Source organism: Rhizobium sp. R693 (assembly GCF_002211315.1).
GTDB lineage: Bacteria > Pseudomonadota > Alphaproteobacteria > Rhizobiales > Rhizobiaceae > Rhizobium.
Genome location: NZ_LOKY01000048.1, coordinates 229,295 through 286,965, shown reverse-complemented (window position 1 = coordinate 286,965; position 57,671 = coordinate 229,295). Strand labels below are relative to the sequence as shown.

Genomic DNA, 57,671 nt, shown 5'->3' with positions numbered 1-57,671 from the left:
CAACTCAGCGCGGTCGTCGAAATCGTCTCCTGGCAACAATTGGTGCACGGTAGAGTAGCTTGCGAACTCGGAGCTAAGACGCCCTTCCCCCAAAATGACGGTGTCGACCGCGAACTTCATGTCGTTCGCCAAGGCCCGAACCATCCCGAGCGCAAGAAATTGAGCGCCGTGAGGATGGGCGTCGTGGGACACAACGGCGATCTTACGCATCGACCCTGTCTCGCCGGTCAACGCCCTGCGCGTCGCATCTAACCACGCATAGCCATACTTCTGATCAGGCTCAAGATGCGCCCCTTCAGCCCATTCGTTCCAAGCGTTGACAAACACAATGCGCTCATCGACTGAATCGATAGTTCGGCAAGTTTCAGAGACAGCATCTTCTAGCCACCCTTGATACGCATCAGGTGTACTGTTGACGAATATAGCCCCTTTGCTCTTGCGCCGAGCAGTATTGTCCCACGAGGGGCACACGCTCCTGAAGAGGCGATAGCCAACGTCGCGATACTTCTTGGCTCGCTCTGGTAAGACCGACCAGTCGTAGACGATGCCATCGAAATCCCGATGTTTTTTCTTTACGCGGTCCGTGATGATCGGCGGTCCCGAGTTGTTAGGCGGAAATTCAATCGCTGCATCAAAGCCATATTTTTCAGGATCTACTGTTTCAAAGGATTGTGTGTAGGCGAGGTAAATTTCGCCGATGCCGTGCTCGCGGAACCAGTTGCGCCAGCGATCGCTGGTTTCCTTTGCAGAAGGCAGCAAACTCGGACGGTAAACTACGATAAGTGGCTTGCCGTTGATACGGATATAACGCTCGTCCCGCACATAACGTGCAAGATCTGCGGCAACCGCAAGATCGTCCTCGGGAGAGTGATTCTGCGCGATTAAAATTTGACTGTCCTTGCCGTCCCAGCGCCGGCTCCAGTTCTCGTTTGCCCAGCAAAGGCAAAACGGGAAATTCAGACTCTCATCCGCAAGATAATTCTCGATGGGCTGTTCCAGCAGGCGCTTTCCGCCGAACCAATAATAGTAAAAGCAGAATCCACCGACACCGTATAGCTTGGCCAACTCAATCTGCCGGCGCTGAACCGAAGCGTCGAGCAGACTGTAATATCCGAGTTCGTCAGGGAGATGCGGTTGATAGTGTCCTGCAAACTGGGGCAATGCCGGCTTTACGTTTGTCCATTCGGTGAAGCCTTCGCCCCACCACTCATCATTTTCCTTGATTGAATGGAACTGGGGCAAATAGAACGCGATAAGCCGCACCGGAACTGCTGCGGGCGGATCAGAACGCAACAGAGGGACATACGCCCGATCGCCATTGGACGGCGCTGAGTTCAAAGATCGACCAACATGAAGGGTGCGTGTGGGGCCATTCATCATTTCCCACGCGCGATACGCGTCAGTCCAACGAAAGAGCACAGGATAGCGCTCAAAAAGCCATCCCTTCAAGCGTGACTTAAGGTGAGGTCGCATCGGAAACCGATGCCAGATGGCTTGCGAAATGCCGGCAACGAAACGACGATCCGACGAGCGATCAACCATGACACGCCGTACAAATCGCAGGGGCTTCGTCAATCTCCAGGAGGTACTTTCCAGAATTTGGTTTAGTTCTCGTCTGGTTTTTTCTTGGCTCACTTCGTGATGTGAGATGATTTGGCGCAGTTGTCCTTCAGTGCGTTTATGCTGAGCCCACAGCTCGACACGGTCGCGTTCCAAGCTGCTTGCGTAGTTCAGTATCGACGACGCGCGCTGCAGGTCCTCGGCATAAGAGCGCAATTCTTCCGCTACAGCCGGATCCTCGAGACCTCGCTTCTCGTCAGCTACCTGACGTAATAGCCTATAGACCCGTGAAACTGCAGGATATGCGCGGCGATCCAGGCTCAACTCCGCGTCAGAGTAGCTAGTGTGCCGCAGACTCTGATCGAGAAATTCCGCCTCAAATTCTACCATCTCTGCGGAATCTTGCGCTGGCATGGGCATATCGAGAGCCGCAGCTATGCGCGAGAGTTGTGCATACGGCGCTCCCAAAAAGACGTCATAGTCGACAAGAACCCTTTGTGCTCCCTCCGTCTGCAGCAGCGCAGGCAGTGTGTGTTGCAGCCATAAGATATAGGACTTTTCAGCCGGGAGATTGTTTCGCGTCTCCAGCGACTTCATAACACTCAACGGATTTCTAGCGGCGATGACGTAACTTACCTCACATTCGCACGCCCGAAAAACTTCCTGCCAAAACGACAAAAGGCGACATGTGCGGGGATCCTTAAAACCCCAAATGCCGGCACTCTGTTGGAGTTTTTGCCTGATTATTTGAATTGCCCTGAACTTCAGATCCTCAATGTCGTTTGAGTTTCCCAAATCATCCCAAGCGAAGCCGAGACGATCATAGGCGGAGTTAACTCGTTCCAGTAGCGCATCGTTGATTTCAAGACAGTCGCGATCTTCCCAAAAGCCTTTCGGGTTATCAGGACCGGCGGCATGCAGATTTTCGCCTAGGCCAACACCTAATAATCGCAGTCCGCTCGTGATAACGCTTGTACCACTCCGATGCATACCTAAAACAACAATAATCTTATTTTTCACGATACGCACTCGACTTTGGGAAGGCAGCCAAAATCGACTACCGACGTAGATAGATTAGAAGAATCTGGCAGGACGCGGAACATGTCGATATCCAGCAGTCTGTGCAATTGGACATCAACTTGATCGACGACTCCAGTTACCCCTGAATTGAGAAAGTAAATCCCGGGATTGAGCCGGCAGTCGAACTGAAACTCGACATCATACACCTCTCCTGCTCTCACGAACGGTATACCAGCCGATGTCTTATTAGCCGAGTGGGCGCCGCCTATCTCAAAACCCGTTATCGTCTTGATCAACATACCAAACCGAACGTTTGTCGCTGCTCGATCGAACGTAACCCTGTAGCTATACTTGTACCTTCTGCCTCGCTTCAGATTATTTAACCTTTGCCCAGCAAGCGAACAAATCTGCGTCGAATTTATCGACGCCCCGTTGGGGGCATATTCTATTGTACTTGTAGGCTTGAGATCAGGGTCGAACGCTTCAGGAAGGTCGTCTTGATTTTCGTGCAATTGGAGAACTGTATTCGGACTGTCGGCTTCGTCGAGACTTACGCCCGCCTTCTGCATGTGTTCCCGTATTTCGCCTCGCAAAGTCTCGGGCGCATAAAGAAGCCGTTGATATTTGCCCACGATTTCCTTTGGAGCGCCGATGCTGAGCAGTTCTCCACTGTCGAGCAGAAAAGCGCGGTCACAGAGGTCGACGACAGCGGCCGCTGAATGAGACACAAACAAGATGGTTGCCCCGGTCTTCTTAATCGCTTCGATTCGGGAGAAGCATTTCCGTTGAAACAGTTCGTCGCCAACCGACAGCGCCTCATCGACGATCAGAATCTGTGGATCTACGTTTATCGCGACCGAAAAGGCTAACCGCACAAGCATTCCGCTGGAATATGTCTTAACGGGCTGCTCGATGAAGTCCCCAATCTCTGAAAACGAGAGAATACTGTCAAAGCGCCTGTCCGTTTCTTGACGCGTGAGGCCAAGGACTGCAGCATTGAGGTATACATTTTCTCGTCCCGAAAATTCTGGATTGAAACCGGAACCCAATTCAAGAAGTGCAGCAATACGACCACTTGCCAAAACGGTGCCGCCTGTCGGGTTGAGCGTCCCGCAGATCATTTGAAGCAGCGTCGATTTTCCCGAACCGTTGCGGCCAACAATACCGATAGTCTCCCCTTTCCCAATCTCAAAGGAAACATCCTTCAGCGCCCAGAAATCCTTGAAGTACTGCTTTCGTCCTCCCGCAACCATCTGCAGTAGGCGATCGCGGGGCTTGTCGTAGATCTGGTAGGCCTTCGAAAGGTTTTCGACTTTGAGAGCGACTTCAGAGGACATCGGCGAAGCCTTTCCTTGTCTTCTGGAACCACGCAAAGCAGATCCACGCGAAGGCAGCGCATCCGATTAGGTAGGCCAGGTAAGGCACGGGCTCCATGAGCTTTCCCCAATAGAGAACGTCTCGCATATGCCCGATCGCCGGGGCCAAGGGGTTGAGCGCCAGAAATGGACGATATGCATCAGGCAACGCCGAAGCCGGGAAAAATATTGGAGAAAGAAACATAACGACGGTAGTCAGAATGCCAACAATCTGTCCAACGTCGCGGAGATAGACACCCAGCGAGCCCAGTAGCCATCCCAGGCCGCTAGCGAAGAAAATAACAGGGAGAAGCGCAAGGGGGAACGCCAAGGCCGTCAGCTGTGGAACACCGACCTCGACAAGGTAAAAAATGAGCCAAACGACGACGTTGACGAACGTATGGAAGAGCGCAGATCCAACGGCAACAACAGCCAGTATTTCCAACGGGAAGACGACCTTTTTCACGTAATTGACGTTTCCCAATATCAGTCCGGGAGCCTTGTTTGCACATTCGGCAAAGAGGTTGAATACAATCATGCCGGCGAAGAGAACCAACGCGAACTGTCCCTTAGACTCGCCCGCGTCGCTCCATCTTGCCTTGAACACAACGCCAAAGACGAATGTGTAGACTCCCAACATGAAGATAGGATTGAAGAGCGACCATAATATACCCAGCATAGATCCTCGATAGCGTCCAACGACTTCCCTTCTGGTCAGGGCAGCTATCAGGGCACGGTTGCGCCACACACAGGCAACCATTTCACGTGGAGAGATGCTGAAGTCACGCATTAGGCAAAGGTCTCGGCATCTCGCAAAAGGGGTTGCCGCTGGTCTTTCTCAGACATGATTGGAGCTGCAAGACCTGGCCAATCGATAGCAATAGCCGGATCACTCCAGAGAATCCCGCGGTCGCTTTGGGGTGCGTAATAGTTCGTCGTCTTGTAAAGGAACTCTGCGTGTTCGCTTATGGAGATAAAGCCATGCGCAAATCCCTCAGGTATCCAAAGCTGCCGCTTGTTCGCCGCCGACAAATTCGCGCCAACCCAGTGGCCGAAGGTGGGAGACGATTTCCTGATGTCTACTGCGACGTCATAGACCTCGCCGGATATGACTCGCACCAGTTTCCCTTGGGCAAACGGCGGCAACTGATAGTGCAATCCCCGCAACACCCCACGCACGGAACGGCTGTGATTGTCCTGCACGAATAGGACATTGCGACCAACAGCCGCCCCGAATTTCTCTGAGTTGAAGCTTTCGAAGAAGAAACCCCGATCATCTTCAAATACTTTGGGCTCGATGATTTTCACATCGGGAATAGACGTATCAATTGCTCTCATGGGATCAATTGGTCCTTATGTTCGTGCAGATACCTCAGCCCAAACTTCAATTAAAAAATGCGCTCGCGCAAAAGGCTCAAGAGATACTGCCCATAGCCGTTCTTTTTCAGAGGTTCAGCCAATTGTTCAAGCTGCCTTGCGTCGATCCAGTTCTGCCGGAATGCGATCTCCTCAGGGCAGGCAACTTTCAGGCCCTGACGGCTTTCTATTGTTGCGATGTAGTGGCTCGCCTCCAACATTGATTCATGCGTTCCGGTGTCCAACCAAGCATACCCGCGGCCCATCGTCTGGACGTCAAGCTTACCCGATTCCATGTAAAGCTTGTTCACGTCGGTAATTTCGAGCTCCCCGCGGGCTGACGGTCTGATTGCCTTTGCATAATCGATGACGTCAGCGTCGTAGAAATAAAGACCGGTAACGGCATAGTGGCTCTTTGGCGCACGCGGTTTTTCTTCTAGGCTGACGGCGCGACCCTGGTCGTCAAATTCGACGACACCGTAACGCTCCGGGTCATTGACATGATATGCAAACACTGTTGCTCCAGTGGTTCGGGCGTCAGCCTCGCGAAGCAGCTTGGCGAAATCATGGCCGTAGAAGATGTTGTCTCCGAGCACTAAGGCCGATGGCGCACCGTCGAGGAAACCCTCTCCGATAAGGAACGCCTGAGCCAGTCCGTCCGGGCTCGCTTGCACCGCATACTCAAGTTTTATACCCCATTGACCACCATCGCCTAGCAACTGTCGAAAGCGCGGCGTGTCCTGCGGCGTTGATATAATCAGAACCTCGCGGATACCCGCCAGCATTAAGATCGCCAATGGGTAGTAAATCATCGGCTTGTCATAAATGGGCAAGAGCTGCTTGCTGACCGCCAATGTCGCAGGATAGAGGCGAGTCCCCGATCCACCGGCAAGGATTATTCCTTTTCTAGACTTTGCCATTGCTTTCTATTCCTTTGAGGTGCCACCAGAGAGGTCTATATTTCAGAACTGCGCCAGTAGGCGACATCCAAACCGGGGACGACGGGTTACTCTTCTAATCGCACCTACGTCAAAATTCGACTGATCACTTGATCCACCCCCTCCTGCCATTCGGGGAGGGTCAAGTCAAAGCAATCCATAAGCCGGCTGCAATTTAACCGTGAATTGAGCGGGCGCTTTGCAGGCGTAGGATAGTCGTTCGTCGAGATAGGCTCGATTCTATCCGTCGGCAGCAATCCCCCAAAGCCGCGCGCGGTCGCTCTATCAACGATATGGCAGGCATAATCATACCAGGAAGCACTACCTTGGGAGGTGAGATGATAAACTCCCGAACCAGCGCTTTTATCCGTCAGAATTTTGTCCACTATACGCGCCGTCGTATTGGCGATCAGGGCCGCAGATGTCGGCGCGCCCACTTGGTCAGCAACAATTCGTAGCGTTTCGCGCTCCGAAGCCAATCGCAGAATCGTCTTTAGAAAATTGTGGCCGTGCTGACCGTAAACCCAGCTGGTGCGAAGAATTAGATGACGCCCCCCTGCCGCGCGAACCGCCTCCTCGCCCTGCAGTTTGCTTTTGCCGTAAACAGATTGCGGGTTGGTAGCGTCGGTCTCGACGTAAGGAGAATTTTTCTCGCCATCAAAAACGTAGTCAGTCGAATAGTGGATCATCAGGCAGTCATTATGCGCTGCCCAGCGCGCCATCACGCCCGGAGCAACACCGTTGACTGCGACCGCACGCGCGGCTTCGGTTTCGGCCCGGTCAACTGCAGTATATGCCGCCGCATTGAATATGACGGCAGGTCTTGTGGCTTCCAACGAAGAGAGAATATGCGCTTCGTTCTCCAGGTCGAATTCAGCCCGTCCGCAAGCAACGATATCGCCAAGCGATGCAAGAACATGCCGCAGCTCGAAGCCGACCTGCCCATCGGCACCTGTGATCAAAAAGGGACGCATTGTCAATTCTCGTACTGCTGGGTGAGCCACTCCCGATAGGCGCCGGTTGTCACATTGGTAACCCAATCCTGATTGCTGAGATACCAGGAAATAGTCTTCTCGATGCCGCTTTCGAAGGTCTCGACAGGTTTCCAGCCCAGATCCCGCTCGATCTTTCGCGCGTCGATCGCATATCGCCGATCATGTCCCGGGCGATCCTTCACGAAGGTAATTTGATCGCGATATGATCCAGCCCTTTGCCGCGGCTTCAGCGTGTCGAGCGTATCGCAGATCGTGTGCACCACCTCTAAATTAGGCTTCTCGTTCCAGCCGCCGACATTGTAGACCTCGCCGACACGGCCATTGGCCAACACTGTTCGGATCGCGCTGCAATGATCCTTCACATAGAGCCAGTCTCGTATCTGCTGCCCATCGCCGTAGATTGGTAGAGGCTTACCGGCAAGCGCGTTCAATATCACCAGCGGAATGAGCTTCTCTGGGAAGTGATACGGCCCATAGTTGTTGCTGCAATTGGTGGTGAGCACCGGGAGACCATACGTATGATGCCATGCTCTCACCAAATGGTCCGATGCCGCCTTGCTTGCGGAATACGGGCTATTGGGCTCATAACGGTTGCTTTCGCTGAAGGGAGCGTCGGTAGCGCCGAGGCTGCCATAGACTTCGTCCGTGGAGACATGAAGAAAGCGGAATGCTGATTTTTCGTCCCCGTTCAACTCCTGCCAGAACGCGCGAGCCGCTTCGAGGAAGTTGAACGTGCCAACAACATTGGTCTCGATGAACGCGGCGGGGCCGTGGATCGACCTGTCAACATGGCTCTCGGCGGCGAAATTTATGATCGCGCGCGGCCGGTGGGTCCGCAGCAAGCTTGCAACAAACTCTCTATCGCCGATGTCACTATGCGCAAAGACATGCCTATCGTCCCCCCGGAGCGATTTCAACGTGTCGAGGTTGCCAGCATAGGTCAGTTTGTCAATGTTTACGATCCGTTCGTCGGACTGAGCGACCCAATCGAGAACAAAATTACCGCCAATGAACCCCGCCCCACCCGACACAAATACCGTCATTGCCTACACCTATTGTCTAAATCTGTTTCAGGATTACAGCTACAAACAAACCAAAGTTGCCTGCAAACGTTTGCCGATGCAGCCCCGACCTGTAAAGTACCCGGAGGCGCATAGGAAGTGCTTCCGTTCTCATCCTGCGAAAGTCTGCTAGGAGAGCTTGGTTTTCAGGCGTCAGGAGACGCTCGACCTTTCCGAGCGCTTCCACGTGCTTGGCATTCCATTTCAAAAACTGGCTTTGCGTCAGCATATGCAAGCGTTTAAGCCGAGCTCGCCAACCGGAATTGGACCCCACGAGATTGCTCGCATGCTGTCGATAGTCGATGCGTGGCTTAGCATCATAGCGAACGCGTCCTCCGGCGCCCGATACAAGAATATAGGCCCACCAGTCGTGGCTCGGAATATCTGCTTCAGCGCCGGCTTCAATCAGAAGCGTGCGCGCAGCGCGGTTCATGACCATCGTATTGCCGCCGCCGATGCTTTGCACCAGCGCGTTCGAGAAGGACGGGGTGCGCGTGAAAAGCGGAGAATTCCCGGTCGACACACCCGTTTCATCCACCGTATGCGTTCGCGAACAGTAAAGAGCCGGAAGACTGGGCGGCTGCTCCTTCAACCAAGCGACCGCGCGTTCCAGCTTGTCGGCATGCCAAATGTCATCCTGGTCAGAAAAAGCGTAATAGGCTGCCTCTATGGCCGGATTGCAGGCTAACGTCAAGAAATTGCGGATGAAGCCCCGACGAGGCCCGTTCACAACGCAAACGGGCGACGTGACACTTTTTTCAAACGACCGCAAGAGATCGAGCGTTGTATCGGTGGAACCGTCATCCGAAACCCACAGCGACCAGTTGCTGTAGGTTTGGCCGCGAATAGAATCCAACTGTTCGGGAAGAAATCGCGCTCCCTGAAAAGTGCCCATCAAGATGGCAACGTCGTCTCTCATGCCCATGCAAAGCCGATTTTGTTAAACAACTCGTCGCCTTTACTGGATGGCGTTTTGAAACACAACATCATCAGCGTCTCGAGAGCGCATTCGCTCTGCTTCAATTGCGGTCGGGGGAGTCGAGGATTGCGAGGAGATACTTGACGGTATCGTCGATATCACGCGTGGAACCATCCACCTTCACATCCGCCTGCTCGGGCGGCTCATACGGACTGTTGATGCCCGTCATGTTCGGAATCTGTCCGCTCCGGGCCTTGCGGTACAAGCCCTTGGGATCGCGATCTTCGCAGACCTGCAGCGGAGTATCAACATAAACCTCGATGAAATTCTCTCCGCCTATCAATTCCTTCGCCATTTGCCGTTCACGTTTGAAAGGCGAGATAAACGCCGTCAGGACCAGGATTCCGGCGTCCATCATTAGCTTCGCTACTTCCGCGATCCGGCGTATGTTCTCAACGCGGTCGGCATCGGTGAACCCGAGATCTTTGTTTAATCCTTGTCTCACATTGTCGCCATCGAGAATGTAGGTCCTCCGGCCGGACATATGAAGTTCGCGCTCGAGTGCGTTGGCGATCGTCGACTTTCCCGATCCAGACAGGCCAGTAAACCAAATCACCTTGCCGGCGTGACCGTTCAACCGTTCACGATCTGCCCTGGTGATGGATAAGGCCTGGCGATGAACGTTCTGAGCACGCCTGAGATTGTGCCGAATCATCCCAGCGGCGACGGTCGCGCTGCTGAAACGATCGATCAGAATAAAACTCCCAAGCGCTTTCGATCGCGCATAGGTATCGAAAACGAGCGGGCGGCTGACGGAGACATTGCAGACCCCGATATCATTCAATGCAAGCTGCCGTGCAGCCTCATGCCCGAGCGTGTTGATGTCGACACGATATTTGATGCCGGAGATCGAAGCGGTAGCGGATTGAGTGGACAGCTTGATATCATAACTCCGTCCGACAAGGCCTGGATCCTGATCCATCCAGACAATCGTCGCTTCGAAATGATCGGTCATCTCCAGCGGATTGTCGGCCAACGAAAGCACATCTCCTCGCGATACGTCGATGTCGCGTTTCAGGCAGAGCGTAATGGCGCTTCCCTCGGTAGCTTCCGCCTTGCGTCCATCCATGGTGACTATTTCGGCGATTTCCGAGACTTCGCCAGATGCGGTGTTTCTTATTGTACTTCCTACGTTTGCCATGCCCTCCACAAGCGTTCCACAAATGCCCCTGAAACTGGCGTTGGGCCTATTAATCCACTGAACGGGGAAGATGAACCGACCTGAGGGCGCCTGCTGCGCTTGGACTGTTTCCAGATGCCCTAGCAACGTTGGGCCGTCATACCACGCCATCTTCGATGATCGGTGCGTTATGTTCTCACCCTTTAAGGCACTGATTGGGATGGGCACAAATGTTTCGAAATTCAGAGTCGCTGCAAAGTCAGCCATGGCCTCGGCCAGCTGCGATGATATCCGGCGGTCGTATTCGACAGTGTCCATCTTATTGATCGCCAGCACCAGATGACGAACACCAAGCAAGGACGCCAGATAAGCGTGCCGTTTAGTTTGCGGAAGCAATCCCTTTCGAGCGTCTATCAGCAGAATCGCTAAATCTGCTGTCGAGGCGGCGGTCACCATGTTGCGCGTGTACTGTTCATGACCGGGCGCATCCGCGACGATAAACTTCCGTCGCGATGTCGAGAAGAATCTGTACGCGACATCGATAGTGATGCCTTGTTCCCGCTCGGCCGTCAGGCCGTCGACCAGCAGTGCGAAGTCGATGTTGTCGCCTTGAGTTCCATATCGCTTCGAATCCGCCGTCAACACCTCAAGCTGATCGTCCGCCAATACCTGCGTCTCCCAAAGCAGACGACCGAGAAGCGTACTCTTGCCATCATCCACGCTACCACAGGTGATGAAGCGCAATAAATCCTGCGAACGCTGTTGAGAATCGAAGGCCTGTAGCACTTCTTGGGTCGTTCTAGTCGGCGCGGGTGGGTTTCGGATTGCGTGTCGCATCAAAAATATCCCTCGACCTTCTTTTTTTCCATGCTCGAACTGGAGCTCGTATCAATCAGGCGTCCCTGTCTTTCGCTCAAGCGAGATTGCAACAACTCCGCGATTATCTCGGGAACGGTCGATGCGTTCGACTCGATCGCCCCGGTCAGCGGGTAACAACCAAGCGTTCGAAAGCGCACTTTGCGGGCAGAGATTTGTTCGTTGGGCAGGAACTGCATGCGATCGTCGTCGACGACCAAAAGCATGCCATTTCGGTTCACGACCGGTCGCTCTTTTGCAAAGTAGAGCGGCACGATGGGAATGGCCTGCTCATGGATGTATTGCCATATGTCGAGCTCGGTCCAGTTCGAAAGCGGGAACACACGAATACTTTCGTCCGGTCGCTTTCGGGTATTGTAGAGATTCCAGACTTCCGGCCGCTGGTTCTTTGGATCCCAAGCGTGATTGCGAGCGCGGAATGAGAATATACGCTCCTTGGCCCTCGACTTCTCTTCGTCGCGGCGCGCGCCGCCGAAAACGACATCGAACCTGTGAAGATCGAGGGCCTGCTTCAGCCCTTCGGTTTTCGTGATGGCCGTGTGGAGTTCCACGCCATGATCGAATGGATTAATATCTTTTTCGATCGCCTCAGGGTTGATGTGGACGATAAGCGTCGTGCCGCCGTCCGCCCGGATACTGTCCCTGAACTGGTACATTTCACGAAACTTCCACCGCGTGTCCACGTGCAGGAGTGGAAATGGAAGGGGCGCTGGAGAGAAAGCCTTGCGCACCAGATGAAGGAGTACCGAGCTGTCTTTTCCCAATGAGTACAGTAGGACGGGATTACGCGCTTCCGCATAGGCCTCTCGGATGATGAAGATACTCTCGGACTCAAGGCGCTTTAGGTGATCGGACATTGATGAAACAGTGAGAATTGGCGCAGCGACCGGCAAAGGTGACGAATAGCTCAGCAGCTGGATGCCGATATCTTCGTTGGAAGGGATTTCGCGGAAGAACGTCGTCGCAGCCGCATGCGGAAAGACGGCGATCGGCTTGCCGACATGCTTCCGCAATTTTCCCAATGCAGTCTCAACTTCGGCTGAGCTGACCGGTGTTGCCATGGGCACCCAGATACGCGCTCCTCGCGCGTCGTTGGCATGAAGGCATGCGGACTGCGCCCGCTCGAAAATCTGCACGAATAGAACAAGTGTTCGCTTGGAGCGCTGGCGTTCTAAATCGGAATTCAAAACGCTCTGTATCGGTGGCTCTCCGTACTCATCCCGCAAATCCTCAGCTATCAGAGCCGCCGGCAGAATGCCTAGCTCATGCAACCGTCGCTCGGCAGTGCGCTTCGTATCGGCCTTGCCGACAGTCTTGAGGTGCTGGAACGCCAGCTCGGTATTCCAAACTTGATCGCCAAAATTGAGAACGGCTTCCTCATCATTTGTTTGTCGCATTTCGCGCATTCCAATTTATCTACATTCTGAACTAGAGGGATTGCAATAACACGAGCCATTTCAATCCGCCACATGCATATTGCGACAATCGGGACGGGTCCTTAAGATTTTAAAGACACGCGCTCGACGCCTGTGAAAAACTGTCCCGCGCGTCCCAACGTGGAGAAGAAGGACCAAAATGCGACTTAGTCGCTCCCCCGGATGTCAAGCACGATGGAAGAAAGCAGTTATCAAAGGGCGGACGCAGGTCGCCGAAGCGAACGCTATCACCGCGACAGGTAGCATGGCCTTGGATCAACCTTCACCATTGAACGCGCCGACGGCCTTACCCTTATGTTAGATTTAGCAACATCGATCGTCTCGTCGCCCTGGGCATTTGCCACCGATTCGCTTTGGTAGACACCTGAACTGTCAACTCCCGCCATCGCATGTTCTCGCCCCAGTTAAATCAGGAGGGCATGCTTCAGGAAAGCCGCAACTCAACTACCATCCGCCAATCGGCCGTGAACAAACCGTCACGCCGTTATTGGTGAGCCCGTTTCTGTCATTCGTCTGCCGAGCGCGCAAGTTCGCTTCGGACGATTGAGTAATATAGCCGGAGGGAGGGTATGGCCGTCGCTAGTCGTTCAAATACGGCGTCGAGGGGCGTCAAGGTCTTATCGTATTTCCCTGAGAGAAACCTGGCGTGCAACTCAAGATCTGCCGGTCGGGCGCTTTCGACAACTGTAAAGACAGGCGACGGTTCCGTCCTGCCCTTTACGACAATACGGTCTAGCTCGACCACGGCGTAAGCCCCCCTGACAAGCCGTGCGGTCTCCTCGCCGAGCAGAATAGCCACCCCGTAGTTCTTCGATGCGCCTTCAAGCCGCGAGGCCAGATTGACGGAATCGCCGAGACATGAATAGTCGAAGCGCCGGTTCGACCCCATGTTGCCCACGACACATTCCCCCGTGTTGATGCCGACGCCCATCTTCAGCACATGCAGGGGCGCGCCACTTGCTTGGGCCTCCGCCTCGAGCTCCTTGTTGAGCTTGCCAATAGCGGCCTGCATTGCAAGCGATGCTTCAACAGCGTGGAGCGCGTGCTTGGGGTCATCGAGCGGTGCGTTCCAGAATGCCATGATGCAGTCGCCCATGTATTTGTCGATCGTGCCGCCGTGATCCATGACGATATCGGAAAGTGGCGTCAGCAACCGGTTGATCAAGCCGGTCAGCTTTTGCGGATCGTCCTTCATCGTTTCGGCAATCGTCGTGAAACCACGGACGTCGGAGAAGAGAACTGACAGCGTTCGTCTTTCTCCGCCGAGCTTCAGTTGCGAAGGATCGTCAGAGAGCTTTTTTACAAGGTCGGGCGAAAGGTACTGCGAAAAGGCTCGCGTAATGCGTTGCTTGTTCCTGCGCTCCTCGGCAAAATCGAAAGCCGCTTGGCCAAATGCGACGGACGCGAACGCGACGGTCGGCCCTAACGGCGATATGAAAAAATGGCCGAACCGTAGACCGGCATAACAAAGTAGCGCGAATGCGAATATCGCAACAACGGTTGCGATCAGCGTCGGCCAGCCCGTTGATTTCCAGACCGTTGCGGCAGCGAGTGCTGCCGCAAGCAGGACGAGGCCGACAAAGGGTACGGTACCCGTGCGGGTAATCGACATGCGCTGGCGCAAATTATCATAGATCGTTGCCTGGATTTCGACGCCAGCCGTAAGCTTGTCCGTATGCATCGTGTAGGGTGTGGCAAAGGCGTCGGCACCACCCTTGTCGATCTCCGGCGCGTTCTGAAGGCTAAGGCCGACCAGGACAACGCGGTCCTTGAAGGTGCCTTCGGGAAGGAAATTCTTCGGGTCGAGCGCCTGATAGTAGGAGACCGTCGGATAGCTTCGCGCCGGACCGAAGGATTGGATCATCGCGCCTGGCGGGACTGAGACAGCGCCGTTGCCGGCGGCTCTGAGAAGCGTGATGGCAAAACCATCCTCATAGATCGGGACTGTGCGGAAAACACCGTCCCCACCAAGCTCGATGGAGGCAATGCCCGTACGGGCGCCGGCCGCGGTCAGTTGCGGCAGTGGGGTCGCCCGCACGAGCTGGTCGGCTTGCGGTGTCTCGATCAGCGTTTCGTCGCCAGCAAGCACGATGTCCGGGCCGACTGCGGCCGTAATCGCCGCGTCGTTCTCCTGCGTGGAAGGCTCCGCCATGATGATGTCGAGACCGATCGCTTTTGCGCCAGCCGCTCTCAGCTGCCGGATCAACTCGGCATGCAGACTGCGCGGCCAGGGCCACTGCGCATTGATCGCAGCGAGTGAAGGCTCGTCGATTGCCACGATCACCGGCCCCTCCTCCGGTGGCAGCAGCCCGTCGACGGTCGACAAGTAGTCGAAAGACTTGAGCTCCAGCAGCGGCCACGCCGGCAGGCGCGAAAGCAGGGAAAATCCGATAAGCGTCACGAGAATGAGGATAAGCAGGCGAAGGCCGCGGTTACTGAACGGCCAACCGGGAAGCACTGTCGATTGGCCGGGGGGCGCGGTGTTGTTCATCAGAACCGAACTTTGAAAGTGCCCTTGACGGCACGGCCCCAACCGGGAACGCCAGGACTTATCTCAAAATTCTCATCGAGCAGGTTGAACGCTGCGACCTCAAGAGCAAAGCGCTTGTCGAACGGCTCCCAGATCATATTGGCATCAAGCGTCCAAAAGTCGTCGAGCTCCGTGCCTAGGTCGTCACCATCCCGTTTGCCTATATAATTGGCGGCGATTGTCGCTTTCACATTCGCTTCATTGACCCAGGTTAGGGCCACTTGACCGGAGTTTTGCGGAATGAACGGAAGGTCACCGCCAAAGTTGGCGCTTGTTTCGTCATTGTCTTCCGACTCCATGCGGGCATAGGTCGCTGAAAGACCGAACCCATTGCCCAGCGCCACATTCGCGGTGATGCTTGCCCGGTCAAGGCTCCCTCGTGTCAGAGGCAGGCTGTCGATCGCCGGCAACGCCGTCAGCGGAAACCCGATCGTCATGTCATGCAGTTCCTGGTGCTGATAGCCCATGGACGTGAAGAACTTGTCGGACCATTGGGAATCCCATTGCAGGGCCACGGTATCGACATAACCATCGATACCGACCGCAATCTGATTGGGCTGCAGTCCCACGATGCCGATCGGGGCAAGTGTCGGCACGCCTGTTTCGACACTCTGGCGCATGAATGCAGCGCGCAACCACTGATCCTCGACCGGCACCCAGGCGAGGCCCAATCGTGGCTCCAGGCGACTGACGTCGATACCATCTCCCTCCAGCCGCGTGGCATGGAGAGCATATTCCGCCTTCAGGTCCGGCGTAATCTCATGCAGTAGGTCCACATAAGCCCGTGCCAGATTTGTTCTGCTCGACGCTTCGTCCGGGCCCGTCGTGATATCGGGGACAAAACCAGGGACCAACTCGTAAAGCTCGTTGAAGCTGCTGCTATGGGTGTCAATCCATCCTCCCTCGACGCCGTATCGCCAGGTTAGGCCATTGTCTGTGCCGAAACTGTGACTGACGGCTGCGACATAGCTCTTGGACGAGAGACTTTCCCGGTTTTGCACAAACGGCAGTAAGCTCGGTGTCGTCACCCCGAATATCGGTGACTGATCGAATTCGAAGTCATTTGCGCTCTTGGACTTCACGTCTGCATAAAGAAGCGCAGCATTCACGACATTGCGATAGCCGAACGTGTGGCTCCAGCCAATCCCGCTGTTGAGATTATCCAGACTGTTGTGCTGACTGCGATAGAGCGGCAATTCAGGCGGTGCCACCGGCACGCCGAAGACGGGGATAAAGAACTCAGCATTCAGCCGGATCGACGGCGATGGATCGAGCGTCAATGAATTTAGGTCAAAATCGCTGCTGGTCTGGTTGACGAACGCGACCACGCGATCCTCTGGGGTGAGAGTGGCCGTCAGGTATCCATTGGCGTTCAGCAGCTTGGTCTCGGTGGAGAAGCTGCCAGAGTTGGGATAGCTTCCCTCAGCTGGTATTTCTTCCCACTCGAAACTGCCGAGGAAGCTGATCGGTATCGTCTGGTTGGCAAAGCCCTGGATCTCGGCTTCACCGATGCGTCCCGTGTGACCGCCGACGCTGTTGATGCCGCCACCAACAGCGCCTTCAATGAACGGGGTGTTCAGCAACGTCGCAGACCTCGATCGGCCCGACAACATGTGCGGGTCGAGCAGCAGTCCTTGAAAAAGCGACGAAAAGCTTGTCGCATTGCTCGTGTTTTCGATCACGCTATCGCCAAAGGTAATCGCATTCTTGAACGGATTGATACTGCCCTTGAGGGCCTGATCCACAAAGCCGCTGCCTTCGAACGGATCAAAAACCGCATCGCCATAATATCGCCCCCAGGCATCGAGCCCCTGCAGACGAAAGGCGTTGTTGAGCGTGGAGCCGGCATCCTGGTTGGCTCCAAGCGCGCTGAAATCTCCACCGCGGGCGCGCGCCCGCCTTAAAAACTCCTGGGCGTTTGCGATCGCTCCATCAGCGTCGTAGTCGTCAATGGCAACAGCAGTTCGAAATGCCGAGATGACGGGATCGTTCTTGTCCAGCCGATCGGCATTTTCGACAGCCTGATTTGAAGGATCCCGATCGCCTCGTTCATAGTGGCCTGCCGCCAGCATGAGCTGCGCTTGCGAATAGCCCGGATTGGCCGTCGATGCAGCAAGAAGATCCTCGATCGCCTTGTCCCGTTCGCCCGATTGGAGATAGTAGCGTCCACGGGCAAGAAGGCCGATGTCGAAGGCTGGATCGGCGGCCAATGCCAGGTCGATCTCGCGTTTTGCTTCCTTCATGCGTGATTGATCGAGATAAAGGATGGCAAGATTGGCGTGGCTGATCGGGTCGTCCGGATCGAGCTCAATCGCCTTCTTGAGGGCCGCCTCCGCCTCGCGGCTGGCGCCCCTCGCATCCTGAAGCAGACCGAGATCATTCCAGGCCATCGATGAACCCGGCGCCACTTTGATCGCATTGTTCAGGTCTTCAAGTGCGCCGTCGAGGTTCCCCTCGAAATCGGCGCGCACGCGCGCGCGGGCCTGTAACCCATCAGGGTCCGTCGGATCGATCGAAAGCGAACGCGCGATCGCCTCACGCATCTGGACCTGGTCATTGATCAAGATCGCAAGCTGCGCGCGCAGCGCCGGCAGCTGCGAATCCGCCGGGTAGCGTGCTTCCGCGTCCTTTATAATCTTGATCGCGGCGGGAATATCCTCGAGAAAGCCGGCGGTATAGGCCTTCATCACCGCTGCGTAAGGACCGGTAATGGTCGCTGGCGGCTTCTCCACGTGATCGGGATCGCGTAGCGATCGCGAATAGTAGCCTCCATAGGCTGCAATGCTGCGGCGCTCAGGATCGAGTGCCGGCTCAGCCTTCGAAAACAGCCTTGCCGCTTCATCGTAGCGTTTCTCCGCGCCCGCAATCAGCGCTTCGATCAGATCGGCGCGGGCGCGTTGGCTGGCTGAAAGCTTCAACGCCCGGGCCTTGGCCAACGACTTGAGCGCCTGCTGACGCCCATCGAACGACATCTGTACCTCCGCAAGCGTCAGCCAGTCCTCTGACGTTCTTGCTTCCGGTGCCTTGGCTTCGATACGGCTGCGTTCGGATCGCATTTTTTGCATTGGCAGCGGCGAGGCGGGCATGAACGTAAAGCCGCTGCGCAATGTCAGATAAAACAGCATCTGCTCGCGATCGTCTGGAGCAACGATGATCAGCTTTCTGGGTGCCTGCCCAATCGTCGCAACAGCCGCTTCGCCTTGCGCGACTTCGACACTGCCTTGCTCGTTCTTGAGCTCAACCCGCCCCTCAAGCACAATTAGCGATGTCTGGTCGCCCTTGACCGTCATCGTCCAGTCGGTCCCGCGAATGGCGGCGGCTGCGGCCGGCGTCTCCACTGTCAGTGCCTGACCGCCGCGCTGCGCGCGCGCCCACATCGTGCCGGATTGCAGATTGAGAACCGTGTCGCCATCGGCAGCCATCTGCTTGACCTGCAGGGCAGAATTGCGACCCAGGCGAACCTGCGTGTGATCGGCAAACAGGATCGCCAGCTGACCATTGGCATTGGTGCGCAACACGTCGCCGCCGAGAAGGTCTTGATGAAGAGCGACGTTCTGCCAGCTGGAAAGATCGACGAAGCGAACTTCTTCCCCCGTCTTGCGGTCGATGACCGAACCTGCAGCCCGGGCCGTGCGCCGAAGAGGCTCCGCCTCGGCTGGATGCGTCAGACAAAACGCAACCAGCGCGATCGCCGCGCCCCCGCACACGTATCTCGCAAATCGACCCCTCATGTCGCAAGGATTTGTCTACCTGTACTTGAAAAGTCAAGCGTGATGTCAGAAGGCGACTTGCTTTGCATGGCAAGTGTAATATCAAGGAAACACTTCGGCGCGGGGGGACAGCGTGAGCGATTTTGAGAATGCCTCAGATTATCTGGTCAGCACACCTTCGACCGACGACGTGAGCTCTGAGTATTTTGACCATATCAAGAAGATCAATGACATCTTCTACGACCAAATCAAGATCTCCGATCAGAAGGCCGCCTATATCTTCACTTTTATGCTCGCCTTTTTGGTAACGTCCAGCGAGGGACGTGAGGTGTTTACCTGGGGTCGCTATGCCCAAGGCACGCCACAGGGTATAATTTTCTCCGGCGCCTTGGCATTGGCGTCAATCGTTTCCATCCTCTCGGCGATTCTCGTCGTGCTGCCGCGTCACGTGAACTCGTCGACGTCTCTTTTCTGGGGATCTTGGCCCAAGCATCGTGGTCACTTTCGCGAGGCGGCAACGAAGCGCGATAAGGGCTATCTGTTCGAACAGTACATTGAGAATGCCGATATACTCTCAACCATAGCACGTGGAAAATACCGCTGCGTCACCTTCGCATTCCGGGCATTGATGGTCACCGTGATCGCCTACATCCTTCTGCTGGTGAGCACGTAGTCGGTGAAAACGGTCGCTACTGATCCCAGCCGGTAAACAAGCAAGCGAACCCGCCGTTGGTTGCCACCATTCCCTCGGCCTATTCGCATTGGCTGCGGCCGATAGCCTGGTAGTCGCCTTGGCGGGTCGCGTACCGGCTAGCCGCCTGCCTTGGCAACTGTTGCGTTCTTTATGCCCTTCGTGACGACGTTTGGCCGCTACGGCACAAACTTGACGAATTGTCCAAGCTCGCAAAAGCGAACGGCTTTCGCATGTGGAGGAACGCCGTCTCTTTCTTCCAGGGCTGGATCATGGCACGAGGAGACGGCAATCCGCTCGGTCTCAAAAAAATGCAGGCAACCTGCGCGAACCTGGGTGAACATGAGATCGATAAGTCCTGCTACCTCGGCCTTATGGGGGAAGGTTACATGCAAATGGGAGACCTGAAGCAGGCAGCAGACACTCTGGATGAAGCACTCAAGCTCGTTAAACACACAGGCGAAAACTACTTCACGGCTGAGCTCCTGCGATTGCGCGGTGACGTTGAACGTCGCTCGGGCGATAAAACGAGCGCGGAGCAACATTATCTACAAGAAGCGATCGCCTTTGCTCGCAGCGATTGCGTGTACGCGCCGCTAGCCGGGCGTGCACCTTCCCTCGTCGAGTAGATATCGGCGCGGCGCAACGGCAGACTGATCTCGGGATCATCGCTGATTTGGGTCATGGTCTGCGGTGTGGGTCACAAGCTGGCAACGCAGCGTCAGCCATCATTATTATGCGGGCTTCTCCAACGACAGGGTTGGCCCCAGCCTCTGACCAATCCCGCTGACGTCAACAAGATCCACGGACATGCCCGGGAATTTATCGAGCGTATCGCGTATGGCGTTTGCCTCCATCAGATTGAAGGCAGTAGACAGTGCGTCTGCGCTGGCTGCGTCTGAAGCAATGACGCTTACCCGCCGATATAGCCTCGGCACCACACCCGTCCTTGGATGGAGAATATGTCCGAACCGTCCCGCTTCGTCGAATGAGAAGCCCGTTTGGCTCGAGGTTGCGACCGCCCGATTGACGATCGGAAGAACCGTATCCGGATCCAAACTGTCTTCGTATGCCGCAAGACCCACACGCCACGGGTCTCCATCAGACTGAGCTCCGATCGCACGCGTTTCACCCATGTCGACGAGGCTGCTGGTGATACCGGCGTCACGAAGCATATCGACCACCCGGTCCGTGATGAACCCTTGGGCCACGCCGTTCAGCGTCATGGCCATTTGCGGACGGGAAAACGCGATCCGGCCCGAGCCAAATCTTAACGCATCGAAACCGACGCGACGAAGATGTGCGTTCAAGACGCCTTTATCCGGACGATCCTCGCCGACGCCAGGCGACGCAAAATGATCGCGATAGAGCTTCCAGACGGGCTGAACAGTCGGATCAAACAGACCGCCGGTCGCTTCAAAGAACGTCAAGCATTTTTCGACGAGGGCCACAAGCTCCGGCGGTGGCGCAGCAAGGCCGCCAACGCGGTTCAGTTCGACAAGGCTCGAATCGTCCCTGTACAGGCTGAAGATCCTTTCCAGCCGGGCCACTTCGGCCACGATGGCTTCGATCAGCCGCTTGGCCCTTTTCGCATCATGATCGTTCAAGATCAGCTTGGCGGGAGCCCCAAGCGCCTGACCGCTCCAGACGAATGCTGACGTAGCCGCCCTTGCCGCCGTGCCAGATAAAAGTAAAGGCAAGCCGCCCACAGCTGCAAAAATGCCGATCGCACGCCGGCGTGTGACCACCTTATCCATTGCTCCCAACCTTTGCATTCTGAGACGGCTCGGATGTCGATTGCAGCACGTCGTGATCAGCGATTTCCTCGAAAGTGAGCACTTTGCCACCGTTCTTCTGAGCAAAGGCGTCGGCATCGGCACGGAGCGAGAACGGGACGGTCTCCGGCGCACCCATGCCGCCATGCACCTGGCTGCCGACCACGTAGAACGCCGTCTTGGCATCGATCCAGTTCAAAGGTCCGGGCGCCTCCCAGCTGTCGGCGTGGCTCATATCCGAGACGTAGAAGGCCGCGATATCTTTCGGTTCCTCCGGAAGCTTTGTGAAAGCCACGGCATCGCGGGACGAACTGAACCAGACCGGCTCCCCCCCGCTCTTCAGAATGATCTGGCCCTTGGGGCCAGGATGTTCCAGGACGTTCATCCCGCAAAAGTGGTCGACGGCCTCCGATGTCAGTTCGACGGGCTTTGGGATCGTCGTCTCGGCCTTTTCGCAACCTGTGAGGAAAAGTGCCGCGAGCGTGAATGATATGGCGATGAGACGGGTCACAGTTCCCTCCAGGAGAAACGAAGCATTGCGAGCAAAAGGGGAATGACAACCCACAGCATGAGCGAGGTTACCAAAAGCCCCGGCGTGAGCATCGAATTGGCGGCGACGCCCGCGATTGCCGATACCGATCCGGCCGTCTGTGATCCGAGATTGAGAAGTCGGTAGGCGTCCGTGGGATTGCCGATCAGAAGAGCGCTCAGCAGTCCCGGTGAAAAGCCCTCCCCCTTTGTCGAGACAAGGGCGCCAAGCAGGCCCATGTCATAGATGATCACGAAAAACAGCCAGATACCCAAGGCCATGCCACCAGCCGTGCTGCGCTGCGTGACGGACGCGCTGACCAGATAGCCGATCGCGATAAAGACCGTACCCAGCAAAATGGAAGATCCGATCATCGAGGCGAATGCGATCCAGCTTTCAGGATCAACCGCAGTACCTGCAACGACCAAGGCTGCGCCGGCTGCTCCGTATCCCACGAAGGTCGCGACAGAGAGAATGAGCGTGTGGCCTAGGAACTTCCCGAGAACGACCTGTTTGCGTCCGACTGGATAGCTGAGAAGAAGAAGCAGGGTGCCACGTTCCATTTCGCCGACGATGGCGTCGTGTGCAAGAAGCAGCGCAATCAGCGGAACCAGGAAGATCGTGAGACTTGAGAGACTGACGATGACAATGTCGAGCCGGCCGGCCCCGACATTTCCTGTCGGAGCGCTTCCGAGAAAGGAGAGTGTCAATGCGAGCGAGGCAAGCAACAGCGTGACCGCAACCACCCAGCGGTTTCTGAGGCCCTCCTGTATCTCCTTGCGCGCGATGATCAGTATGTTTTTCACGGCTTTCTTCCCTGTCCTTGAAGGAAATGCGCGTACACGTCGTCGAGCGTCGGCTCGATGATCGTCATGCTGGTCAGTGCGTCCGGATCAGACGTTACCGCAGAGATCACCGCTATCTTTTCCCTGTGATCGATATCGGCCTCCAGAAACTGGTCTGTTCGTTGCAGCCATTTGACCGAGCCGCGTGACCACGTCTCGACGGCGGCGTTGGCGCTTGGTTTGAAGCGGATGTGCGTTGGAAGGCAGGCAATCCGTCGAAGCTCGTCCAGGCTACCGTCGGCGATCTTGCGTCCGCGGTTGACGATAATCACGCGTTCGGCCCTTTCCTCCAATTCGCTGAGAGCATGTGAGGAAAGCAGGACCGTTGTTCCCTTGCGCTTGAACTGAAGGATCAGGTCGTAAAAGCTTCGCCTGAGAGCCGGATCGAGCCCGCTCGTCGGCTCGTCCAAAAGCAGAAGCCGGGGCTCTCCCAGCAGCGCTTGTGCCAATCCCAATCGTTGGCGCATGCCCTTTGAATAGGTTCTAACGGGCCTGTCTGCAGCGGATTTGGCAAGCCCGACAAGATCGAACAGGTCCTGCCAATCGTTCATTGGAACGCGCTTCAGCCTGGCATAGAAGGAAAGGATCTCCCTTCCTGTCAGCGCCAGATGAAACGAGACGCTTTCCGGCAGGTATCCGACGTCCTTGCGGACGCTGAGATTGCCAAAAACGGGGTCCTCGCCCAGCACCCTTACGGTTCCGCCGGTCGGTCGGATGAGACCAAGGATCGCCTTGATGAGCGTTGTCTTTCCCGCCCCGTTGTGCCCGACCAGAGCCACCAGTTCCCCTTCGCCCAGCGAAAAGGAGATGTCCTCGATGGCATGCACGTCTTTATAGAGCTTCGAGACGTTCTTGAGACAGATCGTCGATGTCATTTTGTTGCGTCCTTCCCAAAAGGAGGAGCCATCAGCGGCTTGCTGTCGATGACGCCGCCAGGCAACAGTGAGGGAAACTGGGCCTGCGCCCAGCGAATGATCTGTACGGCAGGACTTGTCGTCAAAATCTTCGCCTGCGGAGCGGTCCAAAGAACCGTGTCTACGATGTCGTTGGGACGGTAGGGGCTGTCTCCTATGCCGTCGCCATTAAGGTCGAACGAGGGGTTGTCGCTCCAGTAGTTTCCGCGACCGTTCTTCGACCAGTCAAGGTAGCGCGAGCCGACGTATTTCACCTGATCGCGATTGCCGATAAAGGCATTGCCGACAATCTCGTTGCCTTCCGAGCCGGCCGTGAAGTGAATCCCGACGGCGCAATTTTCAAAAAGGTTATCCTCAAGGACGTTGCGGTTGGCATTGTAGATGAAAACGCATTTCTCAGGCCCGAGCCGCGTTGCCTCACCGCCGAGGGAACCAGCTTCGATGCCCGGCATATCAGAGGTTTCCGATCGCGCTCCCCCCATGACCCATCGATCGGACGCCTGAAGACGGCCGATCACCTTGTTGCGCGAGATCGTCGATCCGTTCGCGAAGTTTAGGAGCAATCCATGATCCCGGTCACCGTCCGAAACATTGTCGGTGATCGTAAGCCGGCTTGAAAACATGATCGCATAGCCGACCAGGTTTCCCTCGGAGATGTTGCCGGTGATCTCGCTGTCGTTCGTATACATGTAGTGGATCGCGAACCTGAGATCGCGGAAACGGTTGTCCTTGAAAAGGTTCCGTTTGCTGGCATTCGTCGAGATGCCATCTTTTCCGAAGCTGATGTCGTTTTCGATGATCTTTGCGCCGGGAGCGTTCCACAGCGAAACACCGTTGCCGGCCTCGCTCATGCGTCCGCCAGCAATACCTTTGATGCGATTACGCAGAGCAATGGAACCAGCCGCACCGTGCAGATAGATGCCGTTGAGGTTGCCTGTGATTATATTGTCTTCGATCACCGCGCCGGTGGCCGACTGGCTAACGAAGATCCCGGAATCAAGTCCTGAAAGCTCGAAACCGGATCCCCTTATTTCCAATCCGCGTACCGTGGCATCCGGCGCGGACACCGTAACGACACTCCCCTTGCCATCGCCGAGGATGATTGCCCCTCGTTGCCCCTCCAGGACGATCGGCTTGTCGATGACCAGGCGACCGCGATAGGTGCCGGGAGCCAATTCTATCCTGTCTCCAGCAAAAGCCTCGTCGATAACGCGTTGCAGGGACAGGTCGCTATCCGGCGTCACGTGACGCTCGGCCGCAAAAACATATGCCGGAACGGCGGTCGTTGCGACCGCCATCCCGAATAGCGCTATCTTGGCAAGGAACGCCATCACGCGGCCTTTGGCTCGACCAGCATGCGCCCCTGCATCTCCATGTGCATCGCATGGCAGAACCACGAGCAGTAATACCAGTAGACACCTGGCTTGTCGGCCGTGAAGGTGACCGATGCGGTGGCTTGCGGAGCAACCTCCATCTGTATGCCGTAATTGACGATCGAGAAGCCGTGCGTCAGGTCCTCAACGTCGTCGATGTTGGTGATGTAGACCGTCACCTCGTCCCCCTGCTTGACGTTGAAGGACTCAAGACCGAACGCAGGCGCGGCCGAGGTCATGTAGACGCGCACCTTGTTTCCATCCCGGATTACCTGCGAGTCCGAAAGAAGATCTATGTTGTCCTTCTTTGCCTGGGCGACCGCGTCGGCAAAGAAGACGTCCTCACGGTTCCAGACATTGACCGGGTTGATCTTCGAGGAATGCACGATGGTCGCGTCATGCGGTTCGGCGAAGGTCGGGTTGTCGTGGACAAGAACCATCTTGTCGCCGGATATGTCGATCAGCTGATCGTTTTCCGGCTTCAGAGGGCCGACATTGAGATAGCGGTCCTTCGAGAACTTGTTCAGCGAGATCAGCCACTTTCCGTCTGCGTCCTTTGTCTGCCCCATCGACGTGTGATTGTGGCCCGGCTGGTACTGGACATCGATTTTCTGGCGGATCGGATCGACCTTCTCACCCTTGAACGCACGAATGGCGTCCTCGATGTTCCACTTGCACACCTGGCTGTCGATGAACAACGTCGTATAGGCGTTGCCTCGACCGTCATAGGCCGTGTGAAGCGGGCCGAGACCGAGCTGGGGTTCTGCGACAACCGTCTCCCGCGGCTTAATCTTGTCTTCGAAAAGATCATCGAACTTGCGAACGTCGAAGACGGTTACGGTCGGCGAGAGCTTGCCGTTGGCGACCACATGAATACCGTCAGGCGCGGTATTGATCCCGTGCGGGCTGTTCGAAACCGGAATGTAGCGGGTGTAGGCCGAGCCATGGCGGCCGTCCAGCACCGGCACCCCGCCAATCTTCTTGAAGTCTCCGCGCGCGACCGCATCCTCGATTCTCTTGAGGTTGAAGACGACCACCCAGTCCTGGTCCTTGGCCATCATCTCCGGAAGGTTGACGCCTTCTTCGGAGTTGTAGCATGTCGCAAAGCAATATTTGCCCTGATAGTCTGCATCGACGTTGTCGAGGTTGCCATCAACGATGATCTGCCAGGCGACTTCCATCGTTTCGCCGTCAACAGCAGTGAAGACAGCGTGATACTGCTTGGGATCGTCCAGAACCTTGCCGTCATTCGGTATAGGAACGCGATCTTCGCCGTTGCAGAACACATATCCCGTCTTGGGGTACTTCTGGACGCGAAGGCCGTGAACGGTATGCTGGTTGGGAAGTTCGATGATCTTGTCGCACTTCATCACGTCGAGACGGATTCGGCAGACGCGGGTATTCGCCTTGTCGTTTGCAAACAGGTACCGGCCGTCATAGGTGCCGTCCGTAAACGATGGATGCGGATGGTGCAGATCACCGTTTTGGTAAACACCACCGCGCGTCGCCAGGAATTCGCGGGTCTGCGGAAGCAGGCCCTCGGTCAGGACCTTGCGGCTTTCATTGGTCAATCCCCAGCCGGTCGCGCTGCAGCGGTTGTAAACCGGGATACGCATGAGTTCTCTCATCGAAGGAAGCCCGACAACGCGCACCTCGCCCGACTGGCCGCCGGAAACGAACACGTAGTATTCATCCAGTTCACCTGGCTCGACCAGGTGATCCAGGCCTTCGGCATGAGCAGCCGTCGCCATGGCACCAGACAGCGTCAGGGCGCCGCCGACACCAGCGGCACCCGCAGCCGCAGCAAACGCCGTGGTTCCCAGCAACTGTCGTCGATTAAACAGCGGATTCTTCGTTTCTGTGGTCATTTCCGTCTCCTTTTTTGAACATGTCACGCCGTTTGGTCCGGCGCAGCCTCTGCTTTCTTGATGGGAACACCCTTGTAGGTGACTTCGACCTTCGGCTTTTTCGCAGGCGTTTCACCTCGTGATTCCGGCGTTGACAGCGCCATGAATTTCTCTCGCTTGAGACGCACCTGGATCATGTGCGGACAGCGCTGGTCGTCCTGATAAAGTTCCTGGCAGTGCATGCAGTAGATGCACTCGTTGACGTTGATCTGCCCCTCGGGATGGATCGCCTGGACCGGGCACTCCTTGGCGCATCGCTGGCAAGGAGAGCCGCATTCGGGCCACCGCTTCAGCCATTCGAACATCCTGATCCGCCCCGGGATCGCCAATGCGGCTCCCAAGGGGCACAGATATCTGCAGTAGAAGCGTTCGATGAAGAGACCCGCACCAAGCAAGGACAGGGCAAAGAGCACAAATGGCCACTGACGAGCGAACTTGAGAATGATCGCTGTCTTGAAGGGCTCAACCTCTGAAAATGTCTCCGCCAGCGCCATCGAGTAGAAGGAGAGGCCGAAGAGACCGAGGAAGATGATGTACTTCACCGGCCAGAGGCGCTCGTGGAGACCCCATGGGAGCTTTACCTGAGGGACCCCAAGCTTCTTGGCCAGGCCGTTGGTGAGTTCCTGCAGCGCGCCGAAAGGGCAAAGCCATCCGCAAAAAGGTCCCCTGCCCCAGAAGAGGAGCGCCGCCGCACCCGCAGCCCAAAGCAGGAAGATCAATGGCGCGGCCAGGAAGAACTGCCAATTGAAACCTGAAATGACGGCGTTGGCGAAGGTCAGCACGTTCACGACGGAGAGCTGCGCATTTGCATACCAGCCGAGCCAGACGAGCGTGAACACGAGAAACCCCGTGCGGACGTATCCGAAGAGCTTGGGCCGGCGCACCAGCCAATCCTGGAAGAAGAAGATCGCGGTTAAGGTGAGGATTGCAGCCACCGTGATCGCGATCTTGATGCGGCTGCCATCCCAGATCTTTACCCAAAGCTGAGGTTCGTCATTGCTTTCCGGCGTTTCGGAAGACGCCTCGACGGGCGCAGGAGAAGCCGCTGCGGGAAGAGCCTGGCTGACGCGATCGATCTTCATGTAGGTGTCGGGAAGCGTGTAGCCGAGGTTATAGGGCAACACCGCCTTCTGCGCGCCCATGCTGCGTTGGACAAGCAGCTGGAGTTCAAAGGGCTCCGTCACATCGAAGGTGAAATCCTTGGGCACGACGAAAAGCGCGATTTCTCTGAGTTTGGGTGCGCCGACCGCCGCGAGCGAAGGAATGCGGGTGTGGTCATGATCGTGGAACCTGACGCCCTGGCCGTCCTGCAGAAGCTCGATACGATCGAAAATGCCGCCTCTTACGTATCCGGAGCCCTTGAAGGAATAGGCGCCGTCGCCCGCGACAAGCACCGCGGACTGATCAGGTTTCAACTGCTTGCGCAAACGCTCATAGAGCGTGTCGCCGAGCAGGCTGCGTCCAATGATGGGCACACTTGCGGGCGCGACATAAAGATCAATGAAACGCTCCGTCTCTGGTGTCGCCTCCGGGTTGTTTGCGGCCGCATCCTGCTTGGCAGCACGAAACGCTTGCGAGACCTCCCCGACGGAAAGGCGCAGGCTCCGGATCGACCCGTCGCCCAAGAGCGTCTGCCAGTCCTCGATCCCCACCTTCGCCTCGTCGACATGCTTCACCTCGGCGATCTGAGGCGCTTGAACCGTGTTTTGGCTGTCAAGGCGATGCGAGCGGATAAGCTTGACGGCCGACCTGATCACGCTGTCGCCCATGACCAGCACGGTCACGGTCGCGCCACTGACGATGTCGACTTGTGGCGGACGATCGAGACCGGCAGCCACACGACTGAGGTCCTTTCCGATGATCGAATTCAATGCCGCGACAACGCGGGCCTGGGGAATGCCGATCAGAACGATCGGCTCCTTATGGTCGACGAGTTTGATGCCGCGGATAACCCCTTCGCGCGATATCCCAACCACGATGTGAATAGGTTTACCAGAGTAGCCGGTCGACACGGTGAAGTCGGAGTTCAGATAAGCATATCCGAGAACCTCGCCGGCTTTCATCACTGGTGCGATTGGCGGCTCGCCCTGCGGAGCGCCAAAGCTTTCGGCTCCCTGGAAAAGTTCGCCCGGTTGGACTTTTTGGAGATAGGTCGCAAGCTGGTCGGCAGCGCTACAGGCCGCCGCCGACAACAGGGTGACGGACACCACGACAAGCGCGCGCAGGCATGCTCGGAGCCAGGATCTCGAATTCGATGTCATATTTTGCGCGCGTCCACCCGTTTTGCGAAGTACGTGGGGCGACACTAGGCGTTGACCGCGATGCGCTCTTTGACGAGCGTCAAACTCAAAAATCTTCTTTCTGGTATTCCGGTTACAGCAACACAAAAGGAGCCGGGTAGCACGATGACGAGACTGACGAAGGAGCCAAGTGCCATCAATTCGTTGCCGGAATTGCTGGCAACGGCCAGAGACATGGAAATGGGGGCGGTTGCAGGATATGAAGCCTTACGCGAACATATGCGTCAGGCGGGCAAGCCCGAACTCGTTGCGGTCTTCGAAAGACTGGCCGCCGAGGAACGCGAACATCTCGCTTCCGTGGAAGAATGGTCGACGGAAGTCGGCGTGCTGAGGAACACCACCGCCAGCCAATCGGACGAACTGTTCGACGACGAGGGAATGAACCTGACCGATCCCGACCTCCTGTCCGCATACAGGGCCTTTTCGGTTGCAGTCAGGAACGAAGAGCGCGCCTTCCTCTTCTGGACTTATATATCCGCGCATGCGCCAACGTCAGAGATTGCCAAGGCGGCCGAGCGCATGGCGCGCGAGGAACTGGGGCACGTATCGACGCTCCGTCGCGAGCGGCGGGCGGCCTTCCATATGCGAAGGAAGTCATATGTCCTGCAGACCGTTGCAATCAGCGAGCTCGAGCGCCGGCTGGAAGTCCACCTGAAAGCGCTGGCGAAGAACCAACCCACCCATTCAAATCAGTTCCTGGCGTTCGCGCAGCAAGCGTTTGAACGAAGGGCAGTGACGCAAGATCAATCGGTGGAGATCGAGCGTTCGCCGACTGAGCCGGACCTTCAGGTAACAGCATTGGCCGAACTTTTGCTCGACCATCATCTTGGACAAGCTGAGCTTTCAAAGGATGACCGGACCCGCGATCTAGCACAGCAGCTGGCGGGACAGCTTGTGGAAACCCTGGCGGCTTTGCGAAGGAGGCCGGCCGGCTGGCGATCCTAGCCGGCTTTCATCGTCTGTCATCCTTCGCGTTCGTCTTCAACGCCCTTTTTGAACTGTTTAATTCCCTGTGCCAGATCTCCCATCAGCTCGGGGATTTTCCCTTTTCCGAACAGGAGCAATACGATTACGAGCACAATCAGCCAGTGCCACGCGCTAAACGAACCCATAAGAAAACTCCTGCCACCACGTGCTGAACCGATTACTTTCGGCGGCGGATCGAAAGTGTCGCGACAATAACAAGATCGCCTTTGACCTCATTGACATAACGCAAGCATGCCGCGGTTCGTCAAACGGCGACGCTGCGATTGCGAGGCTCGGTTTTTCAGTCGTGGCTGTCCTTCGCAGCAAACGTCGGATACCGAAAGCTATTCGAGGTCGTTCGAGCAACGCATGAGGCCTTGGCCTTCGGCGATCTGGACGTTCCCCGAGCTGTTGCGCTGGGGATGCTGCTCATGTTGGTGACGCTGTTTTGATCAAGGAGTGCGCCGGTATGGCAACCCGACGAATGAGGACGTGTTCCCGCAAATTTTCGATGACGCCATCTATGCCTGGAAGACGGACGAGTTCGAGGGTGAAAGTGTGTTTCAGGCACAGGATCCAGGTGGCATGCTGATTGAGCAGACCAGCGGGAATGTTAAGAACGACGCATCGGCAGTATCCGATCAGCCTGTCGAACCTGTCATCTCTACCCAATCCGAGGTGCAAGGCGCGGGTATCAGGATCGAACTATCTCGTATTGGTGGGCAGTAATGGCGTTGAGTACATCGCGCTCTGCGTGAGAAGGTTCGGCAGTCCAGGGGAATGAGTCCAAGGCATAAAATTAGTGAGATTCAAAAGCATAATAATAGTGTACCTCCAGCCCCTGGAAAACATCGGCGACCGATGTCATCGCCGTGATAGGCTCGATCCGCGGAACGAGTACGCTGCTGCAATACCTACTGGACGAGGGTCGAAGCCACGTCGGCGGTCTCGTTGCGTCATCTGGGGCGAACAAGGGACGCGGACATCGATCAGCGTTACGTGGCAGACGCCCTGAACTCGCTTTCGATCGAGGGCCATGAGGTTTCGGAAGAGCTGATCCGAAGGGTGCAGGATGGTCAGTGGCAGCCGGACGAGGACGCCCAGGACTATGAGGCCAGGAATGCGCTCGCAGCCAAGGGATACAGACTGGCCTTCGAAGAAGTGCGGGAGGACATTAGGAAGATCCTCGAAGGGGGCGCCAACTGGCGAATTGCTCGAGGAAAGGCACCAGGACTGGTTCCGGGCCATGTTCAGCCCTTCGGTGACCGCGGGCATCATCAAGGCGCACCAGCTGGCCGGTTACCGATCGCACAATGTCCACCTGCGGGGCTCGTCGCATGTCCCTTTGCCGCCACATGCAATCGCTGACGCCATGGACGCACTATTCCAATGCGTTTCGGACGAGCCCGACGCGCGCATTAAGGCGATCGTCGCCCCGTTTCTTTTCACGTACATCCATCCGTTACCCGATGGAAACGGACGCACTGCCCGCTTCATCATAAACGCGCTTCTGGCCGAGGCCGGAGTGCCGTGGACGGTCATTCCTGTTGCGCGCAGCGACGAGTACATGAATGCCCTGGAAGAAGCGAGCCAACACGAAAATATCATGCCTCTCAGCAATATGTCGGAGCCGGGGGCTGATACTTCACGCCAAGCTCATACCACAGCACGAACAATCGTTCGTTTTGCACCGATGTGCCGAGAGAGAGACCGGCGAACCGGCTTATCGAAGAACTGAAGCGCAATATGACTGCCTGCGATCACCGTCAGCACCACCAGAGGAACCTCGACGAGAGCGTTCTTTGTACCGGTCAACGCTTGAAGAATACCATTGACCCAGCAGAAAATGGGATAGTGCAAGGCATAGATCGGGTAAGACAGATCGCCCAGGTATTTGGTCAGGCTCGCCTGCACGGCGCTCATCTTCACGCCTGAGCCAGTCCAGACAAGGGCAGGCGCGAGCGCGAACTTCCAAACAAGCTTTAAAGGAAACGTTGCCTCGAACGGAATGTAAAACAGCAACACCATCAGCCCTGTCAGGCACCAGAAGAGCACACTGAAAATTTGGGGCTTTCTCAACAAGACCATCCGATCGAGGTGGAAAAGCAGCACGCCGATCGAAAACGACGAGCCCACATGTGCAAGGCCGAGCCAGAAGGTATCAGTCGTATCGCCACCGATGCCAAAGATGAACACGCATGTCGCGGAAACAATGAAAGTCGCTGCGGCGATCGAAATTTGCGGGCCGAACCGGACAGTCCACCAGACGGCGTTCGCCACGACCTCCAGAAACAACGAGAACTGCGGACCATTGAGCGGAAACAACTGTGGCCCACCGATATTGGACGGTGCCCAAAAGAAGGGGATGTTCAAGGCGCCGGTGAAGAGTGCAATGAGAAGTGTCGGATACACGATGTCGCTGGCCTGCCAGGAAGCCTTCAACAGGAGATAGGAAAAGCCGATCACGGTGGCCAGAACGATCAGCGGCATAAGCCTGACCGCACGCATCAAGAGAAACGCCCACAGGTTCATGGCGTCGGCTCTTTGGGAATAGGCCAACGCCAATACGAAGCCGCTCAGGGTGAAAAACATGTCGACGGACAGGTTTCCGTTGGCTGCAAGTCCGGGAACATCGAGCCATCGTTCAAGGTGAAAAAGCAACACCGAGATGGCAGCCACGCCCCTAATTCCGTCGAGCGCAGGATGATGCGTCGTAGACCTCTGATTGCTCACCATGGGCATGCCCCGCTCATTCGCGCCCCACTTTTGTCACTGACCGCCTCTGAAACGACAATCCTTACGCTCCAAAGCAATAGGCCAGATCCCTGGCGACCGACCGCCAGCGCAAACGCCCGTTCTGTGCGCTTCTGTAGGCCCCCGCCAAAATGAGACGCACGAGCTCGGCAAATGCCAAATGGCGGTCAAGCTCATAGATGTTTGCGCGGGCCTCGACCTGGCTCAGGGCAGAAGCGTAGACGCCAAGTGCAACTTCGCGCCGAAAACCGGGAAACTGAGCCTCCGTCATACGCGGCAATTTCGCGATGCAACCGAGCATCCCACGAGTGGCTTCGATGTAGCCAAGGTTCTTTCGCCGGATATCGGCAGCTTGTGTTGACCCGCGTCCACTTTTGCCAAACAGGTTTGACGCGTGCTGCCGGTAGCAAACAAGGGGTTCGGCGATCTCCACTGTCTTGCCAAGCGTCTGCGCCAGGAAGAACCCCCAGCGGTCGTGGGCAATCAGATGTTTTGGCTCGATGTAATCAACAAATCGCTCGCTAAATGGCAGTGTGTTCATAACGTCGCGTCTCACCATCATGGAAAATCCCAAGAAGGTATGCCAGACGTCGTAAAACAGCGCCGGCCTGACGCTGGTTCTTTCTATTCCCTGATTGAAGCTGCCAATTGCCGTTCCTGAACTGTCTATCAACCTGGCCTGATGGACGATCTGGGTTACGCCTTCCGCTGTAAAGAAGCCCTGGCAAACCTCCAGCTTGTCGCGCCGCCAGATGTCGTCCTGGTCACAAAACGCGATCCAGTCTCCGCTGGCCTTCGACGCCGCGTTGAGGAAATTTTCGCGAAAGCCGAGGCTCGGCTTGTTTTTTAATCGTCTAACGGGGAACGGCGCCCTCTTCTCAAACGACACAATCAACCCATCGGTATGGTCCGTTGAATTGTCGTCACTAACAATGACTTCGAATGGCTTGACCGTTTGCGAAAGCAGACTTTGCAGCTGCTGATCCAGAAAGCGCTCGCCGTTGAACGTCGCCAAGACGATTGAAATTCTCTGGTTCACAACCGACCTCTTAAACTCAATAGCCAGATCGTCTGGCAGGCTTTCGGCGGGCCCGGTTTTCGGGCGTTGAGACAACATCAATGATTGAGGCAAAGTCTTGCGTGGGCTATTTGCGATGACTTGATGTGAGCGCATCTGCGCGCGACGGTGAGTGCTCGGTCTCTGCGTTTTCTGGGCCTGGCGCATTCTTTGACAGGGCTGTCAGATAGACCTGCATGGTTTCTCGCGCGACCCGGTCGATCGTCAGATACTCGAGCCTGACCTGGCTGCGCGCCTTCCACGCATCGATCTGATCGGGCTTTTCCAGAAGGTCGGCTAGCGTGCCCGCCAATGACTGAGGATCGCCAGGGGGTACAAGCATGCCAGCCTCGCCCTGTTCGAGCAGTTGCGGGATACCATCGACCATTGTCCCTATGACGGCGCAGCCTGCCTCGCGTGCCTCAGACAGCACCAGCGGTGCCGGGTCAGCGTGCGATGGCAAAACGAAGATATCTGCGCCGAGCATATAGGGATATGGATCTGCCGTCGGGCCGACGAAAGTGATGGCCGACTTGCAGGCAAGTTGAAAGGCCATATCCACATAAGCTTGCTTGAACGGACCGTCGCCGACGATATAGAGGCGCGCGTCGGGATTGGAGCGATGGACGATTTCGAACGCCTGCAAGAGGTCCGGCAATCCCTTTCTTGGATGCAGCCCGCCGACAAACAGGATACTGGGCGAGCAAAGGGCGGCAGGTTCTTCACTTCGCCCGTCCGCCCGAGCAGAGCCAATCGTGCCGTTTAAGACAACGCAAAGCCGCGAGGATGGGACACCTCGCTTGCGCATCGAGGCACCGACAACGTCGCTGACCGCGATCACCCGCGTTCCAAGGCCCATCAGGGTGGCGCTTTTTTCAAACTCGTTGTGGACCGTCGTGATCAGGGGAATGCCACTAAGCCTGCAAACCGGGAAGGCAAGGACGGCGCTCGTCATCATGTGGGCATGAACGACCTCGGCGCCGAAATCACGGACATGACCGCGCAAGAAAACGAGTGCCTTGGCGAGGTTTGCAAAGCTGCGCTTGTGATCGATGAGGACAGTTTTTACGCCTTTCTTCTGCAAGAGACTGTCGAAGTCCCCTCCTCCGCTTGCGACACAGACATCGTGGCCATGCGCTGATTGAGCGCAGGCAAGGTCAACGGCGGCATGAACGTGTCCATTAAGGCGTTGCGTATGATTGAGGACATGCAGGATACGCATCGTAGACCTTTCGTCTTTACACTTTGCACCGCGGTAGACATCCGCCCGCGCTGTCGTTGCCCCGGACGCGACTAGTTTCTTCCCAATGCCGCTTCCACCTCGATTGTCGAGACGCGCGCAGTCGGCTGGTAATTGAAGCCGCCTTGACGGCCCATCGATTCAATGCCGAAGGCCCTCAGCGCGTCGATTGCCTGCGCAGCATGCTGGGCAGCGCCCTTGCTATAGATCGGGTAGGCGCTTTCCAGCACCTGGCTGCCTTCGAGTGTGAGCTCGCCGGTAAACAGACCATTGGCCTGCGTGTGGCGACGAAAGTCCTCCTTTGCCTGATCGACCGACCTGACATCACCACCGGCAATCACTTCGACCGCGAAATACTCCCGCCCGTTCACGCGACCGTAAAAATCAGAGTAGACCGTCAGTCGCTTCCAGGCGCCGTAATGGGAGAAATTATAAATGATCGACTGCGAAAAGCCGCGCTCTCCGGCAAAGCTGAAGTAGAGGGAAATCAGCGTAATCGTGTCCAGCGCTGATTGCGATGCCATGCCACAAAGGCGCTCGGCTGCCGGAATCGGAATGGTCGAAATCACTCGCCTGGTAAATACAACGCCACCATCAAACGTAATCTCGAAGCCGCTGTCTATCTTCCGGATATTCTGCGTCCCGGCCGACAGCCGGAACGAAACGCCAGCCTTTGTCAGGCGTTCGACAGCAACGTCGTAGAGACTGGCAAAGCCATCCTTGGGTCGTGCCAGCTGACAGTTGACCGGGCCGGCTGCGGTGCGCGACCTCAGAAGCTTCCTGAGGAGGGTTCCGATGGAAGCATGCTCGGAGATCCACCCCATTCTTTTGCGGGCAAGATCGAGATCGATCTGTTCGGGGGCGATCCCATAGAAGCGCTTCATGTAGGTCTCGAGGCCGGACCTTTTCAATAGATAGTCCCCGATCCAATAGCGCGCAAAGTCCCGGGCATTGGCCATCCTTTTGCAAAACAGCCTCGCATAAAGAACAGAAAGGGCAATGCGCGTCAGACCGACAGGCCCTGCCGCCATTATGTCGTCACGCACCGAGATGGGATAGTCCGTGATCTTCCCCTGAGGGTTGAGACGTCCCCAGGTCGGAGCGATCGGCAGGTAATGGCCCAATAGCTCCGGGAAATGCCGCAGAAGCGGCGAGTCATCCTGAAATATCAGACTGCCGACGTCGAACGTGTAGCCATCGTGTGACGTCCAGTCCATGTGATTGCCACCGACGTGGCCGTAGTCGTCAATGACAAGTGTCCGCTCCCCTTTTTCTGCCAGTACAGAAGCAGCAACAAGTCCTGAAATACCCGCGCCAAGAACAACGGCGTCGAAATGCGGCAACTTCGATACGGGCACGACCTGTGGGCTTGCGTCATGCATACTATGCTCCGCTGGGGCTCTTGGTGCTGCGGCGCAACATTAATCTCTATTACTGCGATTGTCGACAACCTAAAGCAACAAATATGTAAAACAATTTGCCAGATAAGATCATCACGAAAAAGAGACTTATTGCCACAAGCAATACGGACACTTTCGACTTGATAATGAACATTTGATGTTATTACATGCTCCCCGCACTCTCTTGCGGTGCAGCATATCGCGCAGGGGCCTGCTCGGCTCTCGAAGGAAAGATGCGTTGGATCGACGGCGAAGGGGTATTCAGTGCTGCGGCAAAACCTCGATCTTCTACAGGGCCCACTGGATAGTGTCGGGCTGATTTCGTGCGATGTTTTCGACACGCTATTGCTGCGACAATCACGATCGCAACGATCGCGCGTCATGGAAGGCGAGCGGCGCTTTGCGCGCCTTCTCAAGGAGCAGGGATTGGACGTTGGTGCCGAGGAATTGTTTGAGGCCCGCCTGCTTGCGCAGCGGCTTGCCTATCGTGCGCTCAACGTTGGCGGTGGTCCAGGCGAGGTGAGGCTTTCGGATCTCGTCGAGCGGCAGTTGGCAATGCTCGGCCTGCCGAAAGCGCTGACTGGCAAGCGGATCGACATCGAGATCGCGCTCGAGAAAGCTTCACTTTTTGCAAATGGCGCGCTCGCCATGGTACTTCGCCAGCAGCGTCAGACAGGCATTCGCGTCATCGCGGTCTCCGATACAGCGCTTTCAAGCGACCGGCTGAGCGAGCTTTTGAATTACTTTCATGGCCCAGGACTGATCGATAAGATCTATTCCAGCGCCGAACTTGGGGCTACCAAACGCTCTGGACGCCTGTTTTCAGCCGTACTTGAGGCAGAAAAGGTCTCCGCATCACGCATGCTGCATATCGGTGACGACGAGCTTGCCGATCACACGGTTCCCCACAAGATGGGCATTCAGACGATCCACATCCCCAAGGGTCGCCTTCGACACTATAGGACGCGGGCCGACGCAGCGCGCACCGAGGCTATCAGAGCAATCCGACGCCAGTTGCGTCCAAACGGCGAGCATATTCCTGCCCTGACCGACCGGACATCCTTCGGACGCGCCGTCTTCGGACCAATCGTTGCACAATTTTGCCTGAATATCTGGCTCTACGCCCGGCAGGCTGAAGCGCAGGGCGGAACACTGGTGTTTTGCGCGCGCGGCGGCATCGGTATTCGCGAGGCATTCGAGCGTTTGCTCGACCGTCTTGGGCTGCCGCTTGAGATTTCGCGGGACAACATCCTGATTTCCAGACTGGTTGCTGCCCGTATGGCATTGGAGGCACGCAGTCCCGCAGTTCTCGACGAGCTCGGCCGCGAATTTGAGGTAAACAGCTTTGCCGAAGTGGCCGCCTTCCTGGGCGGCAGGACATATGCGCTCACTCAAGCCTGGAACAAACGCTTTGTCGCCACACGCTTCTTTGAGCTGCTTGGCAGCGATGCAGGCCAGAACGTGCTTGCTGATATTATGCAGCAGAACGCGCTCTTCAGGCGGCATCTGGAGGCAATTGCCGGAAATGACGGGCGCGTCATTTTATGCGACACCGGACTTTACGGAAGCACCCAGAGACTTCTGGCCGCGGGAATGCCTGAACGGCATTTCGAGACGATCCAGTTTGCCCGCTGCAACTACAAGGGATTGAGCGAGGACCACTTTCCGGGACTAACCGGCCTGGTCGTCGAGGACAATCTCTATAATCCGTTCAAGGTCGAAACCGTCATCCTGCGCTACTGGCACGTCATCGAGAGCCTCTTTGAGCCGACTATTCCTTCCGTGCGGCTACTTACGCTGCGACAGGACGGCTGTGTCGAAGGCAATTGTGGTGAAATCCGCTACGGCAAGGTCGACACGACCGCCGGCAACCCACTCCTGGCAGGTGTTCTCGACTATATTGACGGTGTTGCCGACGGCACGCAGGTGATGCGTGATGCAGCGGTTGCCTGGTCACGCCTGAAGCAGGCGATTACCAATCCGACTGCCTCAGATATGATTGCGCTCGGCGTAGGGTTCCGGTCAGTCGATTTTGGACGGTCCGAAAGCGTCAACGTCTTGAACCGGCCCGATCAGGCAGGCCTGGCCCTAAGATTGAAATCGATAAAATCGCAGCTGTGGCGGGAAGCTGCGATCGCCAGAAATTTTCCGCGTCTGAAGTCCGCACTTCTTCCTGCATTGGAGCTGGCACACATCGTGCGCGGCGTCACCGCGAGCCTGCAGCGATGAATGCGCGTGACACAACGTTCTTCGCACGAGCGCAGAGAGTTTGGAGAGCGCCGACAGTGCAACAGTTCGGTTGCGACGCTGCCGACGTCTCCTTGGCAAGTTGGAGCATGTAATGCTGGCGTTTAAGGCGATCCAGGGAGCCGGTTGGCTTGTCTTTTCCCGCTTCGTCGGGCGCTTTATCGACTTTTTCACGTTGCTTGTTCTGGCCAGGATTCTCTCGCCGTCCGACTTCGGCCTGGCCGCACTTGCAACCTCGCTTGTCCTTGTGGTCGACACGGTGCTTGAGGTCCCCGTGACGCAGGCCCTCGTGCGATTGCCTGCCGTTGACAAGAGCCACCTCGACACCGGCTTTACGCTCGGCATCATCCGAAGCAGTTTCATTGCCGTCATCGTGCTTTTGGCCGCCTATCCCTTCTCACGCTTTAATCATGAGGCGCAGCTGCTGCCATTGGTCGCGGTATTGGCCATCGGCCCGGTCGCCAGAGGTTTTGTGAGCCCAGCAATGGTAAAATTTGCCCGGGAGCTCGGCTTCCGGCAGACCTTCATACTGGAGCTATCCGCGAAGCTGTGTGCCAGCTTCGCGGCAACCGTCGTCGTCCTGTCAGGAGGCGGCTACTGGGCAATCGCGGTGAACTCGGTCATAGCGTCGATCGCATCCAGCCTCGCCTCCTATGTTCTTGCTCCCTATCGTCCGGGACTGTCGCTTTCGCGGCTGCCAGACTTTGCGAGCTTCATCGGCTGGTTCAGCTCAGCCCAGCTTGTCTCGGCGCTCAACTGGCAGTTCGACCGCTTCCTCGTTGGTACGCTTGCCGACAGCCCGACGCTTGGGCGCTATGCGGTCGCCAACGATGTCGCGGTCATCCCCACGCAAAGCATCATCGGGCCGGCTCTGCAGCCGGTCATGGCCGCGTTTTCGCAAATCAGGTCCGACCGGGCGCGCGTAAGACATGCATTTTTAAAGGCGGCGCGCTTTGCGATGGTGATATCGGTACCGGCTTGTATCGGCATTTCGCTGACGTCGGACCTTGCCACCGACCTTCTGCTCGGACAGAAATGGAAGGAGGCCGCTCCACTTCTCAGCGTGCTTGCGCTTTCGGTTGCTCCGATCCCTTATTTCCAGACACTTTATTCTGTCAGCCTTGCGCTTGACCGACCCAATATTGTCTTCCGCCTGAACGCAACTGATCTACTCTTGCGTCTGGTCCTGCTTTCTGCGGGCTTTTATTTGGGGTCAGTGATGGGGGTCAGTTTTGCCCGCGTTGCCCTGTCGTTCCTGATGTTTGCCTTTTACCTCAACGAGGTTCGAAAGCTTCTTGGTCTCGGGTTTGGCGAACAACTCCATAACCTCTGGAAGGTTGGATTTGCCGCGAGCGTCATGGCGATATCGGTCTGGTTCCTGCGCAAGGGCCTGGCCGGTCACCAGCTGAACGATGTTCTCGAACTTGCACTTGTCGCAGCCACCGGAGCTATAGCATACGGCGTCACGCTGCTGATGCTCGGCATCCGGTTGATTGCGGGGCGAGGACGACTGGAGCTCGTCGATCGCGCCTGAGCGGTGATGGTCACCTGATCAAAAGAGCGCCCGCAGCAAACCACTCATCGAGCGCTTGCCGGCATCGAGCCGATAGGACAGGCCGCGGCGGGCTTGGCGGTTCGGCAGAATTGCCGTGACGATGAGAAAGACCACCATCGTGCCTTTGGACTTGAGAGAGTTGTCACCAGAGCTAATCTTTCTGACGAGGCGCCACAGGATCATTGGCGGGACGCGCCGGCGCTCCGCAATCGCAAGGTAGATCGAGCGCTCCAGGAAAAACTGCGTTTCCTCTGTCGCGACAAGTTCTTTGGCCCTTCCCAGCGGCCCAAGCAGGCGTCGCAGATGCGCCATCCGTTCCACAAAACGTGCGATCTCGCGGCGCAGGATTTCAGCATCCAGGGGCCGTCCGAGCCCTGAATCATTGCGGTCATGGATCCGATAACGCCCAAGCGGAGTGGACAGGCTGACGACATCGCCGAAGAAGGGCGCTGCAAACAGCAGCACACCGTCGACTGCGCGGTCGTAGGCCGCATCATGTAGGAGCGCGCAGACATCACGTCGAAACACATTGCCGGATGTCGGCGGGGTGACATAGGTTCCGTTTTTCAAGACGCTTAGCGCCAGCGCGCCCGCGTCACGAAAGGCCGTAAGTTTCGGGACGGGTTCACCGATAATCACGCCATCGCGATCTGTGCGTAGCAACGGAAACTGGAGTTTTGCAACGCCATCATCAAGCTTGGCCAGGATGGTCGCAAGCGAGCCGGGAAGAAGTGCATCGTCGGCATCGAGGAAGAGGACGAACGGGGCTTGCGTCTTGCTCAATCCATAAATACAGGCAGCGCGCTGGCCGCAATTGCTGATGCGATGCGCCGAAACGGGGTGACGTTGGATGATGTCCCAGGATCCATCGGTCGAACCATCGTCGACAATGATCAATTCGCAGTCGTTGCATTTCTGTTCAAGCACGCTTCGTATCGCGTCTTCGACGTAGTCCGCGTAGTTGAAGCACGCAATGATGACGGCCAGACGGGGCGGCGCTGGATGAAGCGCTGCTGCGCCCTTTTTCGTCGTCATCGCCGTGCCTTGTTGAGAACGGTGCCAACCACATTGGCGCCGGCACGCCGCAGCATCTGAACGGCCTCGATCACCTCCTCGATGGTCGTCTCACCAGCCTGTGCCACGACAATGACGGCATCAGCGTAGGCAGACAGCGCCAAGGCATCCATCGATGCCTGGAGAGGGGGAAGATCAAGGATGACATCGCCCTTCGCGCGCGCTGCCTCCAGGATCCGCTGAACGCGGGGATTTCTAAAATCGATGAACAGGTTGGCGTTCGTATCGCGCGAGTGGATGGGCAGGACGACCATGCCTTCGACCTTGCCGAAGGAAATCTCTTCGATTGGCAGTCCGCCAAAGGCAGCGTCGGCAAGAGATGCCGAAGGTGACGCATAGGCTTCCACTTCGACAGGCCCGTCTGATGCTGGCGGGTTCTGGAACAGTGTCACATGGCGGCCGCTTCTACTGATCAGCTGCGCCAGACTGGTGGAGATCATGGTAACGCCGGCCCCTTGCGACCACGACACGACAGCGACGGCAATGCTGGTGTCGCTGCGCAAGCTGGTGCAAGCGATCTCTACAGACGTTCTGAGGTCATGAATGGCGCGAACAAAGCCAAGGTGCCTTGCACCGACATTCCAGGGAACGCCGTTGGCGTCTGGCGCAACCGGGATTGCGCCAAGGCAGGCAATTCCGCTGTCACGCGAAAGCTCGCGTGCGTCCCGCACCTTTCTATCGAGAGCCAGCCGGACGGCCACAAGCCCGAAGCCACCGAGAAGCCCAAGGACGCCACCGAGCGCAGTGATGAGGGTTTTGCGCGGCGCCGACGGGCCAAGTGGCGTCAGTGCGGCGCCGATGACACGCGCATCGGCGTCGGGCGTCGGGATGGCAGGAAGGGATCCTTCGTGCATGGCAAGGCGGGCGGCCTCCATCTGTCCCGACAGGCTATCCAACCGTCCCTGCAGGGCTTCGGTTCCCGCCCTGGCCATCTGTTCCTTGAACGCAATGGCCTGGAATATGTAGCCCGAGACGACGGCGTTTGCGACCCGCGCCGGCAAGCTCGGATCAGATGACGAGTAGTCGACCTCGATGACGAAGGATTGGCCGACGCGGCGCGCATTGAGGCGCTTGGCAAAATTCAGGAATGCCGCGCGTTCGGCATCGTTGACGAGCATTGCTTCCTCGCTCACCGGGTCGCGCGCGCTCTTGGCAACCCCGGCCCGGGACGGCGCGACTGCGGTGCTGATCGTCGACAGCATCCGGTCGATCAGACCCGGCTGATCCGCGCTCAGTTCAGCGCTGTCCATCAACCCCAGACTTTCAAATACCGACGACAGCAACCGCTCCGACCGGATCGTCTGCAGTTCGCTGTCTGCGCGATTGAGATCGAAGCCCTGCTGAAGAGAAAATTCCTGCCCCGAGGCGGCCGACTGGCGCGGCTCCAGGAGCAGCGTTGCCGTTGACGTAAAAGTGGGCGGCAGCGAATGGGCGTAAAGACCGGCGAAAGCCAAGCCGGCGATGGTGCAGGCAACAAGGCTGACCTTGTGGCGAAAGCCAAGGGCAATCACCGCCCGCAACAGCACAAGTGGACCGTCGGCCCCGCTCTCGGGCTGCGCTTCGTCCAGCCGCCACACTCGGGAGGTTGCCTCAAGGGGCCGTGGTCTGTTGAACATCATTGCTTTTGCTGCCTCCAGCCGGGGTTCTTCGTTGTCGGGCGCGAACCGATTGCCGCGGCTCTTTCTGGCTCCAGCCGACCGCGCAGGATGTCGACGAGCGCAAGCAGGTTGCCCTTGGCCCTACCCCTTCTGTCGATGAAGGGTTCGGACCAAAAGGTGCGAACGAAGTTGGTCGCAGTGTTGCGAAAGATATGATCTGCAGCATTGATCAGGCTCATTGTCCCCTTGCCCATCATATAGATGGGATTGATCACCTGCGAATATCCCAGACGTTCGCCACTGACCCGGCCGCTCTTGACGCCCATGTGCACACCAAAGGCTTGCGACCACCGGATCAGCCGGCCTCCCTGGCGCGCCAGCGCGGCTGCAAAATCCCGGTCTTCAAGCCAACCGTAAAGGACAAGACGCTCGTCGAAGCGCACGTCGCCGATTGCCGCAACCCGGAAAGCCATGTTGCAGCCGTAGGGGCTATAGGGCTCGGTCCATTCACCTTTCTGTTCACCCGCTGCGGCAACGAGGCGCACGGCCTCATCGAATGCGATCCCGGGCCCCTTGATATCATCGGCGACCACATGGCCCGTAAAGCCAACGACCTGGCTCTCGTCCCGAAAGACCAGCGCAGCCTCAGCAAGCCAATTGGCGTCCGCAACGAAATCGTCATCGAAGAAAGCCACGATTTCGGTTCCTGGCTTCAGGCTGGCGAGAGCCGTATTTCGCTGTGCTGCAAGCCCCGGCGGTCCGCTCAGGATCGTCACGCCTGCAAGCGAGGCAAGATCTCCCGCGTCGGCTGGATCAACGCAGGATATGATGACCGTGTCGGGCCTCAGGCTCTGGGTTTTCAAGAAGTGCCTTACCGTGGCGGCGACAACGTCTGGCCTCCCGCGTGTTGCAAAGACGACGGCGATCTTCGGTGCGGGGCTTGGCGGCGGCGCATGGACCGGCAAGGTCGCGCAAGGCTGTTGCAGGAGGTCCAAGTATCCTTCTGCGGATTGGGCCCACGAGAACCGGCGGGCATTTTGCGCTCCGCGGCCGACGAGATCGTCGCGCAGCTGCTTCGACTGCAAGAGAGCACGAACATGACCAATCCACTGGTGCGGGTCGAAGGGCGACGCAAGCAGCGCCGCGCCGCCACATACTTCCGGCATGCTTGCGCAGTCCGACGAAACGACGGGGCAGCCTCTGGCCATCGCCTCCAGGATCGGCAAGCCGAAGCCCTCCGTCAGCGACGGAAAGGCGAGACAAAGCGCGCGGTCCAGAAGATAGGCGAGATCGTCGTCCGATACCCTGCCATAAAGATAAACGTTGGATCGATCCTGCAGCAGCTCGGGAGCGAATATGCCGTCGCCACCGCCAGCCATGATGATGTCGACGCCCAGCTTCTCGAGGTCGGGTGCGATATCCATCAGAAGCGAAACGTTCTTGTGGCGGGCCCTGGATCCGAGGGCCAGCACGTAGGGACGCGGCTCGCGCAGGGCAAGCTGCCCCGGAACAGACGTGGCTCGTTCGGGCGCCCAGGCCAACGCATGCTCGTGCCCGTTCGGCAAGATCGCGATGCTTGCCAGAGAAACCGGCAGGTGTCGGGCAATTTGGCGCGCGGCGGCCTGTGAGACGGTTGCGATTCGCGCCGAGCGGCGTGCAAGCAGTGGCTGGAGGCTATGATAGAGCGCCCGGAACATGAAACTGTAGCTGCCAGGGGCAGCAAAAATGTTGGCGTCGTGAATGCAGACAATCTGGTCGCTCTTGATTGCAGGCGCTGTATTGCAAAGGTTCAGGAGCCTTTCTGCGGCCACCCTTGCTGGCAATTCGACCTGCTCCCACGCGTGTCCGGTCAAGGCGCCGCCCGCATCCAGTCGCAGCCTGGCAAATCCCGGATCCTTTGCATCAGTTGGCGCAAGAACGACGGATTGATGCGCACCCTTGGAACTGTCGATCGCGCCGACAATGTTGCGGGCATAGCGCTGCACGCCAGTCATCGTCTGCGTCAAGAACCGGCCGTTGATGGCAAATGAGGCGCTCATCTCAGAGCTCCCGCCGGCCGCAAGGGCGAAGGCAAGGCTGGGTCTCGATCATATCTGCCAAGCATCTCCATATCGGCCGTTTCCACATGCAATGTTCGTTGTTGCCTGAGAGGCTTGCTCGCCCGCCAGCATATCCTTCACGCGCACCAATCTCCGGGCAGATCGATCAGACTGAAATGAGGATGTATGCCTGGGGCCCGCGCGTTTGACGGCTAATAGCTGCCGCGCGAGCGCAAGACGGCAGGAACCGTTTTGAACAATATCGCCAGATCGCCAACGATGCTTCGCTCTTTGACGTAGCGCACGTCGAGCTGGACGCGCTCGCCATAGCTCGTGTCGCTGCGCCCGCTCACCTGCCAAAGTCCGGTGAGACCGGGACGAACCTTGATGTAGTCGGCGAAGTGGACGCCGTAGAGTTCGGCTTCGCTTGCCACGATCGGGCGCGGTCCGACGAGACTCATCGTGCCCTGAATGACGTTCAAAAGCTGCGGGATTTCGTCGATGCTGCTCTTGCGAAGAAGAGCGCCAAACGGTGTTATGCGCGGGTCGTCCTTGAGCTTGCGGGTGGCATTCCATTGTGCCCTGTGATGCGGATTGGCGGCCAGATGGCGCGTCAGGATCTCATCGGCATTGGTTACCATGGTGCGAAACTTCAAGCAGTGAAACATCACACCGTTCTTGCCGATGCGGCGATGGGCGATGAAGATCGGGCGCCCCTGCAATACCATGAGGATCGCGATCAGCATCAGGATCATCGGTGCCAGTACGACCAGCCCGACCAGCGCAAGGATCGCGTCAAGGCTGTATTTCCCAATTCCAGCAACGACCGCCGAGGCGTCCCTCTTTGACTGAGTAAAACCATGCACGGGCACGCTGCGGCTACGTTGTCTCGATTTTTCGAACGTGTCGAACTCTCGGCCGAGATCAATTTCCCTCATCCGCTTACTCCCAACATTACTGAAACTATTTCTGGGCATGCGCAGAAAATGCCCGAGCGGGCAAGCACAAGAACGTTAACAAGTATTAAACGATTTGACAATAAGATTATTGCACCGCACTATACAAGGGTGCAACGCGGAAACGAGGCATACTTCGAAGAAGTTATTGTCTTATTTCTATTATAGAACGGCTCTAGTCTGTCGAACTATACATATCGAAAACTAGATAGGTTCGCCGCGCGTTTTGGCACGCCACAGTAAGTATTACTCATGTGTGTTTTGTGGAGCATTGCGTGCGAGTAGCGATCATACATTACTGGCTGGTAGGCATGCGCGGCGGCGAGAAAGTCCTCGAGGCGTTGTGCGACATATTCCCGACCGCGGATATCTATACGCACGTCTGCGACCCTGGCGCGATTTCCGACGCGCTGAAGGCTCATCGGATCCAGACGACGTTCATCGGTGCGCTGCCATACGCGCGCAAAATGTACAAGCGGTACCTGCCTCTGATGCCGATGGCACTGGAGCAGATTGATCTGGGGGCCTACGACCTCGTTATCAGCAGTGAGTCGGGACCGGCCAAGGGCATCATCCCGACCTCTCCTGCCTTGCACATCTGCTACTGCCACTCGCCGATGCGCTATATCTGGAACATGTACAACAAGTACTACGACAGCTCAGGCCTCATGACCCGCCTGATGATGCCGCCGATGGCGCATTATTTGCGAACCTGGGATGTTGCCACGGCCAATCGGGTCGATGATTTCGTCGCCAACTCGACAACCGTTGCGCAGCGCATCAGGAGCTATTACCGCCGCGATGCATCAGTTATCCATCCACCGGTCGACACCGCAGCTTTCAAACCGGTGCCCGCCTGCGAACTCGGCGACTACTACCTGATGGTCGGCGAACTCGTCAGCTACAAGCGGCCCGACCTTGCCGTTGAGGCCTTCAATCGTCTCAAAGCCAAGCTCGTGGTGATCGGCGGCGGTGAAATGCTCGAACATCTGAAGAAGATCGCCGGGCCTACGGTGACGATCCTCGGTTCTCAGAAATTCGATGTTCTCAAGCACCATTATGCGCGCTGTAAGGCGCTGGTATTTCCCGGCGAAGAGGATTTCGGGATCGTGCCGGTCGAGGCCATGGCAAGCGGCCGGCCGGTCGTGGCCTTCGGGCGCGGCGGGGCCACCGAGACCGTGGTTGCCGACAAGACCGGAGTGTTCTTCAAAAATCAGACGATCGAGGATCTGATGGATGCCGTTCAACGCATGGAAAGGCTCGATTTCAATCCGGCCGATGCAGTTTTGCGTGCGGCGGACTTTCGCCGTGAGGTCTTCACAAACCGGTTCCGTACCTTCATCGAACGCGCAACCGGCACCAAGCTTGCCGATCCGGCTCAGTCGCGACGCGACAGCATCCATAAACCCTCGCCTCATGGAGCACAGCATGTCAGTTAGATCCGTCAGGCCATCCGGGGCCGGTACTGACTTTCTCGGCCAGCTGTCCAGGGTCTTTCGACGTCTTGCTGCGGCAGCCGTTGTCGCGTCTTTTGGTAGCTGCGTTACGGCGGCGCAAGATTATCTGCTCGGCCCACAAGACGTGCTCAAGATCCGCGTTTTTGAATGGCGACCGAGCACAGGCGCCCCCTTTGAATGGGTGCCGCTGACGGGTGAGTTCGCAATATCGGCGGCGGGAAACCTCTCCTTGCCAATCATCGGAACAGTGCCGGCCGCCGGCAAAACCCTCGAACAGGTTTCAGACTCGATCGGCGAGCGCCTGCAAAACCAGGTAGGGCTGCAAAAGCGGCCGAATGCCTCTGTTGAAATATCCTCCTACCGTCCGTTTTTCGTGACCGGGATGGTGGCAACGCCCGGCAAGTATAGCTTCAGTCCAGGCCTGACGGTCGTCCAGGCGCTCAGCATGGCAGGCGGCATCGGGCCGGTTGACGCGAACCTTATCAGCCTGCAGCGGGACGCCCTGTCTGGTCGCGGCGATCTGCGCGCGCTCGAGGCCGAGCGGCTCGAGCTTGTTGCGCGCCAGGCACGCATCGATGCTATCCTCGATAACGCCTCTGAGATCAAGTTTCCCGCGGAACTGACAACGCGAAAGGACGAGCCTGGAATTGCACGCATGCTGACGGAGGAAGAAGCTCTGTTTGAGACCCGCATGCGCGCGATGGAAACCGAGATTGACGCACTCAATCAGGCAAAGATACTTGCGGCCAATCAAATTTCGGCCCTGAAAGAAAAGGCCGCATCGCTTGGCAAGCAGATCGAGCTTGCCAACAGGGATCTAGGTTCGGTCAACAAGCTTGTTTCGCAGGGATTGACGGTCTCCACCCGCCAACTTGGCGCCAACCAGAACCTCGCCGACCTGGAAAGCCGCAATCTTGATGTTTCGCTGGCCGTCCTGAAAACACAGCAGGATCTGGCCAAGGTCGACCAGGACATCGGCGACGTACGCAACCGCTATCGCATTAGCGCTCTGACCGAAGCAGCCGAATTGCGAGATCGCTTCGCTTCCAATCTAAAAAAGACGGAAACGGCAAGCGACCTCTTGAAAAACCTGGAAGTCCGGGCGCCTGCCGCAATCGCTGCCCTGGAGGAAGACAAGGATACTTATGCGTTCACCACGACGATCAGCCGTGTAATCGACGGCAGCAACCAGAGCTTGATTGTCTCCGATAACGAGCCGGTGGTGCCTGGCGACGTTATCCGCGTCGAAAGACGTCAGCGGGGGGGATCAACTGCCGTGGCCAACAACAACTGACAGTTCCCGGCTGGTCTGAGACGCGGGCTAAAGCTGAAACCTGTGTTGGCAGATCGGCTTATCTCTCGTCTTCTTCAGAGAATTTTAGCTTGCCTATGTCAGGTATATGGCCGATGATTGTGCAGGGTTGTCCTGCACAGGAGGTCGGAGCAGCCTATGGGGTGGGCATTTGCAATTTGTTTCGTCATAGGCGCGATTTGCGCCTTGCGTCTGCCTATTCTTATTTTCACCCTCATCGTTGTTTTCGTGATGCTGGGATACGCCATTGTCGGTGTTACGACAGGCAGCGGAATCCTTGCGGCCATCGGCTGGGCTATGGCGCTCGCCACATTGCTCGAGGCTGGATATCTGTTCACTCACGCGATCCTCTATTGCGTGTATACGCGTCGCGCCAGCGGCGCACGGTCTTCCCGGAAGATCCAGTCGAAATATACTGCTGACTAAATAAGTCTCCTGACAGGTTGCGATTGCACGACGGGTTGTGTCGGCAGGACGATAAAGTCACGGTTTGCGATAGAGCGGGAATGAACCGTAGAAACGGTTGGACAGGACGAGAAGAAATCCCGCTTTCGTTTTAATCTTTACTATTGCATTTTGCGCCGCACTGCACAATTATATTACCTCAGTCACGGTAATTATTGTGCGCTGCGCAATTATTATAAAACGCCCGAATATCGTTTAAATATATTACGGATACGACCCGATCGGCTCAAAGAGGATCTTGTCATGGAGCTGAGTACCGCCAGGCTCGGGCAAAAGCGTCCCTTTCCTTCCCCCTCGCGCCGAAAAATTCTCTATCTCCAGCCGGGCACTCAGTCCTTTGCCGGGATCGAGCGCGTAGTCGATACGATTTGCTGCAAACTCACCGAAAAATACGCCGATGATTTCGAGGTTGACGTTCTTTACACGTCCGCCCATGAGAACCGACCGGCAGATCGAAATTATCACGCCATCGATCGGCGCCCTCGCGGCAGACTGCAGCTGATGAATACATTTCGCGAGGTTATCAAGAGCAAGGATTACGATCTGATCGTCGTCCCTCAGATAGAACCTGCCGTGATCGCAATGCTTTCGTGCCTCGGCATTCGACGGAACTTCGTCGTCCATCTGCACGGCAATCCGAAGCGGGAATGCAGCCATCTGAAGGCAAGGATCTTGTTCTTTCTGATGAAGGCATTCTTTCTCGAGCGTGCGTCTTACATATTTGGAACCTCACCGCGTCAGCTTGCATCCTTTCGCGAGATGTTTGGCAGCAAGGTTCCACAATACTGGGTTCCAAATCCGGTCCGCAGGTTCCAGGGTGTCGACGCAACGAGCGGCGGCGAGGCGGGGTGCGTAACGTTTGTCAATGTGGGTCGCTTTTCCTATCAAAAAGGTCAAGACATTCTCGTCAGAGCCTTTGCGCAGGTCTACAAGCAGCGCAAGAACGCGCGTCTGAAGATCGTTGGCCATGGCGCCGGCGAAGCGGATCTGCGCCATCAGATTGACCAGCTTCAGCTTCGCGACGTCGTCACGATCGAGCACCACCCGGACAACCCGCAACCTGCGCTCTCGGCCAGCGATATCTACGTGTCGACGTCCCGCTGGGAGGGTTGGTCACTCGCCATATGTGAGGCGCTGCGCTTTGGGCTGCCGGTCATTTCGACCGATTGCGAATTCGGTCCGAGCGACATTCTCGTGGACCCGAGACTTGGGCGGCTGGTCGATCCCGAGGGCGGCGCTTCCCTCGTTGCCGCAATGGTTCATTACTGCGATAACGTGACCGCCGAAAAGGCCAATGCGGACTTCCGCAAGTCCTTTATCGATCAATACAGCGAAGATCTGGTGGTCGACGTGCATGCGAGTGCGCTGCGCGCCGCTGCGCGCTAGTCATCACGGCTTGTTTCCTGGAGGACGTCAATGGCCGGACGCAGCTTGTCCAGAAGAGGCTTCATCTCGACGACGATCGCGCTTGCATATGCGGGCCTCGGACCGGAGCGACCCGCACTTGCCGATGCTGACGATCCAACGACGGGACGCAGCCTCGCCTTCGAAGACAATTTTTCAAAGCTCGATTGGTCGGTCTGGAATGCCGGCCCCAAGGCAGGACAGTCGGATCCAGGCTTTTATGGACGTTCGGCCTTTGCAAGACGCACCGGCGAAGAAGGGTTCAACCCCTACTCCATCGTCGACGATGCGCGCGCAATTGACGGCAAGGCACTTGAGATTTCCGCCAAGTACATTGGCGCGCCAATGTCGGTCCCAAGCTACTACGGCAACAACCACAGCGAATATCAGTGGATTTCGGGAAACATCCAGACAGCGAAGAAGGATGGCACTGTCACCGAAGGCTGGCGACGGGGCTACTTCGAAGCGCGGATGCTTTTCCCGAGCCATCCACTGAGCTGGCCGGCATTCTGGCTGATGAACGCTCGCAGCGTTCTCGGTACACCGACCAGCATCGAGCTCGACGTCGTCGAGCACAAGGGCTTCGAGTTGTCCCAATATGGAACCTATCTGCACGAATGGGGTCAACCTGGAGAACACCACGAGGGCACCGGTGTGCCCGCAGGCGTTGATCTGACCAAGGACTATCACCGCTACGGCATACTGGTTGATGACACCAAGTGCGTGCCCTATTTCGAGCGCAAGCCCGTCGTTGATACCCGCACCGGCCAGCCGGCGAACTGGCAAATTAATCGCTCCCCTGACCTCGATGTCGATGGCGACGTTTTTTGGCCTCTGCTCACGCTCGCATTGCGCGCCGACGTCCCATATCCGAAGGAGCTGACGCCGGATCAGCTTCAGACCCATATGCGGGTAGACTATTTGCGCGCTTATGTTTGACGTTTGCTTGCGATTACTCGCGGCACAAGGCGACGCGCATGGGCCCGCTCTTCGAGCGCCGCGCCACGCAAGGGCAGGACCGGAATCTCGCCTATCCTTGGAACCGGCCGGCTGGCGCAAAGGCCGGCCAGGACGAAGAATAGAAGCCCGAGATCCACGGTTGGTCCAGCCACCAGAGAGCCGATCAATAGCGCCAGGCAGCCGTTCAAGGCTGCAAGCCTGACGTCGGATTCGAACGTGCGGGCAGACAGACCAGGTCTGAACGCCGTCATCGCAAACAACAGGAACATGACGGCACCCGGAATGCCGACATTCGACAAAAGCGCGAGCGGGAAGCTCGACGTGCGCGCTGTGCCCAATCCCACCCCGAGGCCAACCGTGTCGACGAAGTTCTGCAGCGCTGCAGCGTTCCACGACCCGCGTTCCACTGCTGAACTGGACGTCGATTTGCTCAGCACCAACAGGTCCACATAGTCATAAAGCGCTTGAAAAAGGTTCTCCTGAAGCACGACGAGAAGCGAGAGCGCCAGGACGATCGGTGGAGCAAGAAGAACGACGGCCGTGCTACGCTGGCTCTGCGGCCCAACACCGCACCGCAAAACCGCAGTGAGGTAAAGCAGAAGCAGGCAGATCGGGGCGGCAATCAAGCCAGTCGAGGAGGTCGACAGGATGATCAAGGCAAACGAACATAAGGCGAGCGGCCCGGTCCACCGGACCTGACGGCCACAAATCCAGAGGCTCGCGGTAAACCCGAAGGCGCCGAGCGTCATCCCGGCAAAGGCTGACGCCTCCGGCCATGACCCGACGATACGTTTCATGCCGTTGACGGTATCACTGTCGTGAAATGTGTACTGCGCATTGCGCACGAACTGCAAAAGGTCCGCGGTCCCCGTTGCACTGGTCGCGAGATCCAATGCGGCAAACAACATGTTGACGACGGCATAGGCGACAAGCCCATTGAGCGTTGCGCGAAAACCAGATGGCGTCGCGCACACCGCGGTGATTGTCACGAAACACAAAAGGTCTGCGGCAAGATATATCGTTTGGGTCACGTTGCTTGAGACGGGACCGAGCGGCACGGTGCCGCCGGTCGAAGGATATTCAGACGCCCCAAGGGGTATGATGTAGCTCATTCCGGCAAACAGCCGCGGCGAAAAATAGGCCGAGATGGCGCCGTAGGCCACCAGGCATGCCAACCAGAACGCCGGCCGACCAAAGCGAAACGTCCCTGTTACCACAGCCGGCAGTTCGCTTTTGCCAAGTGCGGCGGCCGTGAGGAACAACAGAAAGAGATGGGCCGGAGGAACGCTGGACCCGCCGAAGGTCAGCGCCGCGGCAGAGCCGAGCAATGTCAATACGATAAAGGTCTGAACCGTCGCTTTGTATCCGCGCGTCAAACAGTAAAAACCCAAAACGACGGTGATTATCCCGATCGGCTCTACCATGCAGGCGCCCTGCCATCGGGTTCAGCACCATGGTTGGCCGCCGTCCCTTCGATCGTCGAACCTGCCGGACCATTCCGGTATCGCCGCGTTGGATCTGATAGTGCTCGATCTTGTGGACCGCCAAGACAATCGCTTTGCTGCAGCAATGATCCCTCCAGATCCGTTCACGTCGGATGCGTCTTCGAACTCAAAACGCAGCGGCGCGTTATTATGGCGCGCACAAGAAATACTATCGCGCTGCATTGCAGCATACATCTGCCCGAGGCACTTGAAAAGTGTGATCCGTTAAACGCGGCACTCAACGGGACAACTCCAGTTCGTCCCGCTTACCGAAACAGTTCGCTTTCGCCACACAACCACATCTTATTGATAGTCCTATATTTTGTTCCGGCACGCAAGACTTGTGGGTCCGTCAATGAACAAGCAATCAGCTGCGAATGCCCGTTCATCGACGCTCTGGTCGCCACCTTGAAACTCTCGCATTGCATTCGCACTTGCAAAAATGCGGACGCCATGTGAATTTCTCCAAAAAATGGCGAGAAACTATTCATGAAGCGTTTTACCGAATTAATGCGGGCGCCTGGCATCTATATACGCATGCTTTGCGCCACATTCGTATTTTTTCTTCTCTGCTGGTATCATTATGGCAGCATAGCAATTTCCATATACTACAGTGTTATTTGCATTGTTCTGATGCAGGTGGGCTATGTCGGCGGCGTGCTGTACCTTGTCTGGCGAGAGGCCAAAGACCGGCGAGCGCATTGACTTGTCCGAGGTCCGGGAGCCCGCTAACGAAGCGCCGATCTTGACGAAGGTACCTGGCGACGGTCAGTTTCCGCCAAACAGACCGTCCGCAAGTTTCTCTTATTTGAAGTCCGTCCAGCATATACGCAGACAGGGACTGTCTCCTGCCCGCAATCGTCGCGCCGGCGTCCGAAACCTTCATCCGGCGCTTTCGGCGAAACTAGTTTTCATCCTTTCGAAAGGCAGCCTCCCCGGCGTCCGATACCTCGACCCATCGTTTGTCCGGCGCTGCGTCAGCGTCGTAGTTGTCGTGCCAGTTCCACCACTTGTAGGTCGGGGTCTGCGGATAGCCTTCGGGCGAGTCTTCCCAGACCTCCTGGCGGCCGAGCGGCGTTCCCATCGCCTCATCGCCGCGGCTGTTGATGAAATAGGTCCGGAAAATCTGCCCACCGTGGCGGATGAACACGTTATGCCCATGCCACTCGTCGACGCCGAAGTCTCTGTCGAAGCTGTCCGTAATGGTGTACCAGGGCATCTTCCAATCCATCCGCTCCTTCAGGCGCACAATGTCGGCCTGCGGCGCGCGCGAGGCGTAAACAAGCGTCGTGTCACGTGCGTTGAGATGGGCAAGGTTGCTGACCTGGTCGGCGCCGAGCGAGCAACCGCGGCAGGCGTGTTCTGGCCAGCCATAAACACCGGGCTCGAAGAACGCGCGGTAGACGATCAGTTGCCGGCGCCCTTCAAACAGGTCCAGCAGGCTCATTTTGCCCTTTTGTCCTTCGAACACGTAGTCCTTCTCCACGGCCATCCACGGCATGCGTCGACGCTCGGCTGCCAGCATGTCTCGTGCGTGAGTGAAGGCCTTTTCCTTCCCAAGCATCGCCGCGCGCGCGTCCTCCCAGGCCTGCCTGGAGACGACGGGCGGTGTCTTCATGTGGTTCGTCATCGCTCTTATCCCATCCTGTCAGTTTGCTGTGACGAGAGTAGATAAGGCCAGATGGCGTGATGCTGGGAGTTACAAGTGTGACGGGATTCAGAGTTCGACGGCGTTCATGGAAACAGCGACTGCCATTTGCGCGAGCCGTTGGCCATACTGCGTCCAGCGACCAAGTGACGGAATTCAGGACGGAGGTGGAAGAACTGACCTTTTGGCAGGGCCAGGATTGCGTCAATTATTTCGACTGAAGCAAAGCCAGGTGCGTGCACCTGCCAAACCCAAAACCATCCTCGACATCGATTTCGCCGCGGTTACCGAAAGCCGTGCTCGAGCGGATCTTAGTCGCCGCCGGCAACACAACGTACCCTATCCGTCGCTCATCAAGATCTAGCTCAAAGAAAAGGTCGACGCTTCGTGTGCACAAGGATGACGCTTGCCGGACCCACGAGCGCAGAGCCGATTGCTGCCGTCGTCTGAAGCGTCGATCTTTACTCAGCCAGTACTAGCAGCGAGTAACCTCCCAGAACCCTGACCGCAAGGTCAGGGTTCAGCGGAAACAGCAGTTTCCGCGGGAGGCTCATCAATTTGCTGCTGAATGCCTGGTTCGGCAATTCAATGCGGCTTGCCGTATAGGCGTAATCCACCACGGAGTAGCCGCAATCCTTCACGGTAGCGAGGGCAGTTTCCTTGAAGAAATAGTGCAGGTGGCCGACATTCTTGCGCAAATTTGTAATCGGCCACCCTCTCAGGACTGACTGAACTGAAAGGTCCAGCGGTATATGGAAAATCTTGTAGCGAGCCAGTGCCCGCAATCCCTTGATAAAGGAAATATAGTCCTCGACATGCTCGATGACGTCCGCAATGACGAGTATGTCATAGTGGACATCAGGCACCTGAAGAATATCCTGCAGGTGAAAGGAGACATTGCCTGTCGTCTTGAGCCTGGCTCTCTGGTAGGCATGAGGCGCCACCTCGTATCCGTCAAATTTGGCATTGGGGTAGGCGCGCGCCAGGTTGAGCAATATCTCGCCCGTACCGCAACCCACCTCGCAAAGGCTGGAAAACGTCAGGCCGTTCTTCTCGATGATCTTCGCGATCTGGTCGGCCTTCCAGGGGGAATCTTCCTCATGCCATGTGGGATTGAGCTCAGCGTACTGATCAGAGATGTAGATGTCTTCCACCGAAACGCTCCCACAAAATCTTTCCACCAGTGACGCCGGAGTTCTGACTGGGCGACACCGAAAGAGGGCCTACCAACTTAAATTGCAGACAACGCAGCTATCGATGAGCGCGAACCTCTTGCCCGCTCTCACTCTCCATTGTGCATAGCAGCATAACAATCCCGACCCGGCCCGTCTAGCAATATTAAGTGACATAAAACTTATGTATTTACTCCCTATAAGAGGCGGCCGAACTATATTCCAGAACTCAAAATAACGTGGAGTATAGGGGCCATCTCGCCGACGCGATCTTCTTTGGCGCAGAAATCGGCTCCGAGGTCGCCAGGGGCCAAATGAACTGACGCCAGCGTGAGCTCTTTCCTCTATAGCGTCAAAGACCTGCGATAGGATTTGCCGTCGACGCGGCGGCTCAGCCCATGCGTTTCGCGCAACGCCGGTTCAGCGCAATCTCGACAGCCAGGAGCACCACTGCTCCTTTGATCAGAACGTTGTTTTCTCCACTCCCAATACGACATCACAGTGGGCAGGGATCTCCATCGAGTACATCAAGATTCCCATTTGAGACATCACTAATTATATTGTATGTTGGAGATCTCAGGGCTCATGCAAGACAGGCGATCGTTCAATCGTGATCACTGCGGCTCAGATGCGGGCTGCAAGAGCCCTCCTTGGCATCGATCAGCGCCAGCTGGCCGAGTTGGCAGGAATATCGGTTCCCACGATCCAGCGTATGGAAGCAAGCGTTGACGTCGTTCGCGGCAATGTCGACTCGCTGATGCGGTTGCTAGCCGCTCTCGATCGTGCCGGGATCGAACTCATCAACGAGGGGGCTTCCAGTAAGGACGGCGGCCGTGGGGTGCGGCTGAAAGCGAGAGCCGAACCGCCCGAAGACGGGACGGGAACCCCGCCCGCCCCCGAAAGCAGGACGAGGTTGCGTTCATGACCTTCCTCTCGGTCATCCTGTCATGCATTGCCATGTTTCTGGCAACCGGAGTGCTCGGAGTTTTTATGGGGCGGTCGCATCAAGCCACCCCCGCAGTCTACGGTCTAAGCCTCTTTATCTCGGCCACTGCTTTCGCAGCCAGCATGGTACAGCTCGCAAGCTCTTTCGTTGACGCGCCGACGCTCGTCCTTCCCATTGGCCTGCCCTGGCTCGGTGCCCATTTCCGGCTCGACGCGCTCTCCTCCTTCTTTCTCCTTGTCGTCAATCTCGCCAGTTTGCTTGCCAGCCTCTACGGTCTCGGTTACGGCCGGCACGAACAAGCGCCGCATCGGGTGTTGCCGTTCTTTCCGGCCTTCATCGCCGGCATGAATCTGGTGCTCTTGGCCGACGATGCCTTCACCTTCCTGATCTCATGGGAATTCATGTCGCTTGCCTCATGGGCACTGGTGATGGCGCATCACCGCAATGCCGACAATCGCAGGGCCGGTTATCTCTATATCGTGATGGCAAGCTTCGGGACGCTGGCTCTGCTGCTTGCCTTCGGCCTGCTTGCCGGACCCGACGGCGGCTACGGTTTTGCGACCGTTCGTGCAAGCGAACATGCGCCACTGACGGCGGGCCTCGTCCTCATCCTCCTGCTGCTGGGCGCGGGCTCCAAGGCCGGGCTGGTGCCGTTGCACGTCTGGTT

The 57,671-nt window shown here is 57.1% G+C and carries 48 protein-coding genes (2 of these 48 running past the window's edge); 17 read left to right on the top strand and 31 right to left on the bottom strand.

Features of this window, described 5'->3' with window-relative positions:
• The 10 genes from ATY79_RS29005 to cysD form a co-directional block, all read right to left on the bottom strand.
• Positions 1–2,580, bottom strand: partial view of a glycoside hydrolase family 99-like domain-containing protein gene (locus tag ATY79_RS29005; RefSeq protein ID WP_141105770.1) — the 5' portion only. Its footprint begins 1,725 nt before the window's first position; 2,580 of the gene's 4,305 nt are visible here — the first part of the coding sequence; its start codon is at positions 2,578–2,580; the stop codon falls past the left edge of the window.
• Positions 2,577–3,917 (bottom strand): ABC transporter ATP-binding protein, encoded by a 1,341-nt coding sequence (locus ATY79_RS28995; protein WP_088705666.1) that lies wholly within the window; start codon positions 3,915–3,917, stop codon positions 2,577–2,579. The genes ATY79_RS29005 and ATY79_RS28995 overlap by 4 nt, the downstream gene beginning before the upstream one ends.
• A complete protein-coding gene (locus tag ATY79_RS28990) occupies positions 3,907–4,725 on the bottom strand; it encodes an ABC transporter permease (protein ID WP_088705665.1) in 819 nt (272 codons plus the stop codon). The genes ATY79_RS28995 and ATY79_RS28990 overlap by 11 nt, the downstream gene beginning before the upstream one ends.
• On the bottom strand, positions 4,725–5,273 hold the full coding sequence (rfbC, locus tag ATY79_RS28985; RefSeq protein ID WP_088705664.1) for a dTDP-4-dehydrorhamnose 3,5-epimerase: 549 nt from the start codon (positions 5,271–5,273) through the stop codon (positions 4,725–4,727). Before rfbC ends, ATY79_RS28990 begins: the two co-directional genes overlap by 1 nt.
• A 50-nt stretch (positions 5,274–5,323) precedes the next feature.
• Positions 5,324–6,211: a glucose-1-phosphate thymidylyltransferase RfbA gene (rfbA, locus tag ATY79_RS28980; RefSeq protein WP_088705663.1), complete on the bottom strand. Its 888-nt coding sequence runs from the start codon at positions 6,209–6,211 to the stop codon at positions 5,324–5,326.
• Positions 6,212–6,315: 104 nt separating this feature from the next.
• Positions 6,316–7,203, bottom strand: a complete 888-nt coding sequence (gene rfbD / locus ATY79_RS28975; RefSeq protein ID WP_088705662.1) for a dTDP-4-dehydrorhamnose reductase — start codon at positions 7,201–7,203, stop codon at positions 6,316–6,318.
• Between the two features lie 2 nt (positions 7,204–7,205).
• The gene (rfbB, locus tag ATY79_RS28970; RefSeq protein ID WP_088705661.1) at positions 7,206–8,267 is read right to left on the bottom strand and encodes a dTDP-glucose 4,6-dehydratase; all 1,062 of its coding nucleotides are present in this window, start codon (positions 8,265–8,267) and stop codon (positions 7,206–7,208) included.
• 16 nt (positions 8,268–8,283) lie between these two features.
• Entirely contained in the window at positions 8,284–9,204 is a 921-nt protein-coding gene (locus ATY79_RS28965) for a glycosyltransferase family 2 protein (RefSeq protein ID WP_245312470.1), read from the bottom strand.
• Between the two features lie 100 nt (positions 9,205–9,304).
• Positions 9,305–11,221, bottom strand: a complete 1,917-nt coding sequence (gene cysN, locus ATY79_RS28960; protein WP_088705659.1) for a sulfate adenylyltransferase subunit CysN — start codon at positions 11,219–11,221, stop codon at positions 9,305–9,307.
• Positions 11,221–12,117, bottom strand: coding sequence for a sulfate adenylyltransferase subunit CysD (gene cysD, locus ATY79_RS31180; RefSeq protein ID WP_210421418.1), 897 nt, complete (start codon positions 12,115–12,117; stop codon positions 11,221–11,223). Before cysD ends, cysN begins: the two co-directional genes overlap by 1 nt.
• A gap of 408 nt (positions 12,118–12,525) precedes the next feature.
• Between cysD and ATY79_RS31175 the strand changes: the two genes are divergently transcribed.
• Positions 12,526–12,687 carry a hypothetical protein gene (locus ATY79_RS31175; RefSeq protein WP_210421416.1) on the top strand — a complete coding sequence of 54 codons (162 nt, stop codon included), beginning with the start codon at positions 12,526–12,528 and terminating at the stop codon, positions 12,685–12,687.
• A gap of 514 nt (positions 12,688–13,201) precedes the next feature.
• Here ATY79_RS31175 and ATY79_RS28950 read toward each other — a convergent pair.
• Both ATY79_RS28950 and ATY79_RS28945 read right to left on the bottom strand, forming a co-directional pair.
• Positions 13,202–15,187 carry an adenylate/guanylate cyclase domain-containing protein gene (locus tag ATY79_RS28950; protein WP_088705657.1) on the bottom strand — a complete coding sequence of 662 codons (1,986 nt, stop codon included), beginning with the start codon at positions 15,185–15,187 and terminating at the stop codon, positions 13,202–13,204.
• Positions 15,187–18,957 (bottom strand): FecR domain-containing protein, encoded by a 3,771-nt coding sequence (locus tag ATY79_RS28945; RefSeq protein WP_088705656.1) that lies wholly within the window; start codon positions 18,955–18,957, stop codon positions 15,187–15,189. Before ATY79_RS28945 ends, ATY79_RS28950 begins: the two co-directional genes overlap by 1 nt.
• 112 nt (positions 18,958–19,069) lie before the next feature.
• Between ATY79_RS28945 and ATY79_RS28940 the strand changes: the two genes are divergently transcribed.
• Complete coding sequence (locus tag ATY79_RS28940) at positions 19,070–19,609, top strand: Pycsar system effector family protein (protein ID WP_088705655.1); 540 nt, start codon at positions 19,070–19,072, stop codon at positions 19,607–19,609.
• Between the two features lie 218 nt (positions 19,610–19,827).
• On the top strand, positions 19,828–20,256 hold the full coding sequence (locus ATY79_RS28935; protein ID WP_088705654.1) for a tetratricopeptide repeat protein: 429 nt from the start codon (positions 19,828–19,830) through the stop codon (positions 20,254–20,256).
• A 105-nt stretch (positions 20,257–20,361) separates the two neighbouring features.
• Here the strand turns inward: ATY79_RS28935 and ATY79_RS28930 are convergent, their stop codons facing one another.
• The 7 genes from ATY79_RS28930 to ATY79_RS28900 are packed head-to-tail and all read right to left on the bottom strand — an operon-like array spanning position 20,362 to position 29,231.
• Positions 20,362–21,384, bottom strand: coding sequence for an FAD:protein FMN transferase (locus tag ATY79_RS28930; protein ID WP_088705653.1), 1,023 nt, complete (start codon positions 21,382–21,384; stop codon positions 20,362–20,364).
• Positions 21,377–21,913: a nitrous oxide reductase accessory protein NosL gene (locus ATY79_RS28925; protein WP_245312469.1), complete on the bottom strand. Its 537-nt coding sequence runs from the start codon at positions 21,911–21,913 to the stop codon at positions 21,377–21,379. Before ATY79_RS28925 ends, ATY79_RS28930 begins: the two co-directional genes overlap by 8 nt.
• Positions 21,910–22,737, bottom strand: a complete 828-nt coding sequence (locus ATY79_RS28920) for an ABC transporter permease subunit (RefSeq protein WP_088705652.1) — start codon at positions 22,735–22,737, stop codon at positions 21,910–21,912. The genes ATY79_RS28925 and ATY79_RS28920 overlap by 4 nt, the downstream gene beginning before the upstream one ends.
• Entirely contained in the window at positions 22,734–23,651 is a 918-nt protein-coding gene (locus ATY79_RS28915) for an ABC transporter ATP-binding protein (RefSeq protein ID WP_088705651.1), read from the bottom strand. Before ATY79_RS28915 ends, ATY79_RS28920 begins: the two co-directional genes overlap by 4 nt.
• The gene (locus ATY79_RS28910) at positions 23,648–25,021 is read right to left on the bottom strand and encodes a nitrous oxide reductase family maturation protein NosD (RefSeq protein WP_088705700.1); all 1,374 of its coding nucleotides are present in this window, start codon (positions 25,019–25,021) and stop codon (positions 23,648–23,650) included. Before ATY79_RS28910 ends, ATY79_RS28915 begins: the two co-directional genes overlap by 4 nt.
• Positions 25,021–26,931 (bottom strand): TAT-dependent nitrous-oxide reductase, encoded by a 1,911-nt coding sequence (gene nosZ, locus ATY79_RS28905; RefSeq protein ID WP_088705650.1) that lies wholly within the window; start codon positions 26,929–26,931, stop codon positions 25,021–25,023. Before nosZ ends, ATY79_RS28910 begins: the two co-directional genes overlap by 1 nt.
• A gap of 23 nt (positions 26,932–26,954) precedes the next feature.
• On the bottom strand, positions 26,955–29,231 hold the full coding sequence (locus ATY79_RS28900; protein ID WP_088705649.1) for a NosR/NirI family protein: 2,277 nt from the start codon (positions 29,229–29,231) through the stop codon (positions 26,955–26,957).
• Between the two features lie 144 nt (positions 29,232–29,375).
• Between ATY79_RS28900 and ATY79_RS28895 the strand changes: the two genes are divergently transcribed.
• Positions 29,376–30,215, top strand: coding sequence for a ferritin family protein (locus tag ATY79_RS28895; protein ID WP_189638093.1), 840 nt, complete (start codon positions 29,376–29,378; stop codon positions 30,213–30,215).
• 17 nt (positions 30,216–30,232) lie between these two features.
• Here ATY79_RS28895 and ATY79_RS28890 read toward each other — a convergent pair whose 3' ends face one another.
• Entirely contained in the window at positions 30,233–30,382 is a 150-nt protein-coding gene (locus tag ATY79_RS28890) for a twin-arginine translocase TatA/TatE family subunit (protein ID WP_088693654.1), read from the bottom strand.
• A 313-nt stretch (positions 30,383–30,695) separates the two neighbouring features.
• On the opposite strand from ATY79_RS28890, the gene ATY79_RS28885 reads away from it, so the two are divergent.
• From ATY79_RS28885 to ATY79_RS31795, 3 genes are all read left to right on the top strand, one after another.
• Positions 30,696–30,965 (top strand): hypothetical protein, encoded by a 270-nt coding sequence (locus tag ATY79_RS28885; RefSeq protein WP_088705647.1) that lies wholly within the window; start codon positions 30,696–30,698, stop codon positions 30,963–30,965.
• Between the two features lie 270 nt (positions 30,966–31,235).
• On the top strand, positions 31,236–31,604 hold the full coding sequence (locus tag ATY79_RS31800; protein WP_245312474.1) for a hypothetical protein: 369 nt from the start codon (positions 31,236–31,238) through the stop codon (positions 31,602–31,604).
• The gene (locus ATY79_RS31795; RefSeq protein ID WP_245312473.1) at positions 31,498–31,974 is read left to right on the top strand and encodes a Fic family protein; all 477 of its coding nucleotides are present in this window, start codon (positions 31,498–31,500) and stop codon (positions 31,972–31,974) included. Before ATY79_RS31800 ends, ATY79_RS31795 begins: the two co-directional genes overlap by 107 nt.
• On the opposite strand, the gene ATY79_RS28875 is transcribed toward ATY79_RS31795, so the two are convergent.
• The 4 genes from ATY79_RS28875 to ATY79_RS28860 form a co-directional block, all read right to left on the bottom strand.
• Positions 31,893–32,972 carry an acyltransferase gene (locus ATY79_RS28875; RefSeq protein WP_088705699.1) on the bottom strand — a complete coding sequence of 360 codons (1,080 nt, stop codon included), beginning with the start codon at positions 32,970–32,972 and terminating at the stop codon, positions 31,893–31,895. The genes ATY79_RS31795 and ATY79_RS28875 overlap by 82 nt on opposite strands.
• Positions 32,973–33,033: 61 nt before the next feature.
• Positions 33,034–34,029 (bottom strand): glycosyltransferase, encoded by a 996-nt coding sequence (locus ATY79_RS28870; RefSeq protein WP_189638091.1) that lies wholly within the window; start codon positions 34,027–34,029, stop codon positions 33,034–33,036.
• Between the two features lie 106 nt (positions 34,030–34,135).
• Positions 34,136–35,269 (bottom strand): glycosyltransferase family 4 protein, encoded by a 1,134-nt coding sequence (locus ATY79_RS28865; protein ID WP_088705645.1) that lies wholly within the window; start codon positions 35,267–35,269, stop codon positions 34,136–34,138.
• Positions 35,270–35,340: 71 nt separating this feature from the next.
• Positions 35,341–36,669, bottom strand: a complete 1,329-nt coding sequence (locus tag ATY79_RS28860; RefSeq protein WP_088705644.1) for an NAD(P)-binding protein — start codon at positions 36,667–36,669, stop codon at positions 35,341–35,343.
• A gap of 282 nt (positions 36,670–36,951) precedes the next feature.
• Between ATY79_RS28860 and ATY79_RS28855 the strand changes: the two genes are divergently transcribed.
• Positions 36,952–38,916: a hydrolase gene (locus tag ATY79_RS28855; RefSeq protein WP_088705643.1), complete on the top strand. Its 1,965-nt coding sequence runs from the start codon at positions 36,952–36,954 to the stop codon at positions 38,914–38,916.
• Positions 38,917–39,028: 112 nt separating this feature from the next.
• Entirely contained in the window at positions 39,029–40,468 is a 1,440-nt protein-coding gene (locus ATY79_RS28850) for a lipopolysaccharide biosynthesis protein (protein ID WP_088705642.1), read from the top strand.
• 18 nt (positions 40,469–40,486) lie between these two features.
• Here ATY79_RS28850 and ATY79_RS28845 read toward each other — a convergent pair whose 3' ends face one another.
• The 4 genes from ATY79_RS28845 to ATY79_RS28830 all read right to left on the bottom strand — a co-directional run bounded on the left by ATY79_RS28845 (position 40,487) and on the right by ATY79_RS28830 (position 46,138).
• Positions 40,487–41,524, bottom strand: a complete 1,038-nt coding sequence (locus tag ATY79_RS28845) for a glycosyltransferase family 2 protein (protein WP_088705641.1) — start codon at positions 41,522–41,524, stop codon at positions 40,487–40,489.
• Positions 41,521–43,182 (bottom strand): Wzz/FepE/Etk N-terminal domain-containing protein, encoded by a 1,662-nt coding sequence (locus tag ATY79_RS28840; RefSeq protein ID WP_088705640.1) that lies wholly within the window; start codon positions 43,180–43,182, stop codon positions 41,521–41,523. The genes ATY79_RS28845 and ATY79_RS28840 overlap by 4 nt, the downstream gene beginning before the upstream one ends.
• Positions 43,179–45,200, bottom strand: coding sequence for a glycosyltransferase (locus ATY79_RS28835; protein ID WP_088705639.1), 2,022 nt, complete (start codon positions 45,198–45,200; stop codon positions 43,179–43,181). The genes ATY79_RS28840 and ATY79_RS28835 overlap by 4 nt, the downstream gene beginning before the upstream one ends.
• 212 nt (positions 45,201–45,412) lie before the next feature.
• Complete coding sequence (locus ATY79_RS28830) at positions 45,413–46,138, bottom strand: sugar transferase (RefSeq protein ID WP_088705638.1); 726 nt, start codon at positions 46,136–46,138, stop codon at positions 45,413–45,415.
• A gap of 329 nt (positions 46,139–46,467) precedes the next feature.
• Here ATY79_RS28830 and ATY79_RS28825 point away from each other — a divergent pair, with 329 nt between their 5' ends.
• The 5 genes from ATY79_RS28825 to ATY79_RS28805 all read left to right on the top strand — a co-directional run bounded on the left by ATY79_RS28825 (position 46,468) and on the right by ATY79_RS28805 (position 51,733).
• Positions 46,468–47,595, top strand: coding sequence for a glycosyltransferase (locus ATY79_RS28825; RefSeq protein ID WP_088705637.1), 1,128 nt, complete (start codon positions 46,468–46,470; stop codon positions 47,593–47,595).
• Positions 47,585–48,907 (top strand): polysaccharide biosynthesis/export family protein, encoded by a 1,323-nt coding sequence (locus tag ATY79_RS28820; protein ID WP_245312467.1) that lies wholly within the window; start codon positions 47,585–47,587, stop codon positions 48,905–48,907. The genes ATY79_RS28825 and ATY79_RS28820 overlap by 11 nt, the downstream gene beginning before the upstream one ends.
• Positions 48,908–49,063: 156 nt before the next feature.
• Positions 49,064–49,351, top strand: coding sequence for a hypothetical protein (locus ATY79_RS28815; protein ID WP_088705635.1), 288 nt, complete (start codon positions 49,064–49,066; stop codon positions 49,349–49,351).
• 282 nt (positions 49,352–49,633) lie between these two features.
• Positions 49,634–50,776, top strand: a complete 1,143-nt coding sequence (locus ATY79_RS28810; protein ID WP_088705634.1) for a glycosyltransferase — start codon at positions 49,634–49,636, stop codon at positions 50,774–50,776.
• A gap of 30 nt (positions 50,777–50,806) precedes the next feature.
• Positions 50,807–51,733, top strand: a complete 927-nt coding sequence (locus tag ATY79_RS28805) for a family 16 glycosylhydrolase (protein ID WP_088705633.1) — start codon at positions 50,807–50,809, stop codon at positions 51,731–51,733.
• Here ATY79_RS28805 and ATY79_RS28800 read toward each other — a convergent pair.
• Positions 51,724–53,178, bottom strand: coding sequence for a hypothetical protein (locus ATY79_RS28800; protein ID WP_088705632.1), 1,455 nt, complete (start codon positions 53,176–53,178; stop codon positions 51,724–51,726). The genes ATY79_RS28805 and ATY79_RS28800 overlap by 10 nt on opposite strands.
• Before the next feature lie 549 nt (positions 53,179–53,727).
• Here ATY79_RS28800 and ATY79_RS28790 point away from each other — a divergent pair.
• A complete protein-coding gene (locus ATY79_RS28790; protein ID WP_088705630.1) occupies positions 53,728–53,943 on the top strand; it encodes an exopolysaccharide production repressor protein in 216 nt (71 codons plus the stop codon).
• A gap of 199 nt (positions 53,944–54,142) precedes the next feature.
• Here the strand turns inward: ATY79_RS28790 and ATY79_RS28785 are convergent, their stop codons facing one another.
• On the bottom strand, positions 54,143–54,868 hold the full coding sequence (locus ATY79_RS28785) for a DUF899 domain-containing protein (protein ID WP_088705629.1): 726 nt from the start codon (positions 54,866–54,868) through the stop codon (positions 54,143–54,145).
• 479 nt (positions 54,869–55,347) lie between these two features.
• Positions 55,348–56,040, bottom strand: coding sequence for a class I SAM-dependent methyltransferase (locus tag ATY79_RS28775; protein ID WP_088705628.1), 693 nt, complete (start codon positions 56,038–56,040; stop codon positions 55,348–55,350).
• A 628-nt stretch (positions 56,041–56,668) separates the two neighbouring features.
• Between ATY79_RS28775 and ATY79_RS28770 the strand changes: the two genes are divergently transcribed.
• Positions 56,669–56,983, top strand: coding sequence for a helix-turn-helix transcriptional regulator (locus ATY79_RS28770; RefSeq protein WP_088705627.1), 315 nt, complete (start codon positions 56,669–56,671; stop codon positions 56,981–56,983).
• On the top strand, positions 56,980–57,671 hold the 5' end (the start) of the coding sequence (gene hyfB / locus ATY79_RS28765) for a hydrogenase 4 subunit B (RefSeq protein WP_088705626.1). 1,324 nt of this gene lie beyond the right edge of the window; only the first 692 of its 2,016 coding nucleotides appear in the window; the start codon lies at positions 56,980–56,982; the stop codon falls past the right edge of the window. Before ATY79_RS28770 ends, hyfB begins: the two co-directional genes overlap by 4 nt.

Bases quoted from the DNA above. Each gene is read 5' to 3' on its own strand.
- ATY79_RS28895 (WP_189638093.1), top strand. From the start codon at position 29,376: ATGACGAGACTGACGAAGGAGCCAAGTGCCATCAATTCGTTGCCGGAA.
- ATY79_RS28950 (WP_088705657.1), bottom strand. From the start codon at position 15,187: ATGAACAACACCGCGCCCCCCGGCCAATCGACAGTGCTTCCCGGTTGG.
- ATY79_RS28915 (WP_088705651.1), bottom strand. From the start codon at position 23,651: ATGACATCGACGATCTGTCTCAAGAACGTCTCGAAGCTCTATAAAGAC.
- cysN (WP_088705659.1), bottom strand. From the start codon at position 11,221: ATGCGACACGCAATCCGAAACCCACCCGCGCCGACTAGAACGACCCAA.
- ATY79_RS28900 (WP_088705649.1), bottom strand. From the start codon at position 29,231: ATGACATCGAATTCGAGATCCTGGCTCCGAGCATGCCTGCGCGCGCTT.
- ATY79_RS28840 (WP_088705640.1), bottom strand. From the start codon at position 43,182: ATGATGTTCAACAGACCACGGCCCCTTGAGGCAACCTCCCGAGTGTGG.
- nosZ (WP_088705650.1), bottom strand. From the start codon at position 26,931: ATGACCACAGAAACGAAGAATCCGCTGTTTAATCGACGACAGTTGCTG.
- ATY79_RS28785 (WP_088705629.1), bottom strand. From the start codon at position 54,868: ATGACGAACCACATGAAGACACCGCCCGTCGTCTCCAGGCAGGCCTGG.
- ATY79_RS28820 (WP_245312467.1), top strand. From the start codon at position 47,585: ATGTCAGTTAGATCCGTCAGGCCATCCGGGGCCGGTACTGACTTTCTC.
- rfbA (WP_088705663.1), bottom strand. From the start codon at position 6,211: ATGGCAAAGTCTAGAAAAGGAATAATCCTTGCCGGTGGATCGGGGACT.
- ATY79_RS28890 (WP_088693654.1), bottom strand. From the start codon at position 30,382: ATGGGTTCGTTTAGCGCGTGGCACTGGCTGATTGTGCTCGTAATCGTA.
- ATY79_RS28965 (WP_245312470.1), bottom strand. From the start codon at position 9,204: ATGAGAGACGACGTTGCCATCTTGATGGGCACTTTTCAGGGAGCGCGA.
- ATY79_RS28910 (WP_088705700.1), bottom strand. From the start codon at position 25,021: ATGGCGTTCCTTGCCAAGATAGCGCTATTCGGGATGGCGGTCGCAACG.
- ATY79_RS28825 (WP_088705637.1), top strand. From the start codon at position 46,468: ATGCGCGGCGGCGAGAAAGTCCTCGAGGCGTTGTGCGACATATTCCCG.
- ATY79_RS28860 (WP_088705644.1), bottom strand. From the start codon at position 36,669: ATGCATGACGCAAGCCCACAGGTCGTGCCCGTATCGAAGTTGCCGCAT.
- ATY79_RS28835 (WP_088705639.1), bottom strand. From the start codon at position 45,200: ATGAGCGCCTCATTTGCCATCAACGGCCGGTTCTTGACGCAGACGATG.
- ATY79_RS28930 (WP_088705653.1), bottom strand. From the start codon at position 21,384: ATGGATAAGGTGGTCACACGCCGGCGTGCGATCGGCATTTTTGCAGCT.
- rfbD (WP_088705662.1), bottom strand. From the start codon at position 7,203: ATGCGTCCCTTTTTGATCACAGGTGCCGATGGGCAGGTCGGCTTCGAG.
- ATY79_RS28850 (WP_088705642.1), top strand. From the start codon at position 39,029: ATGCTGGCGTTTAAGGCGATCCAGGGAGCCGGTTGGCTTGTCTTTTCC.
- rfbB (WP_088705661.1), bottom strand. From the start codon at position 8,267: ATGACGGTATTTGTGTCGGGTGGGGCGGGGTTCATTGGCGGTAATTTT.
- ATY79_RS28945 (WP_088705656.1), bottom strand. From the start codon at position 18,957: ATGAGGGGTCGATTTGCGAGATACGTGTGCGGGGGCGCGGCGATCGCG.
- ATY79_RS28790 (WP_088705630.1), top strand. From the start codon at position 53,728: ATGAAGCGTTTTACCGAATTAATGCGGGCGCCTGGCATCTATATACGC.
- ATY79_RS28810 (WP_088705634.1), top strand. From the start codon at position 49,634: ATGGAGCTGAGTACCGCCAGGCTCGGGCAAAAGCGTCCCTTTCCTTCC.
- ATY79_RS28830 (WP_088705638.1), bottom strand. From the start codon at position 46,138: ATGAGGGAAATTGATCTCGGCCGAGAGTTCGACACGTTCGAAAAATCG.
- cysD (WP_210421418.1), bottom strand. From the start codon at position 12,117: ATGTCCGATCACCTAAAGCGCCTTGAGTCCGAGAGTATCTTCATCATC.
- ATY79_RS28990 (WP_088705665.1), bottom strand. From the start codon at position 4,725: ATGCGTGACTTCAGCATCTCTCCACGTGAAATGGTTGCCTGTGTGTGG.
- ATY79_RS28800 (WP_088705632.1), bottom strand. From the start codon at position 53,178: ATGGTAGAGCCGATCGGGATAATCACCGTCGTTTTGGGTTTTTACTGT.
- ATY79_RS28995 (WP_088705666.1), bottom strand. From the start codon at position 3,917: ATGTCCTCTGAAGTCGCTCTCAAAGTCGAAAACCTTTCGAAGGCCTAC.
- ATY79_RS28875 (WP_088705699.1), bottom strand. From the start codon at position 32,972: ATGGTGAGCAATCAGAGGTCTACGACGCATCATCCTGCGCTCGACGGA.
- rfbC (WP_088705664.1), bottom strand. From the start codon at position 5,273: ATGAGAGCAATTGATACGTCTATTCCCGATGTGAAAATCATCGAGCCC.
- ATY79_RS28815 (WP_088705635.1), top strand. From the start codon at position 49,064: ATGGGGTGGGCATTTGCAATTTGTTTCGTCATAGGCGCGATTTGCGCC.
- ATY79_RS28865 (WP_088705645.1), bottom strand. From the start codon at position 35,269: ATGCGTATCCTGCATGTCCTCAATCATACGCAACGCCTTAATGGACAC.
- ATY79_RS31175 (WP_210421416.1), top strand. From the start codon at position 12,526: ATGCAACCGTCGCTCGGCAGTGCGCTTCGTATCGGCCTTGCCGACAGT.
- ATY79_RS28805 (WP_088705633.1), top strand. From the start codon at position 50,807: ATGGCCGGACGCAGCTTGTCCAGAAGAGGCTTCATCTCGACGACGATC.
- ATY79_RS28845 (WP_088705641.1), bottom strand. From the start codon at position 41,524: ATGACGACGAAAAAGGGCGCAGCAGCGCTTCATCCAGCGCCGCCCCGT.